The following is a 56,697-nucleotide window of genomic DNA, read 5'->3' as shown; positions in this document are numbered from 1 at the left end:
CGTCCGCCCTGGCCGGAGACCCGGCCGGCCGTGCCGAAGCTCGCGGCGATACTGCTCCACCCGACCAACCAGCGCACCGCCGCCTCCCCAGCCTGTGGGCAATTGACCGGGGCATGAACGGCTTGGTCAGCGCAGAGGGCGCGGCCGACGGGACCCCGGGTGGCTCGGGGTCCATGCTGCCACGAGACAGGCGTGCGGGAGTGGCCGAGGAGGGCGCACGTGCAAACGAACACGCCTCGGTCACGCGGTATTTGGCGTTCCGTTCCCACCGCCCCATAGGTCGGTTTCGGCCATTCTTCGGCCGTACTGAGTGCCGTTGCGCGCGCTGGGGCGCCCGACCGCAGCGGCGCGCGGGCGCGGTCCGGGAGACGGGATTCGCCCCCCGGACCGTTCCGCCACCCGCGGGGATTGAGGTAGCGGCATCCCCCGGCCCGCCGGATCCACGCAGCGGGCCGACCCACGCACGGCACATCGAATCGCCGGGCCCGGTGACCGGCCAGAGCGCACGGGCGGGCGCACGGCCACACGCACGGAGCACGGGAGAGCACGTGCGCCCGCGGCGCGGGCCCCGGCCCGACTGTGCAGGCGGACAACAATCCCGCCATACGGAAGTCGGGGCCTTAACGCTTGGGAGGCGGGGAACTACGCTGGGTTTACGAAATGCCGGGCAACTATGCCTCGGCGGCGTATGCGTTGTGTGCGTTCCGCGTGTGACGAGGGGTGGCGCATGTCCAGGGAGCTCCGCGAGCCCAACGAGAAGCTCGGCGCCGTCCTCGCCCTCGCCGGCATCAGCAACGCCGGGCTGGCCCGGCGGGTCAACGACCTCGGCGCACAGCGCGGCCTGACGCTTCGCTACGACAAGACGTCGGTGGCGCGGTGGGTGTCCAAGGGGATGGTGCCGCAGGGCGCGGCCCCGCATCTGATCGCCGCCGCGATCGGCGCGAAGCTGGGGCGTCCGGTGCCGCTGCACGAGATCGGGCTGGCGGACGCGGACCCCGCGCCCGAAGTCGGACTGGCCTTCCCGCGGGACGTGGGCGAGGCGGTGCGTTCGGCCACCGATCTGTACCGGCTGGACCTCGCCGGGCGCCGGGGCGGTGGCGGGATCTGGCAGTCGCTGGCCGGCTCGTTCGCCGTGTCCGCGTACGCGACGCCCGCCTCGCGCTGGCTGATATCTCCGGCGGACGGTTCGGTGGCGCGCGAGCCCGCCCCGCCCCGCGAGACCGTGGCGTCGCGCGAGCCGGTGGCGAACACGGCGCCCGCGGCCCCGGCGCAGGGGCCGGCTGCCTCGCCGATGTCGTCGTCTTCGTCAACGGGTCTGCCCGCGCAGTCTTCGGGTGAAACGCCGCACGCCCCGCCCGCGCCGGTGCCCGCCGCCGTGGGGCCGTCGGACCCGGCGCCGCAGCGCGTGGGCCACAGCGATGTGACCAAGCTGCGCGAGGCGGCCGAGGACGCGCGCCGCTGGGACTCCAAGTACGGCGGCGGGGACTGGCGTTCGTCGATGGTGCCCGAGTGCCTGCGCGTCGATGCGGCGCCGCTGCTGCTCGGCTCGTACAGCGACGACGTGGGCCGCGCACTGTTCGGCGCGACCGCCGAACTGACCCGGCTGGCCGGGTGGATGGCCTTCGACACCGGCCAGCAGGAGGCGGCCCAGCGCTACTACATCCAGGCGCTGCGCCTGGCCCGCGCGGCCGCGGACGTACCGCTGGGCGGGTACGTGCTGGCCTCGATGTCGCTGCAGGCCACGTACCGGGACTTCCCTGACGAGGGCGTGGACCTCGCGCAGGCGGCCGTGGAACGCAACCGGGGGCTGGCCACCGCCCGCACCATGAGCTTCTTCCGGCTCGTCGAGGCGCGGGCGCATGCGAAGGCGGGCGATTCGGCGGCCTCCGGGGCGGCGCTGCGGGCGGCCGAGGGCTGGCTGGAGCGGGCGCGGGAGGGCGACCCGGATCCGACGTGGCTGGGTTTCTACTCGTACGACCGTTTCGCGGCGGATGCGGCGGAATGCTACCGGGACCTGAAACTGCCGCGGCAGGTGCGGCGCTTCACGGAGCAGGCGCTGTCGCGGCCGACGGAGGAGTACGTGCGCTCGCACGGGCTGCGGCTGGTGGTGAGTGCGGTCGCCGAGCTGGAGTCGGGCAACCTGGACGCGGCGTGCGCGGCCGGCACCCGGGCGGTGGAGGTCGCGGGCCGGATCTCCTCGGCGCGGACGACCGAGTACGTACGGGACCTGCTGCACCGGCTCGAGCCGTACGGGGACGAGCCGCGCGTGGCGGAGCTGCGGGAGCGGGCCCGGCCGCTGCTGGTGGCCCCCGCGTAGGGCCTGTCGGGCGGATCGGGGTCGGACGGCCACTGCGGTGGGGCGCCTCCCGGCAGTGGCCGGGGGACATCGGTGGCCGACGTCGACCCGGCGAGGCGTGGTGCCGGGCGGTCCGGGCCGGGGCATGATCCGCCGGAGACCCCCTTAACACGTTGTCAGTGGCGGGGTGCAGTATGCAGGGGTGGGAGGTGGCAGCTTGGGCGGCGGCGTGGGCAGCGTGGGCAGAGTCGACTGCGATGTGCTGGTGATCGGCGGTGGCATCGTCGGCCTGTCGACGGCGCATGCCCTGGCGCAGCTGGCCCCGGGGACGCGGGTGGTGGTGCTGGAGAAGGAGTCCGGCCCGGCCCGCCACCAGACGGGCCGCAACAGCGGGGTGATCCACAGCGGGATCTACTACCGGCCGGGATCGCTCAAGGCGCGCTTCGCGGTGCGCGGCGCCGCCGAGATGGTGAAGTTCTGCGCCGAGCACGGGATCGCCCACGAGGTCACCGGGAAGCTGATCGTCGCCACCGGGCGGGAGGAACTGCCGCGACTGCACGCGCTGGTGCAGCGGGGCCGGGAGAACGGCATCCCGGTGCGCGAGCTGGGCCCGGCGCAGATCTCGGAGTACGAGCCGGAGGTGCGCGGCCTGGCCGCGATCCATGTCGGCACCACCGGAATCGTGGACTACGGGCAGGTGGCGCAGCAGCTGGCGGAGTCCTCCGGGGCGGAGATCGTGTACGGCGGGGCGGTGGATCTGATCTCGCGGCGGGCGTCGGGGGTGGCGGTCCGCACCACGTCCGGGCTGGTGGTCCGCTCCCGTGTCCTGGTGAACTGCGCAGGCCTGCAGTGCGACCGGGTCGCGCGGCTGGCCGGTGACGATCCGGGGATGCGGATCGTGCCGTTCCGCGGGGAGTACTACGACCTGGCGCGGCCCTCGCTGGTCCGGGGGCTGGTCTACCCGGTCCCGGATCCGGCGTTCCCCTTCCTCGGCGTGCACCTGACGCGGGGGATCGGGGGCGGGGTCCATGTCGGGCCGAACGCGGTGCCGGCGCTGGCCCGCGAGGGGTACGGGTGGGGCGTGGTCCGGCCGCGGGACCTCGCGGACGAACTGGCCTGGCCGGGATCCTGGCGGATGGCCCGGCGGCACTGGCGGTACGGGGTGGGCGAGATCCACCGGTCGCTGTCGAAGCAGGCCTTCACCGAGGCGGTGAGACGGCTCCTGCCGGGGGTTTCGTCGGCGGACCTGGCTCCGGCCGGGGCCGGGGTGCGGGCGCAGGCCGTCCTGCGGGACGGGACGCTGGTGGACGACTTCCTGATCCGGGACGCGCCGAGGACGGTGCACGTCCTGAACGCCCCGTCGCCGGCCGCGACGGCTTCGCTCCCGATCGGCCGCGAGATCGCCCGCCGCGCCCTGACCACGCTCCGGGCGTCCTGACCCCGGTCGGGGTCCGGCGGCGGTCGGGGTCCGGCGGCGGTCGGGGTCCGGGAGCGGCCGGGCTCCGGGAGTGGGGGCGGGGCGGTGGGCGAGGGCCTCGGGCGGTGGGGGCGGGGTCGTAGAATCTGGGGATTGTGTCTGAGTCCCTCACCCCCCAGCCCAGCGCCCCGGAAGCCACGCCGGAGGCGAACTCCTACGTGCCCCCCAAGTGGCGGACCGAGCCCCGTTTCCCCGACGGGCCCGCCCCCGATCCGGCCGGCTCGCACCACGAGCGGCGGATCCGGAGCTTCCAGCCGCGGCGCAGCCGGGTGACCACCGGGCAGGGCGAAGCCCTGAAGCGGCTCTGGGGAGTCTGGGGGCTCGACATCGACGGGCATTCCGTCATCGACCTCGAGAAGATGTTCGACGGGCTTCCCGTTGTGCTGGAGATCGGCTTCGGGATGGGTGAGGCCACCGCGCAGATGGCCGCCGCCGACCCCGCGACCGGGATCCTCGCCGCCGATGTGCACACCCCCGGCCAGGGGAACCTGCTCGCGCTCGCCGAGCGGGGCGGGCTCGGCAACGTCCGCGTCGCCAACGGCGACGCCATCATCCTGCTCCGCGAGATGCTGCCTGCCGACTCCCTCGCCGGGCTCCGCGTGTACTTCCCGGACCCGTGGCCCAAGGCCCGCCACCACAAGCGGCGGCTGATCCAGCCCGAGTTCCTCGACCTGGCCGCGACCCGCCTCGCCCCCGGCGCCGTACTGCACTGCGCGACCGACTGGGAGCCGTACGCCGAGCAGATGCTCGAAGTGCTCACCGCGCATCCGGAGTTCGAGAACACCCAGGCGGACGGCGGCTACGCGCCGCGGCCGGACTTCCGGCCGCTCACCCGTTTCGAGGGACAGGGCCTCGACAAGGGGCACGTCGTGCACGATCTGCTCTTCGCCCGCCGCCACCCGGCGCCCCCGAACGAGTAGAGAACCGTCATCGTCACTCCTCGTGTCAGGGTGGCTCGCTAGAGTCATCGCGTGTCCCGAGCGATCCCTGGTGTCCGTACGTGCGTGCTCGCCGTGCTGGCGCTTTCGGGGCTGGCGATCCTCGAACTCGTGCGGGAGCAGACCGGTACCGCGGGGTTCTTCGTCGGCCTCGGGCTGGCCGTGCTGCCGGTGCCGCTGCTCATGGCGGCCTTCCGGTGGCTCGGCCGGGCCGCGCCCAGCCCGTGGGCGCAGCTGCTGTTCTGCTTCGGCTGGGGCGCCTGCACCGCGGCCCTGATCGCGATACTGGCCAACAACTTCGCGACGGAGTGGATAACGGCGGCGACCGCGGATGCCTCCGCCGCCGACCGGCTCGGCTCGGTGGCGGTCGCCCCGGTGGTCGAGGAGAGCGCCAAGGCGGCGGCCCTGCTGCTGGTGTTCGTGTTCCGGAGACGCCAGTTCACCGGCCCCGCGGACGGGTTCGTGGTGGCCGGGTTCACCGCCACCGGCTTCGCCTGCACCGAGAACGTCCTCTACCTCGGCAACGCCTTCGGCGAGGACCTGGAGAGCGGCGCCGCCCCGCTGGACTCGGTGACGGCCGCGACCTTCTTCGTGCGGATCGTGGTCTCGCCGTTCGCGCACCCGCTCTTCACGGTGCTCACCGGGCTCGGCTTCGGCGCGGCCGCGCTCTGCGCCGGCCGGCTGCGCCGGATCGGGCTGCCGCTGCTCGGGCTGCTGACCGCGATGGGCCTGCACGCGCTGTGGAACAGCTCCTCGCGGTTCGGGGAGTACGGGTTCTACGTGGTCTACGGCTGCGTGATGGTCCCGGTGTTCGGGCTGCTGGTGTGGCTGGCCGTGCGGATAAGGCGGCGCCGGCTGCGGGCCGTCGCCGGGGAGCTGGCGGTGTACGCGGCCGCGGGCTGGCTGCGGCCGGCGGAGGTGCCGGCCCTGGTGTCGATGCCGGCCCGGTCGCTGGCCCGTGCGCTGGCCCGGAGCACCGGGGGCCGGGCGGCGGGCCGGGCGGTCGCCCTGTACGAGGCGGACGCGGCCGCACTGGCCCTGCTGCGGCACCGGGCCCGGCAGGGCGGACCTGCGCGGGAGCCGGATTTCGCCTGCCGGGAGCGGGAGTTGCTGCGCCGGCTGTGGCTGCGCAAGGCGACGGCGGGGCCCGCCCTGGCCCGGGCGGCGGTCCTGGAGGAGCTGCTTCCGCCGCGGCCGGTGCTCGTACCGGTACCGGCCGAGCGGGTGTTTGTACCGCCTGCTAGACGCTCAGACCCTTGGACTCCAGCCACGCCAGCGGGTCCATCGTCGAGCCGCCCTTGCGTACTTCCAGGTGGAGATGGGGTCCGGTGACGTTGCCGGTGGCGCCGACGCGGCCGATGGTCTCGCCGGCGCTGACCGAGCCGGAGGTCACCGACATCGAGGACAGGTGGCAGTACCAGATCTCCGTACCGTCCTCGAGCTCGAGCACGATCCGGTAGCCGTACGCCCCGGACCAGCCGGCCGAGGTGATCTTCCCGCCGGCGACGGCCTTGGCGGGGGTGCCGGTCGGCGCGGCGAAGTCGAGGCCGGTGTGGTAGCCGGAGGACCACATCGAACCGGCGACGCCGTAGTGCGAGGTGAGGGTGTAGGCGGAGGTGGGGAGGGAGTAGCTGCCGGCCAGCTTGGCGATCCGCTCCTGTTCGGCCTTGGCGTCGGCGGCCGCCTGGGCCTCCTTGGCCGCCTGCTCGGCGGCGAGGCGCGCGTCCTCGGTCTCCTTCTGGGCGGCCTCCCGCTGGGCCTTGGCCTCCGTGGCGGCGGCCTCCTGCGCGGCGCGCTCGGCCTGGGCCCGGGTCTGGGCGTCGGCAGCGCTCTCCTGGGACTCGGCCTGCTGGAGGATGCGGCCCACCAGGGTCGCGCCGGCGTCGGCGTGCCCGGCGGCCTGCTGCGCGATGATGCCGGTCGGCTTCGTGGAGGCTCCGGCGCCCGCCGCGGGGCCGTCGGCCTCCGCGTGCTGCCCGTGACCCCCGGCGCCGCCCAGGCCGAAGTCCGGCAAGTCCGGCATGGAGATGGCGACTTGGGGCCGGTCCTGCGCAGTGGCGATGCCGCTCGCGCCGACCGCCGCGATGACGCCGACACCGAGCACGGTGGAGCTGCGGGCAAGTCCCCCGCGCTGCTTGACGACCCGGTGCTTGCCGCGGGGCGGGCGGGCGGAGTCCTCGGTGGGGTTCCATTCACCCCAGGCGCCCGCGGTGGGCGCTTCCTGGAGCTCGATGCCTTCGGGGGCAGGCGAGTTGGAGGCCACCGGGCCACACTCCTCATGGGGACACGCACGCGCACGGCGCCGCCTCTTGCGACGGCTGGGACGACCGCGCTGCGTTATCGAACGGTAATAGACGGAGGGGAGTGATTCCAAGCTGTTGCGATTGATCGTTAACGGCAATCAGCCACCCAGCGCGCCGCTTTGGCCACTACTAATGCCACTTAAGCGGATTAACTCGGGCAAAAATAAACCAAGATCCATATCTCTTCGGCCACACCTGCATCTTGACGCGCCGTCATAAACCTTGCAGAGCGCACTTTTTCACTTACGCACAGTCACGTAGCGACCACGGGTACGGTACGCCGCCGATCCGGCTGACCCGCCTCCGGCCGGCCCACCGCGAGGAGCGCCATGTCGTCCGTCGCACCGCCGCCCGTGTGCCGGCGCACATCGCTGCTGAGCGCGCCGAGCAGTTCGCCGGGCCCGGGGAAGACCCGCCCGTTCAGCCGGGCCGCCGGATCGTAGAAGACCCCCGCCGCGTCCCGGGCCTCGGTCAGCCCGTCCGTGTACAGCAGGAGGGTGGCTCCGGTCGGGAAGGCCCACTCCTCGACCCGGTCCGGCCACGCCTCGGCCAGCTCCCCCATCCCGAGCGGCAGCGCGGGCTCCGCCGGGGCGAGGACCACCAGGCGCCCGTCCGCGTACAGCAGCAGCGGCTCGGGGTGGCCCCGGTTGACCAGGCGCAGCACCTGGGCTCCCGCCGGGATCTCGCCGAGCACGCAGGTCGTGAACCCCTCCACCGCGTCCAGGCTGTCGCGCCGGGTGCCTTCCCGGGCCAGCGCCCGCTCCAGCCGCTGCGCCAGTCCCTCGAGCGTGGGCTCCGTCTCCGCCGCCTCCCGGAAGGCCCCGAGGACCACCGCCACGGCCTCCACGGCGCCCAGCCCCTTGCCCCGTACGTCGCCCACCGCCAGCCGCACTCCGTACGGGGTGTCCTGGACGGCGTACAGGTCCCCGCCGATGAAGGCGTCGGCCTGCGCGGCCTCGTACCGGGCGCAGACGTGCAGGCCTGCGATGCGTTCGGCGGGCTTCGGCAGTACGGCGCGCTGGGCGGCCTCCGCGATCCCGCGCGCCGAGGCGAGCTGCTCACCGCTGCGCCGTACGACCCGGTTGATCAGGACGGCGAGCCCGGAGACGGTCACCACGGTCACCAGCTCGGTCAGTGCCTCGACCTTCCAGGTGGTGCTGTTGAGGATGTGCAGCAGGAGCACCGCGAGCGAGGCCAGCATGCCGGTGAAGACCGTGACCAGGAGGGAGGACAGAGGGGCGGCGATCAGCGGGGCCGCGGAGAAGAAGGGGGACCCCGTGTAGCTGGGCGGGGTCAGGACGTCGAAGGCCAGTCCGACCGCGATCAGCGCGGCCGGGAGCATGCGGACCACGCGGCGGGCCGCACCGTTGCCGGTGCCACCCGCGTACTCGCCGCCCTGCTGCCCCAGGCCCACCACGCTGCTCTCCTGCCCGGTCCCTCATGCGGGTGCGGGCCGCTGCCGCCTCCCCCCTCAAGGCTGGCCGCAGCAGGGGCCGTACGGCGACCCGGCCCGGGCCGATCGGGTGAGGGCGGGCCGGGAACACGACGAAGGCCCGGTTCCCCAAAGGGAACCGGGCCTTCGTACTGAGTAGCGGGGACAGGATTTGAACCTGCGACCTCTGGGTTATGAGCCCAGCGAGCTACCGAGCTGCTCCACCCCGCGTCGGTAAACACAACTCTACGTCATCACGGGGAGGACTCACGCCAATTAACCTCCCGGCCACCCCCAGGACCGATATATCCGCAGGTCAGAGCCGTTCAGAAGGGGTGGAAGACGGCTTCCGTCAGCCGGTGATCAGGCGGAGCAGGGCCAGGGATCCGATACCGAAGGCGATCGTCAGGTAGAAGTTCCGGGTGCGCCAGGCGAGCAGCAGGGTCGGCACCGCCAGCCAGAGGGCGTAGTTGCCGGGGCCGAGGTCGAGCGTGCCGGCCGGGGCGAACAGGGACGGGGCGAGCAGCGCGGCGATCACCGCGGGCGGCACCTGCCGCAGCCAGACCACGACGGGCCGGGGCAGGGCTGCCGCCGCGAGGAAGAGGGTCGGCACCAGGCGGGGGCCGAAGGTGACGGCCGCCATGCCGGCGATGGTCAGGGCGAGCGTGAGGTCGCTCATCGGCCCGGCGCTCCTTCCGTGCTGCGGTCTTCTGTGTCGCGGTCTTCTGTGTCGCGGTCTTCTGTGTCGCGGTCTTCTGTGCTGCGGTCGTCCGTTTCGTCGGCCGCGTCGTCGGTACGGCTCTCGCGGGGTGCGATGGCCAGGCCGAAGGTGGCCGCGACGGCCGCCGCCACCAGGACGGCCCAGTACTGCAGGCCGAGCAGGGTCAGGCCCACCGCCCCGCCGCCCGCGACGATGGCGACGGCGAGCCCGCGCCGGTCGGCGATGATCCCGGCCGCCAGCAGGGCCATGAACATGGCGGGCAGGGCGTAGTCGAGGCCCAGCGCCTCGACGTCGGTGACCAGGTCCCCGGCCAGCACGCCCGCGAGCGTGCCCGCCACCCAGGAGGCGTGGACGGCGGTGTTGAAGGTGAAGACCTCGGCCTTGGGGCGCTGCGTGCGTTCCGCGTACTGGGCGGAGTGCACCGCGAAGGCCTCGTCGGTGAGCTCGTACGCGAAGAGCGCCTGCTCCCGGCGCCGCCATCCGGCGAGCCGGGGGGCGATCGCGGCGGACAGCAGCAGATGGCGCAGGTTGACCACGAAGGTGGTCAGGACGATGGCGTACGGGGCGGCGCCCACGGCCAGCAGTTGGAGGGCCGCGAACTGGGAGGAACCGCCGTACACGAAGGCCGACATGGCGACCATCGCCCACCACGGCAGCCCGGCGGTGTGGCCGAGCACGCCGAAGGCGAAGGCCACCGGCACGTAGCCGAGCATCACGGGCACGGCCTGCCCGAAGCCCGCCGCCCAGGCGGCACGGGCCGGCCGGGTGGCCTGGGCCGGGACGGCCGGTCCGGCCGCGGCGTGGTGCGCCGGGGCCGGGGCGTCGGGCGCTACAGATCGCACTCGAAGGTCCTCTCTCCCAGGGCCGGGCGGAAGCCCACGCCCGTCCAGAGGGCGGTCGCGGCCTCGTTCCCGTCGAGGACGGCGAGGAAGATCCGGTTGACCCCCCGGCGCCGGAAGGCCGCCAGCGTGTCGACCGCCATCACCCGGGCCAGCCCCAGCCTGCGATGGCCGGGGTCGACCACCGCGTGGCTGATGCTTCCCCGTACGCCGAACGAGCCGGCGAGCAGCGCTGCGACGACCCGGCCCGAGGGGGTGCGGATCACCCGGCACAGGTCGGAGGAGTGGGCGAGGTGCCCGGAGAGCAGCCCCTCGTCCTCCCATTCGCAGTACGCGGCCTGCGGCGCGGCCCGCAGCAGCTCGATCACCTGCGGGACGTCGGCCGCCGTCATGGCCTCGGACTCCGCGGGAGCGGCGACGGGCGCCAGGGGCTCGTACGGCCCGACCAGTACGTGCGGCTCCTCGAGCGCCAGAGCTGCGGCGCTCATCAGACCAGCGTCTCGTACGGAGAGCCGGGCAGGGAGAAGGAGATGGCAAGGACGTCGCGGTAGCCGCCCTTGTCCTCGGCCGCGCTCAGGCCCGTGACGTGGTGCTTCATCGCGCGGTCCTCGAAGATCAGGGAGTCGAGCGGGGTGCGGAAGGTGCCCTTGGCGAGCGGCTCCTCGTCCCAGGTGAAGACGGTGCTGTGGCCGCCCTCGACGTCGACGCGGGAGATGAGGTGCAGGCCCGCCCACGGGTAGCCGTCCGAGTGGATGCCCTCCGGGACCAGCTCGTTGTACTGGCCCGGGTTGATCTCGATGCGGATCTGGTGGATCTGGCAGACCCAGGCGCGGTCGCGGTACTCGTCCTCGATCGGCAGGTTGTCGAAGTCGTAGCGGACCAGGGCCTGGAAGAGCGGGTTGCGGTACGTGGCCTCCTCGACGTCGCCGAAGTGGCGCTCGATGCCGCCCACGAAGGCGTTCATCGCCTCGCTCTGGTAGTACGCGACGTGGTCGAGCGGGGCGAGCTCGCCGGTGGCGGGCACGTAGGTGAAGTCGCTGTAGCGGCGGGTGCGGACGGCGCGGTCCCCGCCGCCGAAGTGGGTGTCGGGGGTGAGCCGGCCCCAGGAGGCCTGGAGGGCGTCGAAAGCGCCGGCGAGCTCGGGGGACAGGGTGAGGTCGGCGGCCGACACGAGGGCGTAGCGCTGCTCGCGCAGGGCGTCGCGGAGGTCGGGGCCGACGGAGGTGATGGTGTCGGGGGCGGGCTTGTGGGCAACGGTGGTCACGGCTGTGTTCTCTCTCCGGAGGGTCGGGACATGGCGGCGGTCGGGCAGGGCTCAGCGCAGGCCCAGGGATTCGTACGTGGCGTCGAGCTCGGCGACGTCGAGGCCGGCGGCCTGGCGGACGAGGCGGATGGCCCGGTAGATCTGGTTGATGTGGGCGATGTCGTGGCCGATGACCTTCCGGATCATGACCTCCATCGTTTCGCCGCCCTGCTCGCCGTGGCGGCCGGTTCGCTGCCAGTCCTCGGGCGCGAGGGCGGCGAGGAGGGCGACGTTGGAGGCGCGTAGGCCGGTCCAGGCGTCGAGCATCCGGCGGAACGGGAGCCGGGGCAGCGGGGCCCACAGCTGCTCGTCGTAGCCGGGGTAGACGGGGTTGTCCTCGGTGGCCACGAGGCGCCAGCGGAAGCCGTAGACGATGTCGACGTCGAAGAGGTGGCCGACGATGAAGGCGGCGGGCCACTCGCCCGGCTCGGGGACGGTCTCGGCGAGGTCGGTCGGCAGGTCGGCGAAGAGCTGCGCCGCCCAGACGGGGGTCTTGGCGAGCACGGCGAACGCGTCGCGTTCGCCGGCCACGTCGAGGAGCGCGGTGACGTACGCGGCGGGGTCCTCGGTGGCGGAGGGGATGTCGATCCGGTGGACGTCGGTCGTGGTGCTGATGGTCATGCCGAGGTGCCTTTCGGGTGGGCTGGAATTGCCGCCGGTGCGGCGGGAGGAGGTCAGGCCGCGTGGGCCGGTTCGGATGTCTTCTCGGTGTCGTGCGCGTCCGTCACCTCCCCGCGGTTGCCAGGGTTGGCGCCCAGGATCAGGAGGGCGCCGAGGGCGGCCACGGCGGCGCAGGCCGTCCAGTGGAGCGGCGGCGAGATGCTGTAGAGGAGGCCGCCGACGGCCGGGCCGAGGGCGCCGCCGAGGGTGTGGGCGATGCCCTCGGCCCCCTGGTAGCGGCCACGCAGGTGGGCCGGTGAGAACTCGGCGGGGTAGGCGTTGGCGATCGGCGTGTAGACCGTCTCGGCGACCGTCCACACCACCACCGTCAGCGCGAGCAGCCAGACGGCGTGCATCACGCCCGTGAGGGCCATGCCGATGCCCAGCAGGGCCAGTCCGGCGGCGATCACGCGGCGCGGGTTGCGGCGCTCGGTGTGCTGGGTGAGCGGGAGTTCGATGACCACGCAGAGCAGGGCGTTGAGGCCGAGCAGCAGGCCGTAGACCTTGTTGTCGAAGCCGGCGTCGGTGACGTGCAGCGGGAGGGTCGCGGTGGACTGCCCGTACACGAAGGTCGCGGCGACCATCGAGCCGAGGAAGAGCAGGTACGGGCGGTCGGAGAGCACCTCGCGGTAGCCCCCCTTGCCCCGGCCCGCGCTCTGCGGTGCGGGTGCTTCCACGGGCGGGCGCCCGCCGGGCAGCGTGCACAGCGCGAGCACGCCGAAGGCGCAGGAGAACAGCGCGTCGCCGAGGAACACGTACGTGTACGAGGCCCCGCTGAGCAGGCCGCCGACGAGCGGGCCGACCGCCATGCCCACGTTGATGGCGAGCCGCAGCACGGCGAAGGCCGTCACCCGCTGCTTCTCGGGGACCACGTCGACCAGCAGCGCACCGGCCGCGGGCCGGTACAGCTGTGCGAAGACGCCGACGAGCCCGACCAGCGCGGTGGTCGCGAACAGACCGTCGGCCAGCGGAACGAGGGCGGTGGCGGCGCTGCTGCCGAACATCGACACCGCGATGGCGGTGCGCCGGCCGAAGCGGTCGGCGACCGTGCCGCCCACGGCGTTTCCGATGAACGCGCCGATCCCGACCACGCCGAGGGCCACACCGGCCTGGAATGCGGAGAATCCCTGGGCGACCAGGAACAGCACCAGGAATACGTTCAGGAAATTGCCGAATTTGATGAGGAACATTCCGGAGAAGATCACCCAGGCGCTTCTGGGCAGGTCCTGCAATCGTCGGCGCAAGGGGTCCTCGCCGGCCATGGGGGGCTCCTTCTCGATCGGGGGGACGCATCACGGATGAGGTGGCGTCCACCATGAAACCCGCCGGTCAAGGCCCTGCCCAGAGCTGAGAGCTGGCACAAATGAGGCTGGCACATTCCTGCCCGGGCACCCATTCCAAGATCGCCACCGACCCGCCCCTGCGTCATTCGTGCCGGGCATGCTTGTGCCAGCCGGAATCCATTTCCCGGCCCGGAATTCTGCTGCAGAGTTCTGGCCATGACCGAACACAAGCTTCTCGTCGTCGGCGGACGGATACAGACGCTGCGCAAGGCGGCGGCTCTCGGAATCCGCTTCGTGCTGATCCAGCACAAGGACCAGTTCGTGCCCGAGGCCGCCGCGCTCGCCGAGGCCGTCCTCATCGCGGACTACACCGACTGGGACGTCACCCGTCCGCTGGTCGAGGCAGCGCAGCAGGCGTACGGCTTCACCCGGGTCGCCTCGATCACCGAGCCGGGCCTGGTCCCGGCCGGCCGGATCAGCGACCACCTGGGGCTCGGCAACACCTCCGAGGAGGTCGCCGAACTGCTGCGTGACAAGCACGCGATGCGCCGGCACCTGGCCGCCTCCCCCTCCCCCGAGGTGCGGGCCCTGTCGGTGGCCGCCGCCGAGGTCGACAGCGCCGGGGCGCTGACCGCCTTCGGCGCCGAGCACGGCTACCCGTTCGTGCTCAAGCCCGTCGACGCCACCGCCAGCCTGGGTGTCGTACGGATCGACGGGCCGGAGCAGGCCGCCGAGGCCTGGGCCGGGGTGGAGGCCCTGCGGGCCCGCACCGACCTCCAGTGGGGTGCGTTCTTCACGATCGGCCGCTTCATCGCCGAGCAGTACATCCCCGGCCCCGAATACAGCGTCGAGAGCTTCTCGTTCGCCGGCCGGCACATCGTCCTGGCGGTGACCGAGAAGCTCACGGGCGGCGGGTTCATCGAGCTCGGGCACGCCCTGCCGGCCCGCCTCGACCCGGCGGACGAGCGGCGCATCGAGGAGGCCGTCGCCCGCTTCCTGGACGCGATGGGCCTCACCGACGGAGCCGCCCACACCGAGCTGCGGCTGTCCCCGGCGGGCCCGCAGATCATCGAGAGCCACAACCGCATGGGCGGCGACCGGATCTTCGACCTGCTGAACTCCGCCTACGGCATCGACCTCGAAGAGTGGATCGTGGCCTGGCAGTTCGGGCTGATACCGGCCCTCACCGAGCGCCCCGTCCCCCGCCACGCGGCGGCCACCCGCTTCCTGTCCGCCGAACCGGGCACGGTCGTGGAGATCCAGGGCGCGGACGAGGCCAGGGCCCTGCCCGACGTCATCGACGTGGAGACCGGCGTGCGGCCCGGCGACACCGTCGGGGAGCTGCGCGGCAACTGGGACCGGGTCGGCCAGGTGCTGGTCACCGGGGCGGACACCGAGGCCGCCGTCGCCACCGCGGAGCGGCTCACCGAGAAGGTCACCGTCGTCACCATCCCCACCCCGCACGACTCCAACGGAAAGACCGCGTCATGAAGATCCTGCTGATCATGCGGAACACGTACGCGTGGCACCGCGAGCACATCGAGACCCTGGAGCGGATGGGTCTGGAGATCCACCTGGCGACCCGGGTCGCGCAGGCCGCGGACGACGGCCGGTTCGCGAACGTCGTGCCGATCCCGGAGGAGCTGGAGGGCACGGAGCTCGCCGAGTTCTGCGCCGCCGCGGCCCGCCGGCTCGGCATCGCCTCGGCGATCACCTTCTACGACAGCGACATCGCGGTCACCTCCAAGGTCAACCAGCTGCTCGGGCACACCTGGCCGCGTCCCGAGGCCGACCTGATCTCCCGCGACAAGCAGCTCCAGCGGTCCTTCCTGGAGCGGCACGGGCTGCCGGGTCCGCAGTTCGCGGGCGTCGCCGGCGTCGAGGCGGGTCTCGCCGCCGCGGAGGCCTTCACGTACCCGTTCATCGTCAAGCCGAGCGCGCTGGCCGCCAGCATCGGCGTCAGCCTGGTCCGCGACCACGGCGAGCTGGAGCGGGCGCTCACCGACGTCGCCCGCCTCGCCGAGGAGTGGGGCGGCTACTTCCCCAGCGACGGCCCCGAGATCGCGCTGCTGGAGGAGTTCCTCCCGGGCAAGGAGGTCACCCTCGACGGGGTGGTCCTGGACGGGACGTTCCACCTGGTGGGCGTCACCAACAAGATGCAGATGCCCGGCCCGTACTTCGAGGAGGACTTCTACACCCTCCCGTTCCGCACCCCGGAGGAGGAGCCGGAGCTGGTCGCGGTCGCCGAGGGCATCGTGGCGGGCCTGGGCGTACGGCACTGCCTGTTCAACGCCGAGTTCCGGCAGGACTCCGAGGGCCGCTACCGGGTCGTGGAGTTCGCCACCCGGATGAGCGGCGGCCAGAACTACCGCAACCTGCGTGAGGTCCACGGCATCGACGCGGTCCGCCTCTACGCCAAGGCCGTGCTCGCCGGAGAGGACGGGGACGCGCTCGCCGCGCTCCTGGACGGCGAGGTGCTCCGGGCCGCGGCCCCGCGCGCCGCCACCTGCATCAAGTTCGCGTACCGGACCGGGACTCTGGTCCGCAACAACCCCGGCGACGCGACGCACTCCCCGCATTTCCGCTCGTACATCCCCGCCTCGAAGCCCGGCGACCGGCTGCGGCGCGCGCCCGAGGGCTGGTACGAGATCGCCGGCTCGCTCGCGGTGGCGGCGCCCTACCGGAGCCCCGCCGACATCGACCGGGTGGAGCAGATCGCCGCGGACCTCGACGAGCGGCTCGACGTGGTCGTCGTACCGGCCTGACCCGCCGCGCGCGCGGCGCGCTGTTTCACGTGAAACATCGCCCGTCGCCCCTTCACTCCACACTCCACCGACCGCGGAAAGAGCCCCACGTGCACGCCAACGACCCCGTGTTCCGGATGGGAATCACGGAGCCCACCGCCATCGACCCGTACAAGGCCCAGGAAGGGGAGGGCATCCTCGTCTGCAAGGCCCTGTTCACCGGACTCCTCGCCCTCGACGAGGACGGCGCCCTGATCCCGGCCACCGCCCGGTCCTGGGAGAGCGACCCGACCGCCACGACCTGGACCTTCACGCTGCACGCCGGCACGGTGTTCAGCAACGGCGAGCCGGTCACCGCGCACAGCTTCGTGCGCGGCTGGGCGCGGGCGCTGGACCCCGAGGCCAATACGGAGACCGCGTACCACCTGGCGGGCGTGCGCTCCTTCACCGCGGTCGACGACACCACGCTGGTGGTCGAGCTGTCCGAGCCCGACGTGCAGTTCGACCTGAAGACCCTCCAGCCGATCTTCAGCCCGGTCCCGGAGTGCGCGGGGCCGGCGCTGAACCCGGCGTACAACGACCTCCCGATCGGCAACGGCCCGTTCAAGATGGCCGGCCCCTGGGAGCACGGGGTGGCGATCCGGCTGGAGCGCAACGACCTGTGGGCGGGGCCCGCGCCCGAGGTGCGCGAGGTGCACATCGACATCCTCGACGCGGTGACCGGCCTCGACGACGAGTACGAGCGCTTCCTGGCCGGCGTCTACGACTACGCCCGGATCCCCCCGGCGCGCACCGCCGAGGCCGCCGCCCTGGACGGCTTCCTCGAGCAGGAGGGCGCAGGCCTCTTCTACCTGATCCCGTTCTGCCACCAGGCGCCGATGGACTCGCTGGACGCCCGCCGGGCCCTGTCCGCGGCCATCGACCGCCAGGGGCTGATCGACACGTACTTCCAGGGGCGCCGCAGCGCGGCCCACTCCCTGCTGTCCCCCTGGTTCGGCAAGGCCCACACCCCGCAGGCGGAGCTGAGCGCCGACCCCGACTCCGGCTGGGCGGCGTACAACCCGGAGCGGGCCCGTGCGGCGGCCCTGCGGGCGGGCCTGGGACCCGGCAGCCGCGTCGAGTTCGCGTACAACACCGGCGCCGGGCACGACGACTGGGTCAAGGCCCTGGCCCGCGGCCTGGAGGAGGTCCTGGGCTGGCGGGTCGAGCTGCTGCGCACCGACGCCCGCGGGCTGGTCGACCACCGCACCTCGATCGCGGCGGCAGGGTTCTGCCGGGCCGGCTGGGCCTGCGACTACCCGACCCCCGACAACATGCTCTTCCCGCTGCTGCACTCCTCGTGCACGGCGCCCGACGCCGAGGGCACGGCCCACGGCGACAACGAAGGCCGGTACGTGAACCCGGAGTTCGACGCCCTCGTGGCGCGCGCCCGGGCCTCGACGGACCCGGCCGAGCGCGCCGACGCCTGGCGCCGCGCGGACCGTACCGCGATGGCGGACCTGGCGCTGATCCCGCTCTGGTACCGGACCGACCAGCGGGTCCACGCCGCCGGCCGGATCACCGGCCTGCGCATCGACTTCGACGGAAACCCCACCCTCACCACTGTCAAGGCAAGGAAGACCACCCGATGAGTGCGAGCACGACTCCCGTCTACGACATCCTCGGCATCGGCTTCGGCCCGGCGAACCTGGCCCTTGCCATCGCTCTGGAGGAGCGCGAGTCGCCCCTGACGGCCCGGTTCCTGGAGGCTCGCCCGAGCCCCGAGTGGCAGCCCGGGATGCTGCTGGACGGCTCCGACATCCAGAACCACCCGAGCCGCGACCTGGTGACCCTGCGCAACCCGCGCAGCCGCTACACCTTCCTGAACTACCTGCACGAGCAGGGCCGGCTGCTGCGGCACCTCAACCTCCCATCGGAGTTCCCGCTCCGCAAGGAGTACGCGGGCTACATCCGCTGGGCCGCCGGCTTCTTCTCGCACCTGGTCGACTGCAACCAGCGGGCCGCCCGCGTCGAGGTCGTCGAGGAGTTCGGCGAGCGCGTCTACGAGGTCACCACCATGTCGGGCAGCCGCTACCTCGGCCGCACGCTGGTGATGGGCCCGGGCCGCACCCCGTACGTCCCGGCCCCCTACGACGCGCTGCGCACCCCGCGGATCTTCCACCTGACCCAGTACCTGCCGAAGCTGGCGGAGCTGACCGGCGAGGGCCGCGCCCCGGAGTCGGTGGCCGTCATCGGCGGCAGCCAGAGCGCCGTCGAGCTCGCCCTCGACCTGCACCGCCGCTTCCCGCGCACCAAGGTCACCACGTACACGCGCTCGCACTCGCTGCGGCTGAAGGACACCAGCCCGTTCAGCGAGGAGGGCTACTTCCCCGAGTTCACCGACTACTACTTCCGGGCGTCCCGGGAGGGCAAGAAGGCCCTCGACGCCTACATGCACGGCACGAACTACTCCTCCGCCGACGGCGACGTGCTGCGCGAGCTCTACATGACCATCTACGAGCAGGAGCTCGACGGCGACCAGAAGGTGTTCGTCCGCGGCAACCACGAGGCCGTGGGCGTGGCCCCGGAGACCGGGGACCGGATCGCCCTGGACTTCGTCGAGCGCACCACCGGCGAGCGGATCAGCGAGACCGTGGACTTCGCGGTCCTCGCGACCGGCTTCCGCAACATGGGCCCCGGCCCGCACGAGGAGCTGTGCCCGCCGCTGATGGCCCCGCTCGCGAAGCTGTTCGCCACCGAGCCGGACGGGCGCCTGCAGGTGTCCGCCGACTATGCGCTCGAACCGGTCGCCGAAGGGACCCCGCCGCTCTTCCTGAACGGCCTGTGCGAGTCCAGCCACGGCATCGGCGACGCGGGCTCCTTCAGCCTCCTGTCGCTGCGCGCCGCGACCCTCACCGACGCCCTGACCGCCCGCCTGACCGCCGCCGCCACCGACCGCAGCGCCGTACTCGCCGCCGCCTGACCGGAAAGGGTCCACGTTTCCCATGACCGCCACGATCGACACCCCGGTCTCGGCCCCGCGCGTCTACAGCGCCCCCGTGATCACCGGCCCGCTGCCCGGCCCGCGCAGCGCCGAGCTGCTGGACCGCCAGGCCGGCCGCGAGTCCAACTCCCGCTCCTACCCGCGCAAACTGCCGATGGCGATCCGCCGCGGCAAGGGCTCCTACGTGGAGGACCTCGACGGCAACGTCTTCCTCGACTTCCTCAGCGGCGCCGGGGTGCTGTCCCTGGGCCACAACCACCCCGAGCCGCTCGCCGCCGCGCACCGCCAGCTCGACGAGTTCGTGCACGGCCTGGACTTCCCCACCCCGGTCAAGGACGAGTTCACCGACCTGACCCTCGGGATGCTGCCCGAGCCGATGCGGGAACGCACCCGGATCCACTTCTGCGGGCCGACCGGCGCCAACGCCGTCGACGCCGCCCTCAAGCTGTGCAAGACCGCCACCGGCCGCGAGGAGATCATCACCTTCCAGGGCGGGTTCCACGGGGCGACCCTGGCCGCGCTGAGCGTCACCGGCCTCGTCGAGCAGAAGGAGCCGGTCCGCGGCCGGATGCCGGGCGTGCACTTCTTCCCGTACTCCAACTGCCACAACTGCCCGCTCGGCCTCAAGCGGGACAACTGCCAGGTCAACTGCGCCGCGTTCCTGGAGAAGGCGCTGACCGACGTCAACGGCGGGATCACCCTGCCCGCCGCCGTGATCATGGAGCTGGTGCAGGGCGAGGGCGGGGTCATCCCGGCCGAGGTCGAGTTCGTCCAGCGGATCCGTGAGGTCACCCGGCGCCTGGGCATCCCGCTCATCGTCGACGAGGTGCAGAGCGGCTGCGGCCGCACCGGCACCTGGTTCGCCTTCGAGCAGTACGGCATCGAGCCCGATGTCGTCTGCGCCTCCAAGGCCCTGTCCGGCATGGGCCTGCCGGCCTCCGTGATCCTCTACGACGAGAAGCTGGACGTCTGGAAGCCCGGCGCCCACTCCGGCACCTTCCGCGGCAACCAGCCCGCGTTCGCCGCCGGCGTCGCCACCATGAAGGTCGTGCAGCGCGACCGCGTCCTGGAGAACGTCCGGGCCCGCGCCGACCAGCTGATGGTCCACCTCCAGGGCCTGCGCGAGCTCACCCCGTACGTGGCCGACGTACGCGGCCTCGGCCTGATGACCGGCGTCGAGCTGACCGACCCGCAGACCGGGCTGCCCGCCGACCTGCTCGCCAAGCGCGTCCAGTGGGAGGCCGTCAGCCGCGGCCTGATCATCGAGCTCGGCGGCCGCGACGACTGCGTCGTGCGCATGCTGCCGCCACTGAACTGCTCGGCCCGGGAGATCGACCAGGCCGGCCGGATCATCCGCGAGTCCCTGACCGCCGCCCTGGCCGCGCTCGGCCTGCCGACGGGCGGTGCCCGATGACGACGCACGGCACCTCCGTCCAGGACCTGGTGGTGGCAGGTTTCGGCCCCTCCGGGATCGCCCTCGCCGCCGCCGTCGAGGACCACGACGACGCCACCGGCGCGGCCCCGCTGGCCGCGCGCTACCTGGAGAAGGCCGCCGACTCCTCGTGGCAGCCCAACCTGGTGCTGCCCGGCACCGACATCCAGCACCACTTCCTGCGCGACTTCGCGACCCCGCGTGACGCCCGCTCCCGCTTCACCTTCTCCCACTACCTCCAGCAGAGCGGCCGCTTCTACCCGTTCACGCTGATGGGCGGCTACGTCAGCCGCCTGGAGTGGTCGGACTACGTGCAGTGGGCCGCCGGCCAGGTCCGCGGCGACGTCGACTACCACCGCGAGGTGCTGAGCATCGAGCCCGTCACCGGCGCCGACGGCCGCGTCCGCACCGCCCGCGTCCTGTCCCGCGACACCCGCGACGGCTCCCTGCACACCGTGGAGGGCCGCAACATCGCGCTGGCCACCGGCCACGAGGCGTACGTACCCGAGCTGTTCCGGCCGCACCTGGGCGAGCGCGTCTTCCACGCCTCGAAGCTGCTGCCGGCCCTGGCCGCCCTCGGCGACCGGCCGCTGCGCAGCATCGCCGTCATCGGAGCCGGGCAGACCGCGGGCGAGATCGTCCTGCACCTGGCCGCACAGCACCCGGCCGCCGAGATCCACTCGGTGGTCCGCCACGCGGGCTTCCGGATGTACGAGCTCGGCCACTTCAGCAACGAGGTGTACTTCCCCGACGAGACCGACTACTTCTACGGGCTCGAAGGCGAACAGCGCGAACGCGCCCTGGACCAGGCCCGGGCCACCAACTACGCGGCGGTGGACCCCGACGTCTCCACCGCCCTCTACCAGGCGGTCTACCAGGACCGGTTCACCAGCCGGCAGCGCCTGCACATGCACAGGCGCACCGAGGTCAGCGCCGTGGACGAGGCCCCGGACGGGCGGGTGCACCTGCGCACCGCGGAGGTGTTCACCGGCGAGAGCGGCCTGATCGAGGCCGACGCGGTGATCGTCTGCACCGGCTACCGCGAGGCCGCCCTTCCCCGCCAGCTCGCCGCGTTCGTCCCCCACCTGCGCCTCGATGCGCAGGGCCGGCCCGAGGTCACCCGCGCCTACCGCGCCCGTACCACCGACGACTGCGAGGTCGGGATCTACCTCGACGGGCTCACCGAGTGGCGGCACGGCATCGGCAGCGCCACCTCCTTCAGCCAGATGGCCGCCAAGGCCGACACCATCCACCGCGACCTGCGCGCCCGCCTGCGCCAGCCCGTCGCCGCCTGATTGGACCGTACGCGATGCACATCTTCACCGCCCACGAGGACGACATGGTCTTCGAGGAGCCGTACAACGTCAGCGGCCGGCGGATCTTCCCCTGGCCCGAGGCCGTCGAGGAGCCCAACTGGGGCGGCGCCTGGGTGGACGTGGCGCCCGGAGCCACCTCCACCCCGCACGACCACGACGAGAACGAGATGTTCTTCATCGTCGAGGGCAGCGGGGTGATGCGGATCGGCGCGGAGACCCGGCGGGTCCGCGCCGGCGAGACCGTGTTCATCACCCCGTTCCAGGACCACGACCTGACCAACGACGGCGACGTCCGGCTGCGCTTCGTCACCATCTGGTGGGGCGGCTCGGACGCCGTGGCCCGGGACCGCGCCAAGTGGGCCGCGGAGTTCGGCATCACGGACCCGGGCGCTGCGGACCAGAGCGCTGCGGCAAAGGACCGGAGCGTGGACGCATGAGTCCCATCGTCCACGCGCACGCCGACGCCATCGTCGTCGGCGGCGGGGTGATCGGTGCGGCCATCGCGCACCAGCTCGCCCTCGCCGGCATCGGCCGGATCGTCCTGTGCGACCAGGGCCGGGTCAACGCCCAGGGCGCCACGTCCCGCTCCGGCGGACTGCTGCGGCTGCACCACACGGCCGTCGCCGACACCCGGCTCGCCGCCCGCAGCCTGCCCGTCTTCGAGCAGTGGTCGGACGTCATCGGCGGCGACTGCGGCTACCGCCGCACCGGATTCGTCATGATCGTCGGCGAGAACCACGCCGACGACCTGCGCTACAACGCCGCCGCCGCGGGCGAGGCCGCCGGATACCGCCGCGTCGAGGTCATCGACGCCGCCGAGCTGAAGGAGATCTACCCCGGCCTGCGGACCGACGACGTCGCCCTCGCCGCGTACGAGCCCGAGGGCGGCTACGCCGACCCGATGGCCGCCTCCGCGGCGCTGCTCACCGCCGCCTACCGGCTCGGGGTCTCCCCCTCCGAGGGCATCCGGGCCAGGAAGGTGCTGGAGACCGCGGGCACCGTCACCGGCGTCCTCACCTCCATCGGCCGCATCGACGCCCCGCTCGTCGTCCTCGCCGGCGGCGCCTGGGGCTCCGCCCCCGCCGAGCACCTCGGCATCCACATCCCCGTCACCGCGCGCCGGATCGGGCTGGCCCAGGCCGAGCTGCCGGGTGCCGGCCGGCGCGGGTCGGCGTCCTCCGTACCGACCTGCATCGACGACACCACCGGCAGCTACTTCCGGCCCGACGGCCTCGACCGTTTCTACTTCGGCGTCCCCAGCAAGCCCGACACCGAACTGGGCCGCGACGTCGAGCCGCTGACCGAGGCCGAGCTGGAGGCCGCGATCGCCGCCATCGCGAACCGGGTCCCGGCCGCCGCCACCGCCCCGCTCGCGGGCACCCGCTCCGGGCTCGACGGCTACACCCCCGACAAGCGCCCGGTCGTGGGCGCGGCCGGCCCGGACGGGCTCTACCTGGCCCTCGGCTTCAGCGGCGGCGGCTTCAAGCTGGCGCCCGCGGTGGCCGAGCTCGCCGCCAAGGAGATCGTCGAGGGCGGGGCCGTCCCCGGCAAGGCCGTGCAGGAGCTGCTGGAGCCGTACCGGCCGCAGCGCTTCCTCGCGGGCCGCCCGATCCGTCCGGAGGCCCCGTATGACCACATGTGAGAACGGCCTGGAGGAGGAGCTGCGGCGCCCGATACGGGAAGTGCTGCGCGAGGACGTGCAGACCGTCCTCGCCAAGGACCCCGCCGCCACGTCCCGCGCCGAGGTGCTGCTCTACCCGCACATCCACGCCTTGTGGACCTACCGGGTCGCGCACTGGCTCTGGGGCCGCGGTCACCGCGTGTCCGCCCGCGCCCTGTCCCTGCTGGCCCGCGCCGTCTCCGGCATCGAGATCCACCCCGGGGCACGGATCGGCCGCCGCTTCTTCGTCGACCACGGCACGGCCGTCGTCATCGGCGAGACCGTCCGGATCGGCGACGACGTGATGCTCTACCACCAGGTCACGCTCGGCTCGGTGGGCTGGTGGAAGGACCTGCGCCGCCCCTCCGGATCCCGCCGCCACCCCGTCGTCGGCGACCGCGTCGTCATCGGCACCGGGGCCAGTGTCCTCGGCCCGGTGACCATCGGCGCCGATTCCCGCATCGGCGCGCACTCGGTCGTCCTCGACGACCTGCCGCCGCGCAGCCGGGTCGTCGCGGCCGCCTCCGCCGCGCTGCCGCCGCTCGACACCGCGGCCCCCCTCGACTCCTCCGCCCTGATCGTCCCCGAAGGAACCCACGCCTCATGACCTCCTACGTCGTCACCAGCGCCCCGCCGAACCCGAACGGCGACCTCCACCTCGGCCACCTCTCCGGCCCCTTCCTCGGCGCCGACGTGCTGACCCGCCACCTGCGCCAGCGCGGCCACGACGTGCGCTACGTGGGCTACTCCGACGAGCACTCCTGCTACGTACCGCGCCGGGCCGCCGAGATCGGCTCCACCGCGTACCCGACCGCGAAGCTGTTCGGCGACCGCATGGAGGAGACGCTCTCGCTGGGCGCCATGCACCACGACTGGTTCACCCGCCCGCTCACCGACGCCACCCACACCGAGTTCGTCCAGCGCTTCTTCCTCGAACTGTGGGAGTCCGGCGCCCTCGAGGTGCAGGAGCTGCCCGTCTTCCACTGCGCCCCCTGCGACCGGTACCTGTACGAGGCGGAGGTGCGCGGCGAGTGCCAGTTCTGCGCCGAGCCCTCCGACGGCGTGTACTGCGAGGCTTGCGGGCTGCCGCAGGACCCGGCCGGGCTCGCCGCCCCCCGCTGCACCGCCTGCTGGAACGCCCCCGAGACGAAGACCATGCGCCGCATCGTCTTCCCGCTGGAGCGCTACCGCGAGCGCCTCGAGGCGTACTACGCCGACGCGCAGGCCAAGGCCGAGTGGCGGCCCCGGCTGATCTCGTACCTGGACGGCCTGTTCGAGCGGGCCCTGCCCGACACCGCGATCAGCCGCGAGGCGGACTACGGCATCCCCGTCCCGCTGCCCGGCTGGGAGGGGCACATCCTCGACACCTGGTTCAGCGGCATCTGGGGCTACGTCGCGGGCACCGCGCGGGTCGCCGAGGCGAACGGCGACCGCTCGGAGTGGGAGCGGCTGTGGACCGGCCCCGAGACCCGGATCGTCAACTTCATCGGCTTCGACTGCTCGTTCTCGCACGCCGTGCTGTGGCCGGCGCTGCTGCTCGCCCAGGGTGAACTGACCCTGCCCGCACAGGTGGTCATCAACGAGTTCTACCGGCTGGAGGGCGACAAGTTCTCCACCAGCCGCGGCCACGCCATCTGGGGCGGCGAGTTCCTGCGCCGGGTCAACGCGGACGCCCTGCGCTTCCACCTGTGCCTGACCGGCCCCGAGCGGGCGCAGAACAACTTCTCCATGAAGGAGTTCGCCGACACCCTCAGCACCGTCCTGGCCGGCGGCCTGGAGCGGTGGACGGACACCGTACTGGACCTGCTCGGCCAGGACTTCGACTCCGTCGTGCCGGCTGCCGGGCCCGCGGACGGCCCGCTGGCCGCCGAACGCGCCGCGCTGCCGCAGCGGATCGCCGACGCCCTCGGCGCCGGGGCCTTCTCCCCGCAGCGCGCCGCCGACACCCTGGCCACCGTGATCGAGCGGGCCGACGCCGACCTGCGGGAGCTCGCCCTGCTGCGGGTCGCCGGACCCCGCGAGGAGTACGCCGGCCGGCTCGCCGCGCACGTGGAGCTGCTGGCGGCGGTCACGGTCACCGCGGCGCCGCTCATGCCGGGCTGGTCCGCCTTCCTCGCCGGGCACCTGGGCCTGCCGGTGGACCTCGGCACGCGGATGCCCGTCTGGGCCGGCGTGGAGGGACGGCTCCTGGCGGAGGGCACGACGCTGCCGACCGCCACCCCGCTGTTCTTCCACGAGTTGTCGTGACTCCGGGTCGGGTGCCGGTGGCGGCTGCGGCTCCGGGGGCCGGCGACGGCTGGTCCGCCGGTGCGGCGCAGGCGCTGGGCGCGGTCCTCGGGGCCGGAGCCCTGCTGCTCCCGGCGGCCCTCGCCCCGCAGCCCGGCCCCTGGACCGGGGTCGCGGTGGCGGGGGTGCTGGCCGGCTGGTGCCTGCTGGTCGCCGCCGCCGGCGGTACGGCGGACTCCGGGCCCGTGGCCTTCATACGGGACCGGCTCGGCCCGGGACCGGCCCGGGCGGCCACCGCGCTCTACTTCGGCGGTTTCGCCACCGGGCAGGCGGGAGTGGCCCTGGGGGCCGCCGGGTTCGCGCTCGGCGACTCCGGCTGGCGGGCGTACGCGGCCGCCGTCGGGGTGTTGTGCAGCGCGGCCGCGTACGCGTGGTTCGCCCCGCGCGGGCTGTCCCCGGCGGGGCGGCGGCTACGGCTCGCCGCGGTGCTGGCGCTGGCCGTCGCCTGGCGGGTGCTCGGCGGCCCGCTGCCGGGAGCGGGGACCGGGGACCGGTCGGGCTGGGCCGCGCTCCTGGTGGCCGTGCCCCTGCTGTTCGGCTGGGTCGGCCTCGAAGGGGCGGTCCCCGCCGCGGCGCGGCGGCGGGCGCTCGGCGGAACCCTGCTCGGCATCGCGCTGGCGGCCGCGCTGTACTCCGTACTCCTGGGTCCGCCGCCGGGCGCTTCGGCGCCGCCCCCGGCCGCGGTGGCCGTCGAGGCCGCACTCGGGCTCGGCTCCGCCGCGCTCTGCTGGACGTACTGCCGTACCAATCTCCAGGCCACCGCCGCCCGTTGGACCGAGCTCACCGGGCGGACCCGGCGCGGCGGAGTGGTGGCCGCGGCTCTGATCGCCCTCGGTGTCCTCGTCCTCGGCGGGGCCGCCCGCTGGGACCTGCCCGTCCTGCTCATCGGCCCCGGTGCAGCCACCGCGGCCCTCTACACCCTCATCGCCGTGGCGGCCGTACGCCGCCCTCGCCCTCGTCCTCGTCCTCGTCCTCGCCCTCAGGAGCCCACCGATCATGACCACGACCACGCAGACCGAGACCGCGTCCTCGAAGGTGCTGCGCGTCCCGCCCGCTGATCCGGCGACCGCCGCGGCCCACTTCCACCGCCGGTTCACCTTCGAGGCCGACGTCGCCGACGTGCACGCGGACGTGGAATCCGCCGCCGGGGGCTTCGTCCTCGTCGACAGCCGCAGCGCCGAGGCCTGGGCGCAGGGCCACATCCCCGGCGCCGTGCACCTGCCCACGGACGAGATCCCGGCCCGGGCCGCCGAACTGGTGCCGCCGGGCAGTGCCGTGGTCACGTACTGCTGGGGCCCCGGCTGCAACGGCGCGACCCGGGCTGCGTACGCCTTCGCCGTCGCCGGGTACCGGGTCAAGGAGATGCTGGGCGGCTTCGAGTACTGGTCGCGGGAGGGCTTCCCGGTCGAGGACTCCGCCGGCATCCGCCAGTCGCCGCCGGACCCGCTGACCGCCCCCGTCGCGGCGGGCGCGGCCTGCGGCTGCTGAGCAGGGGTCTCGCCTACAGCAGACCCTCTTCGACGGCCCGCTGCCCGAGCTGGAAGCGGCTCTGCGCGTCCAGCTTCTCCATCAGCTCCGAGATGAGCCGCCGCTCGCTGCGCAGGGAGATGCCCAGCCGGCGCGCGGCGGCCTCGTCGGTGTAGCCCTGGGCCAGCAGGCGCAGCAGTTCGCGCGGCTGCGAGCCGGGGTCGTCGAGGCTGCGCCGGGGCGGCTCGCCGAACGGGGTGGCCGTCTCCCACACCGAGTCGAACAGCGCGCAGAAGGCGGCTACCGCGCCCGGTTCCCGCAGCAGCACCGCGCCCTGCGCGCTGTCCGCCGGGTCGATCGGCATCAGCGCGAACTCCCGGTCGGTGATGACCATCCGCATCGGGAGCGAGGGCACGGTCCGCACCCCGCCGCCCCGCTCGGTCAGCCAGCGCGCGTGTTCGAGGCTGCCGGCGTCGTTGCGGATGGCGTCCTGGTAGATGGTCCGGATCTTCACGCCGCGGGCGATGAGGTCCTCGGTCAGCGGCTCGCTGGCCTTGAACTGCTCGGCGGGCACCGGCCCGCCCGGATGGAAGCTGATCGACTCGCGGCGGGTCCGGGCCGACATCTCGCTCAGCTTGGCCCGGACCGCTTCGACGCCGAGGAACCGCTCGGCCTCGTGCGCGGGCTGGGCCGGGTGCAGTTCGGCGTACTGCGACAGCAGCGCGCTGGCCGCGGCCTGGCTCTCGGCGAGGGCGCGGTGGCGCTGGGCGATCTCCGCCTGCTGGTGCGCGAGCAGCGAATCGAGCGCGGCCTTCGGGTTCACCGCCCGCAGCCGCCCGTCGGTCCGCCAGGACGGCGCGAGGAGGGAGAGGCGGGTCAGCTCCTCCAGGTCCGCGCGTACGTCGTCCTCGGACCGCGAGAGTTCCGCGGAGACATCGGCGACGGCGAGATCCGGCCGTCGGAGGATGAGGCGGTAGAGCGCATCTGAACGCTCTGTCAGCCCAAGAGAAACCAACAAAGGGAGCCCCCCAGCTCGCGGTTCGGAGCGGCATCACAGCTGTGGACCGACAACGCTGGCGGTACGCGGCCCTCCGAGGGCCGATCTTGCACCCCGGATTGTCCCCACCAGCGGACGGCCGCACAAACACCGTCCATCACGCGGACACGGCGGACGGGTGTCCGGACGTCGCCCGGACCGGAAAACCGGCCGGCTGGCACGGATATGTCAGAGCGCTTTGTGCCAGCGGAAACGCGCGACACGGCACTGCCCGGCTCGGCACGATGGCGGCACGCCGGAACGAGAGATCCGGCCAACCGCCCCTCACCCCACCGGCTCGATAAGAGGCTTCCCCACCATGCGTCGCAAGCTCGTCACCCTCATCACCGTCACCGCCGCCGCCCTGATCGCCGTGATCGGCACGAGCACCGCCGGCCAGGCCCGCGAACTCGCCCCCGCAACCGCGGCAAGCACCCCGGCCCCGCCCCTCCCCCAGGCCGCCCCCCTCGAGCCGGGCTGGTCGTAGAACCCGAACCGCCCCACCCGGCACACGGCTTGCGCCAGGCCTTCCGGTTGTGCTCCGAGTCGCCTGATGTTCTATGTTGCACAGGCAAAACTCGGGGGAGGCGACGGGCGGCGAATGGCACGGGACTACGACAGTCAGCTGCTGGAGTCTGTGGCGGTACGACGCCACAGACTGCGTGACGCCCTGCTGTTCGGTGCGCAGAGGGTGCGGCGGACGGCGGACGAGCGGCTCGGGAAGGTGTTCGCGGGCATCGCCATCGCGGCCGTACTGTGCGCGGGTTGCGTCGGGTGGTCCTTCATCCAGGCCACGCTGGCGAAGCAGAAGGCTGAGCAGCAGAAGCAACAACAGCAGCAACAGGGACTCTTCCAACCGGCCACGGGGCCGTCCAAGTCGGCGGGCACGGGCAAGGCACCCGGCCCGGCCAAGTCACCCGCTCCCTCCACAACGCCCGGCCCGTCCACGTCGGCCGACCCCTCGAAGGCCCCGAAGTCGAAGGCCCCGCAGGCCTCGAAGTCGCCCAAGCCGACCAAGTCGACGACGCCGAGCACGCCGACCGCACCGTAGCGAGCCGGACTTGAACCGAGGAGTCCGGAACCCGCGATGATAGGTTCCTGCAAGTGGTGAGCACAGCAAAGACTTCCCGGGCGCAACTGAGCCGGGTGACCCTGGTCGGGGAGCGGCGCCGGGCCGACATGGTCCTGCCCTCCGACACGCCGATCGGGCAGCTGCTCCCGGACATCCTGCAGCTTCTCGACGATCGCGCCGCCGCGCGGCCCCTGACCCGTCAGCTGATGACCTCGGACGGCTCCGCGCTTCCCCAGGACAGCACGCTGGCCGCGGCCGGGATAGCCGACGGCGCCGTACTGCGGCTCGTCAGGACCCACTCCGCGCCGCCCGCCCCCGTCGTCCACGACGTCACCGACCTGGTGGCCGACGACCTCGACCTGCAGGCCTGGCGCTGGCGTCCGGCCGCCCGCAGGGGCAGTGCGGGCGTCGCGACCGTCGCCTTGGCGGTGACCGCCGCGCTGCTCGCCCGGCACGAGTTCGCACTCGGCACCCTGGCCGGCGCCCTGCTGGTGGTCACGCTCGTACTGCTGGCGGCCGGTGCGCTCGTGGCCCGGGTCGGGCAGGGCAACCACGGACTGGCCACCGCGCTGCTGCTCGCCTCCGGCGGCCTCGGCATCCTCACCGCGTGGACCGCCGCCGACGCTCACCACTGGTCGGGGATCGTGCGGCTCGCGGCCGTTGCCGGCGCGCTGGTCGTGACACTCGTCCTGCTCGGCTACTTCTCCCCGCTCGGCCGTGGCGGTCTCATCGGGGCCGGGGCCGTCGCCGTGATCACCGCCGGCTGGGAAGCCGCCGCCGCGCTCCAGGACCAGCCGGCCCGGCTCGGCGCCCTCATGGCCCTCGTCTCGGTGGTGCTTCTCGGCCTGCTGCCGCGGCTCGCCCTGATGGCATCCGGGCTCACCGCGCTCGACGACCGCCGCTCCGGCGGAGCCTCGGTCAGCCGGCATGACGTGGGCAACGCGCTTGCCGCCACGCACCGCGGGCTCGCGCTGGCGACGATGGCCACCGCGCTCTCCGCGGCGGCCGCGGGCTGGCTGCTGACGACGGCCGCGAACCCGACCGTGTGGACCGTGGCCCTGCCATCGCTCGTCGCCGTCGTCCTCCTGTCGAGGGCCCGGGCCTTCCCGCTGGTCGCCGAGGTCGTCGCGCTGCTCGCCGCCTCGGCCGTGCTCCTCGTACGCCTCGTCGTGCTGTGGATCGGGCACGACGGCGGCGCCGGGGCGCTGGCCGTGCTGTGCGTGGCCGCGCTGCTGCCGTTGGCCGCGCTCGCGGTGCAGCCCCCCGAGCATGTTCAGGTACGGCTGCGGCGCATGGCCGACCTCGTCGAATCCGTCGGCATGGTGGGGCTGTTCCCGCTGGCCATCGGGGTGTTCGGCGTCTACGGGCAGTTGCTCGACAAGTTCTGAGTCAACGCGCAGGCGCTCCGGGCGGGGCAGCAGGTCGTAAGTAGAGGGGCAGGGGCAGAGGGACATGCCGAACGGAGACAACTGGCAGGGCGATGTCCTGCGCGACCTCAGGGGCGGCGCCGAGCCGCCCGTGCGGGACGCAGCCGTACCCGCCGGCCAGGCTCCGGCCCAGGGCTTCCCGCCGCCCGGCGGCGAGGTCCCGGTGCCCGCCTTGGGCCCCGGCGGACAGCCGCAGGGCGCAGCCGTACCCACCGGTCAGGCGGCAGGATCCGCCCTCGGTCATCCGTACCAGGGCCAGGTACCGCCGCAGCACTCCGGCGGCGGGCAGCCCGCGCGGCATCCGCAGGCCGCCGTCCGGTCGACCCCCGACTCCCGGCCGGCGGTCGACCGGAGCCTGGCCGCTGTGGGCCGTAAGCCCCGCAGTGGTGAGCCGTTCGCCGCCCGGGCCGCCCGCGCCCTGTGGCGAATCGTTTCCTCATCCGCGTCCCGCGAGGTCGCCGAGGCCACCCGGACCGCGGAGATGCTCCAGCAGCCCGTGACGACCGGCCGCCAGATCGCCGTCACCTCCATCCGGGGCGGCGCCGGCAAGTCGACCGTCGCGGCCCTGCTCGGCACCACGTACGCGCACTACCGCCAGGACCCCGTCCTCTTCGTCGAGGCCGACCCGGCCCTCGGCTCGCTGCCGGTCCGGCTCGGCGCCGAGGACCTGCGCTGGACCACAGGTGACGTCGCGGACATCGTCGCGCCACAGATGTCGCTGCTCGACGTCACCGGCTACCTCGTCCAGCTCCACGACAACGCCTGGCTGCTGCCCGGCAGCCAGGGCCAGATCGGTGCCATGCTCGACACCCGCGCGTACGAGCGGGCCATGGTCGCGCTGCGCCGCTACTTCGGTGTGACGGTCGTCGACTGCGAGACGCTGCCCGCCGAGGTCGCCCGGGTCGCGCTCTCCGCCGCCCAGGCCCGCGTGCTGACCACTCCCGCCACCCTCGACGGTGTGGCCAGCACGTACGCGGTCCTCCAGTGGATGCAGAGCCTGCCCGCGCACGTGATCGGCGGTACGGTCGTCGTCCTCACCGAGCAGGCTCCGCACTCGGGAATCGACCTCGACGAGGCGGTGCGCACGCTCCGGTCCACCGGGACGAACGTCCACGTCCTGCCGTACGACCGCCATCTGGCGGACGGCGGCACCATCCTGACCGGCCTGCTCGCCCACGCGACGAGGACGGCCGCCACCCGGATCGCCGCGGACGTCTTCCAGCTCTCCCAGAAGCGCCACTGATGAGTACCCGACTGATCCACCGACCGGCCAGAACGATCAGGCCCCCCGCCGCCCCCGAGGCGCGCCTCATCGAGGCCCCGCCCAACCTCCCCGAGGGCAAGACGGGCAACATCGCGATGTCCCTGCTGCCGGTGGCCGGCGTGATGTCGTCCGTCGTGATGATGACCGTCGTCCGCAACAGCCAGTTCGCCGCACTGGGCGCGCTGATCCTCGTCGTCACCGTCATCGGTTCCCTCGGGCTCGTCCTCTCGCAGCGCGGCAAGGCCCAGCGCACCCGTCGTGTCCAGCGGGAGGCCTACCTCGCCTATCTGGAGGACTTGCGCGAGGAGCTCGCCGCCGAGGAGCGCGAGCGGGCCCAGCACGCGGACGTGCTCAACCCGCCTCCGTACGCGCTCTACGACATCGTCCGCGACCCGGCCCGGCTGTGGGAGCGGCGCCGCATCGACGCCGACTTCCTGCGGGTGCGCGTCGGCACCGGCGAAATGCCCGTACGGGATCTCAAGATCGGCCAGCAGGGCTCCTCCGTGCTGACCCCGCCGGACCGCTTCATGCTCAACGAGGCGTCGGCTCTGACCACCCGCTTCCGTACCGGCACCGAACTCCCGCTCACCGTGCCGCTCGACCGCGTCGGCAACATCAGCGTCGTCGGACCCCGCGAGGACTGCCTGCGGGTCGCCCGCGCCCTGCTCGTGCAGACCGCGGCCATGCACGCGCCCGACGACGTGGCCATCGCGCTCGCCGTGCCGGGCGAGCGGCTCGCCGACTGGGAGTGGGCGAAGTGGATGCCGCACCTGCTCGACACCGAGCAGCTCGACGGGCCCGTCGCCGCCCGGCGCATCGCCCCGTCCCCGGAGCAGCTCGCCCGCAGGCTCGGCCCCGAGCTGCGCCGCCGCGCCTCCTACGCGGCCGAGGTCCGCCGCGGCCTGTCCGGCAAGGACGCCCTGACCATGACGTCACGCCTGCTCGTCGTCGCCGACGGGCACGGCGAGGACGCCGTCGAACTGCCGCGCCCCGACGATGCGGTCGGCCTGCGCGAGATGGGCGTCACCGTCCTGCACCTCCTCGAGCAGCGGATCCAGGAGCCCGGCCACGTCGGCGTACGGATCACCGTCGACGGCGCACAAGTCCTCATCGAGGACCTGCGCGAGGCCGAGCCGATCGGCGCCCACGGCACTGTCGACGAGGCCGGCATCCCGTTCGCCGAGGGCCTGGCCCGGATGCTCGCCCCGCTGCGGCTGTCCGCCGAGTCCCTCATCGACGCCCCGCTGTCCGGGCCGGTCGACTTCGCGGACCTGCTCGGCATCGACGACGTGGCCCGGCTCGACCTGCAGAGCCTGTGGGCGCCGCGCGGCGAACGTGCGTACCTGCGCGTCCCGATCGGCATCAGCGACTCCCGCGAGCCGGTCCTGCTCGACCTGAAGGAGTCCTCCGAGCTCGGAATGGGCCCGCACGGCCTGTGCGTCGGCGCCACCGGCTCCGGCAAGTCGGAGCTCCTGCGCACCCTCGTACTCGCCCTGGTGGCGACGCATCCGCCGGAGGACCTGGCCCTCGTCCTCGTCGACTACAAGGGCGGTGCGACCTTCGCGCCGTTCGCGGACCTGCCGCACGTCGCCGGTGTCATCACCAACCTGGAGAATCAGGCCGGTCTCGTCGAACGCGTCCACGCCTCCCTCGCGGGTGAGGTCAAGCGGCGCCAGCAGGTCCTCAAGGACGCGGGCAACGTCGCCGACATCGGTGACTACGCGGCGCTGCGCGCCGACCGGCGGCCCGATCTGGAGCCGCTGCCGCATCTGTTCGTCGTCATCGACGAGTTCGGCGAGCTCCTCACCGCCAAGCCCGACTTCATCGACCTGTTCCTGTCGATCGGGCGGATCGGCCGCTCCATCGGCGTGCACCTGCTGCTGTCCAGCCAGCGCATCGAGGGCGGCAAGCTCAAGGGCCTGGACACGTACCTCTCCTACCGGCTGGGTCTGCGTACCTTCTCCGCCGACGAGTCCCGTACCGTCCTGGACACCTCGGACGCCTTCCACCTGCCGCCGCTGCCCGGCTTCGGCTTCCTCAAGGTCGACACCAGCCACTACGAGCGCTTCAAGGCGAGCTACGTCTCCGGCGCCTACCGCGGCCCGGTCCAGCGCACCGAGGACGAGGACAGCGGACCGCTCGCCCTGGAGTACGAGGCCTTCAACACCCTGTCCACGCCGGACGGCCAGACCCCTCAGGAGACGGCCGCACGGCGCCGCGAGACCGGGCCGACCGAGCTGGGCGTCATCGTCGGGCAGCTGGAGCACGCCGCGCCGCCGGTCCGCCGGATCTGGCTGCCGCCGCTGCCGGATGCGATCCCGCTCGACGCCGTCGCCGGCCCGCTCGACATCGGACCGCGCGGAATGCAGCTGGCCAAGCGGCGCGGCCGGCTGATGGTGCCGCTGGGCCTGCTCGACGACCCGACGAAGCAGTGGCAGGGCGAGTGGTACCTCGACCTCACCGTGGCAGGCGGCCACGCCGCCGTCATCGGCGGACCCCAGTCGGGCAAGACGACCCTGCTCCGCGCCCTGGTCCTCTCGCTCGCCCTGACGCACACCCCGCAGGAAGTCGGCGTCTACGGTCTCGACCTGGTCGGCGGCGGTCTGCAGGCCCTGGCCGGGCTGCCGCACGTCGGCGGCATCGCCGGCCGTGCGGACCGCGAGCGCGCGGCCCGCACCGTGGAAGAAGTACGGAACATGCTCGCCGCCCGCGAGGAGCTGTTCCGCGACCACGGCATCGACTCCGTCGAGCAGCTGCGCACCCTGCACGCGGCGGGCAGGCTGCCCCAGCTGGCGTCTGCCGAGATCGTCCTCGTGATCGACGGCTTCGGCGCGCTGCGCGACGACTTCGAGGAACTCGACGACGCCGTCGTCGACATCCTCAAGCGCGGCAGCGGATACGGCATCCACGTCGTCGCGGCCATGCTCCGCTGGAACGACGTCCGCATCGCCACCCAGTCGAACTTCGGCACCCGGGTCGAACTGCGCCTCAACGACCCCGGCGAATCCAGCATCGAACGCAAGCTCGCCGAGACCCTCTCGGCCGACGAGCCGGGCCGTGTCCTGACCGACGGCAAGCTCTTCGCGCAGGTCGCCCTGCCCCGTACGGACGGGCTGGCCGACGCCTCCGAGCTCGGCGCCGTCCTGGAGCGCACCGCCCGGACGGTGCGCGCCACCTGGAGCGGGGAGAGCGCCCAGCCGGTCCGGGTACTGCCGCACGTCCTGGAGCCGCACCTGCTGCCCGGGCCGGTCGCCGAGCCCCAGCGGGTGCCGATCGGCCTGGACCAGACGGCTCTGGCGCCCGTCATGCTCGACCTGTTCGCCCATGACCAGCACCTCCTGGTCATGGGTGACAGCGAGTGCGGCAAGACGAACCTGCTGAAGACGATCGCCGGCGGCCTCATCGAGAGGTATCGCGAGGACGAGCTGGTCTTCGCGATCATGGATCCCAGGCGCAGCCTGCGCGGTGTGGTGCCCGAGGAGTTCAACGGCGGCTACGCCTACAACACCAAGATGTGCGCCGGACTGGCCGCGGGCATCGCCACCGAGCTGGAACGGCGGCTGCCCGACGACAGCACCTCGCTGGAGGACCTGGAGCCCGGAAGCTGGGGAGGCGGGCCGCGGATCGTGGTCCTCGTCGACGACTACGACGTGCTCACCACGGCCGGGCAGTCGCCGCTCGCCGCGTTCGTTCCGTACATCCCGTCGGCGGTCGACATCGGCCTGCACTTCGTCCTGACCCGCCGCGTCGCCGGTGCCTCGCGCGGCATGTACGAGCCCCTGGTGCAGGGCCTGCGCGAGTCGGGGGCCTCGGCGGTGGTGATGGCGGGGGACCGCGGCGAGGGCCAGCTGTTCCCCGGTGTGTACGCCTCCCAGCAGCCGGCCGGGCGTGGCGTGCTGATCCGCCGGGGGCAGTCGAACCGCCTGATCCAGACCGTGCACACTCCCGAATGACGACACCGTGAAGGACCGTACGACCACATGACCAAGGACGTCATAGCCCTCACCCAGCGGATGCCCGAGGCCTGGGCCGTGATCGTGGGCCTGCTCTCCGGGGGGTCCGACAAGCTGGTGGACACGACGGGCGAGGGGGCGGTCGTACAGCTCTGCGACGAGCAGGGCCGCCCGCTGGTCTCGGTCGAGGCGCCGCTGCTGGTCCAGGTCGCCGGCGAGGCCGAGCGGCTGCTCGGGGCCACCGCGCCACCGGTCCCCTTCTGGTGGACCGAGGCCCGTGCCACCACCGGTGTCCCCGAGGCCGAACGGCTCGCGGGGACCTTCGCGGCCCGTCTCGCATTGCTGTCCGGCGGGACCGCCTGGCCGCCGGAGGCCACGCGCTCGCTGGGTGTGGTGGAGACGGACGGGGTCAGCATCGCGCCCACACCCGCCGCAGCGCAGCCCGCCGTCGACGTGCTGACCGACAAGGTCGCCGTCGTCATCATGGACCGCCCGGTCGTCGCCATGACGGCCTGGCTCTCCGATGCCTTCCGGGCCGCCGCCGCGGCCGAGCGCGGGCTGCAGATCGTCACCCCGCCCGGTACGAAGCTCTCCCCGGCGGTGCTCGGCGCGATGCCGGGCTGGCCCTCGCGGTGGATCGTCCAGGACGAGCGGGACGGCTACTACGACGGCCTGTCCGGCGCGGTGCTGCGGTGGCAGGAGGGCATGTTCGCCACGGTGGTGCCCGCGGACGCCACCGAGGAAGACCCGCGCACCCCGGTGGCGGCCTCGTACCGGCAGGTCGTGAACACGGGCGAGCGGCAGCTGGCCGTCACCTTCCGTACGGTCCACCCGGCGGACGACCGGCTGGTCCTCGGGGGCGCCCTGGAGACGGTGTGGCGCGAACTGACCGGCGAGCCGCCGGCCGGATGGGGAACCGCAGAACCGGCCAACCTGCCCTGGTCGCCGGGCCGCCTGACCGATGTGGCCTTCGCGCGGGCCCCCGAGCCGACGTGGTTCGTGGTGGTCGGCAGTCCGGAGCGCCCCGGTCTGGCCACCGTGCGGATCAGCCGTACGAAGGCGGGGGTCGAGGAGACCGTGACGCTGGCCTTCGGCTACGGCGCGGACGAGGACCCGCCGCTGGACCGCATCCAGAGGACGGCCGAGGCGCTCGTCACCCGCCACCGCCTTCAGTCCATGCTCGTACAACTCCGCAAGGCGGAACGCGGCCTGACGGTTCCTCCGCGTTTCGAGGGGCCGGGAGTGCCGCTGGCGTTCGTGCTCGGCGCGGAGGAGGTACGGGCGATGCCGGACGACCGCGCGCGCAGGACGCCGCTGTCCGAGCCGCCCGTCGCACTGGGGCCGAAGGCCCGTCCCGCGTACTACTACCCGCTGCCCGGGGACCCGTCGGACCTGTCGGGATGGGCCGACTTCGAGCGGCTGATGCGGCACTTGAAGGGCGCGTGAGGGGACCGGCGGATGTCATGTGTTCGTCACAGCCTGCCGGTTGCGCGTTGCACGAGCGACGCAACTTGATAGAAACAGGCATACTTTTGGTCGTTCGAGTGTGCGGGGGAGCGGGATGAAGTTCGACATGGGGGCGCAGGTTCTGACGAGCCTGATGTCCAAGTCACGTAATTCGAGTACGGACCTGGGGACGCTGATCCAGCAGCTGATCAACGCAGCGCAGCCGCTCGAAGGCAAGTTCAACGGCCAGGGCAAGGTCGCCTTCGACTCGTTCAAGGAGCGGGCGGACGGCATCACCAAGGAGCTGAACGCCTCGCTGTCCGCCATCCTCGGCGGTCAGTCGGGGATGGAGCAGGCCTTCTCCTCGGGCGACCAGGAGCACGGCGAGAACGCGAAGACACAGATGGCATCCGCAAACTTCGATGCCGCGCGCTTCCGGGGCCGCTGACGCGTACTGCAGGGCCAGTTCAGGATTTTCGATCTCACGGGGAGCGTGATGGTGATGGCCGGTGGCGAGGACCGCCGTTCGTACGACATGGGTGCGTCGACCGAGGCGCAGGGCAACATCAAGGTCGTGATCGACCAGCTGGAGCAGGTCATCCTCGCGCGTGACGCGCAGGTGGCTGCGGCCATGACGAACTTCGAGGCGGACGGTGTCTCGGACGAGTACCACGGCAAGGAACTGCGCTGGAAGAACGCCTCTGAAGAGGTGAAGAACATCATCCGTCTGCTGCAGTCGACGATGGACAAGAACGACGGCACGGCGCGGCAGACACTGTCGCGTGCCAAGACCGCCGTCAACAACATCGGCTGAACAGACGGCGGAACGGGCGGCTGAGCTGAACAGCCGCCGACGTAGGACATCGGGGCACACGGGGGACGCTGATGACCGGGTGGGACATCAAGCCGCAGGGCGTACAAGGACAGTTGAAGACGGTCGGCGGTAACGCCGGCGAGCTGGAAACGGCGTTGAACGCCCTGATCGGCGCCATGTCGCAGGCGGCCCAGGCCGCGGGGACAGCCGTGCCCGGCTCGGCATCGGGAATGACTCCGCGGGGTCCCCTGGCCCCCGGCGCGGCCCCGGCCCCCGGCCAGGCCTTCATGGCGTCGACCAAGGCCACGGGCCCCGTGGCAGCCGCTCTGGGTCTGTACCTGCAGGAGCGCCAGACGGAACTGACGTCGATGGCGAACCGGATCGAGGCCTGCGTCCTGGGTGCGGCCTCGGCGACGAACGAGTACCTCGAAGGAGACCTGGAGCATGCCAAGGCGGCCCAGGACGCCGCCAGGGCCGTCAACCTGCAGGCTCTGCGCGAACAGCCGGGAGGCGCGAAGTGAGCGGGAAGTCGCCGGTCGACCCGGCGGAGGTGCCCGTCTTCACGGGCGACCTGGGGGAGCTGGACAAGCAGGTGAAAGCGATCTCGTCGGGCGGGGCCACGGTCTCGACCAAGGCGAGCGACGTCCACACCAGCTTCGGCGGACTCCAGGCCTTCTACCAGGCACCTGAGGCGGACCAGCTCTTCGCGACGACCAAGCCCGTCCAGGACCTGGGGCTGAAGCTCAGCTCGGACATGTGCACGATCGCGGGCGCGCTGGGTACCTACGCGCGTGACGCCGAGCCGTTGGTGAACCGGCTGAAGACGCTGAAGAGAGAAGCAGAATCGTTTCGCTCGAGGGTGTCGGACGACGAGAAGTGGTTCGAGGACGGCGATCTGATCGACCAGAACCTCGAACGCCGCAACGCGATCGCCGAGGTATGGGCCCACTTCCAGGACGTCGAGAGTGCCTGTTACGCCAAGATCGCCGCTCTCGTCGGCAAGCCGGGCCTGAAGAAGGACGACGGCTCCCACGGCGAGGGCATGTACGGCTACGACGCCGAAGCCCTCAAGCAGTCCAAGTCCCTTCCGTGGGGCGACGCGGTGGAGGAGTCTGTTCCCGCCTGGCAGATCTGGGAACACGCCTGGGACTTCGGCACGGGCTTCATCGTCGACGGCATAGGCGGCACCCTCATGGGGCTCGGCGGCCTGGTCGGCCTTGACGGCTGGGACACGTTCAAGGCCTCGTGGACGGGACTGGCCAAACTCAGCACCGCTACGGCGATCACCTCGATCCCGGGTGTGGGTCCCCTCTTCTTCGCCGTCCCGGACGACAAGATGCCCTCGTGGCTGCGTGAATCCCGCACGGCGATGAAGGAGACCGGCAAGGCGCTGCTGGCCTGGGACCAGTGGGGCTCGAACCCTTCCCGCGCGGCGGGTGCGGTCACCTTCAACGTGGTCACAACGGTCTGCACGGGCGGCACCGGCGGTGCGGTGTCCGGCGCGGGCAAGGCGGGCGCGGTCGCCAAGGCCCTGTCGTTCGCGAGCAAGGCGGGCAGGGCCGTCGACCCGATGACCTACGTCTTCAAGGGCGCGGGCGCCGGCGTGTCGAAGATCGGCGACGTGATGGCCGGCCTGAAGGGCGCCGGAAAGTTCGAAACCCCGAAGATCAACGTGGACGGCGCGACAGCCCTGCCGGAAGGCACGGTCCACCTCCCGGACGGCGCGATCCACCTCCCGGCCGGCTCCGCCGTCCCCGACGGCGCGATCAAGCTCCCGGACGGCAACATCAAGCTCCCCGAGGGCACCACCACCCTCCCTCCGGGCACGGTCAAGCTCCCGGTCGACGGCCCGCCCCAGTACATGGACCCGAAGTACAACATCTACAACCACAAGGGCGAGATCATCCAGCACGCGGCAGACGTCCCGAAGGGCAAGCCGGCCGCGGGCGCGGACGTCCCGCGCGTCGACGCCCCGAAGGTGGACTCCCCGGCGACGGCCAAGATCCCGGAACGCCAGCTGGCCGGCGCCGTCGCCGGCGGCGACGGCATCCGCCTCAGCTCCGACATCTCCGACCCGGTCCACGCCGCCGACCACACCCCGGGCCCCCACCCGGACACCACCCCGGACGGCCACGCGCCGGACGACATGCCGCGCAACAGCGCGGACCCCCACAGGCCGGGCTCGGGTGGCTCCAGCCCGGAGACCCCGTCCACGGGCGGCCACGCGGAGACCCCGGGTGGTACAGGCCACACGGACGGCGCCTCTGGTACAGGCGGTGGCCACCACGAACCCCCGTCCACGGGTGGCGGCCACGGTGACACCACTTCCGGCGGCCACGGTGACGGCAGCGGACCCGGTCACGGAGACAGCCCGGGTGGGCACCCGGACAACCCGATCCTCCCCGGAGGATCCGAGCCCAGGCCGGACGGCGCCCGCTACATCGAGGAGCCCAAGGCCGGGCACGTTGCAGCGGCACGGTTCTACGACCAGGTGCGGGCCAACCCGGAATCTCTGGACATCCAGAGCATCTCGGAGAACACCGGCATCAGTACGCAGGTCCTCGATCGGGTCCGGACTCATTTCTTCCTCACCGAACAGATGGTGCTCGAGGCGCCGGGTATCACGCGGCGCGGCTATTTCACTCCTCGAAGTGACATCGCCAAACTCTGGGAGGATGCTGGTCAGCGCAATCTGACCTCCGCCGAGGCTACGAAATTTGAGCGTTATATCGGCCACGAATTCACGGAGAGTCATTTCCTCGAGGCTGGCCTGCCGTATCTGCGCGACGCGGAACACCTCTGGGAGTATTACCGCAACGAGGACGAGTCTGGGTACTATCACAGCTGGCCCGAAAGCTATCTCGAAGCCGGTGCGCACGAACTCGCTCTGAACGAGAACCGAGGCGGGTTCTCCCAGTGGCGCGGGCTGGGGCTCGACCTTCCTGAGGTCGAGCTGGCGCCCGGCCTGTCCAACATCGACGAGGTGACGGCAGCCCTCCTGCAGGAGTTGCGATCGAAGGGAATTGCGAAGTGACCGACCGGGCATCATCCGCCATGCTGGAGCGCCTGCGCGCGGTGGAATGGACGGGTGACTGGGACGACGCCGTCGCCCACGTCATGTCTCGTCGTGTGTTGATGCGTGAGTATCTCCGGCGGGCGGGCATGTGGGCGCAGGCGTACTCGGCCGAGAGCGCGTGGCCCTTCTTTGACGTCACCGACTACGTGGACCCGAAATTCACGCTTCCCCCGGAAATCGCAGCGGAACTCCAGGAATTCCTGGATCAGGCGACCGGAGGCGACTCCATCAAGCTCACCTGTGCGGGCGCGGTCCGCATGGCTGGGCTCAGTGCGCAGGATCCGTTGGTCGGCGGGGACCTGCCCGACCTCTACGAGCCCCTCGTCCTGTTCTACGAGCGGGGCGGCGAATTCCTCTCCGACAACGCCGGTTTCCTCGACCTGACCGGTGTGCTGCTACGCCCCGGAACTCTCCAGGGCCACCTGGGCACCCCGCACCTGAGCTCCCTCGAGGGCGCGATGCTCGACGCGGTGGACGCGGCGGGGCGCATCACGTATTACATGGCTGCCGACCGGCGGGGCCCGCTACTGCGGCAGCGCGTCGTACGCGGTGACCAGAGCAACGAGGCGTTCAGCCGGGACAGCCTGCACTGGGCGCCGACGGGCGCTCTTCCCACGGCCGCGGAGAAGGCCTCGGACTTCGGCCTGGTCTGGCTGGATGAGATGGAGGCTGCGGACTTCATCGCGACGGCCCTGGCCACACCTGGCCTGTAGTGCGCCCGCCCATGCGGCTCGAGAAGCGGTTTACGGGATATCCGTCGGTTTCAGGTGTGACCGAGGCAAGCGAGCCGGATCTCCAGGGATGGATCGAGGAGGGGCGCCGGAACATCGTTGAGGTGGCGGACATGCTCGGGGTGGCGCCTGAGATCTACAGCCGTGACCCACTGAGTCTCATCCCTGCCCTCCAGGGCTATGTCTCACGGGCCCCGCTGGGTGACTTCGAGCAGTCGGACTGGATCACGCTGCACAGTGATCTGCTCTCCTACGTCGCCGATTACCTGATTCAGAAGCACGGAGCGCAGTGGAATGTTGCGCACGACGCCGACGCGCCCCGCGGATACCGCTACGTGATCGAGGCGACGGGGCGGGACGGCGTCACTCGCCGGATCGACCCCGCCGACGTCGTGAGGAAGGAATTCTCAAGCCCCCCTATCGAGATCACCCGGATGCTGGCCAGTGCGGAACTCACTCTGCGTTTGGCCTCGCAGGTCGACGACGGAGAATGACGCGTCCTGCCGACCTTGAGGCGAGAACACCATGGAGAGACGTCCGAGGGTGTACTCGGCGGTCTTCGCGGCGGCGTGCAGCAACCAGGAGAGGGTGACCTGCAGGATCCGTCAGGAGGAGCAGCAGCTCGCCACCACCGGTCCGCAGCTCCACCTCAATGCGGGGACCTGGATCGACGCCTTCTGCCTGGCGCTGATGTGCCGGGAGACGGCCCGCCTCGACAGGCTGGCGCGAGTACCCGTGTCGCTGCTGCGTGACTGAGGTGGCGTGCCCTGAAAGACGCCCTGCGCCGGTACAAGGAGTACTGGACGGCCAACGAGGCCCGCTCGCTGAGCGGTGAAGGCCTCGTCGCCCTGGCCCCCCTCGCCATCGCGTGCATGGCGTACGACGCGGACATGGTGCTCGGCGTCGAATCCGACTACCTGCCCAAGCACCTGATCAAGCGGTCCTGGGTGGGCGAGTTCACAACGTGACGGTCGCCCAGGTCGGCTCCGCCGTGTTCCGCCGTGTTCGCAGCGGCGACCGGGGGCCGGAAGCCGGTGGCAGCGGCCGGCGGCCCCGAGGCTGCAGGCAAGCTGCTGTACGGCTGTGGTCGCGTGCCGGGCGAAGCGACTGAGCGCCCCGCCTGGCCGAAGCCTGGTGGGGCGCTCAGTGGCAGGTCAGAGGGGATTCCCCCCTGGCCTCGGAGCGGTAGGCCATGTCGGACTCGAACCGACAACCGTCGATGCGTGATCCGCGGACCGGGGAGATGGTGATGAAGCGGGCCAAGTCGACCTTCTTCCCCCCGGGTTGGACGGAAAAGCAGGTCAGGCGCGCCATGCAGAAGTCCTTCGAGAACGGCCTGGTAGTCGACCCCGCCACCAACAAGTGGCGTGGAACCTGGAAGGCATCACGTTCGAAGGCTATTTCTGCCCGATCACCGGTGATGCGAAGACCATTTACCCGCTCTTGCCGAAGAAGAAGTAGGAAAGAAGGAGAGCAGCGCAGTGATCCGCACCAAGTACTACGTCGAGGACGCCTTCGGGGTGCCGTCCTTCTCCGGGCCTGACGAGCTGATGTTCCTGGGAGAGTGGGTTACGGCCGACATCCAGCTCTCGCCGCTGTCCGTCCTGGAGGCGATCGACCTGGTGGCCGAGGCCGAGGCCAACCCGGGCTTCGCGCCGGAGGATCTGGACGGGAACGCGCACACCGTCACCATCAGCCCGCAGGGCGTCAGGGTGGAGAACTATTTCGTCGAGCACGTTCAGGGTGAATACACCCTCGACGACGCGTTCCGCGTGCTGGTCGACTTCTGGGACTACTGCTGCCTGGCGAATCCCGAAAAGGCCGACTCGCGCCGCCATGAGTACGCCGACGAGCACGGTCGCGACCCGCTGGCCGGAATCCGCGACTTCCTCGGGGCGTGACCACCCCCGCTGTGCCGCCCGCGCCGGTCGCGACCGCGGGTGGCACAGCGGTGACGCAGGAGCTCCCGGGTGGGCGAGTTCACCACGTCTCACGTGCCCCGCTGGGTGACTTCGAGCAGTCGGACCAGCCGTGGTCGACACGGTCCGGCTGGGTCGGCCGTGTGCGCCACCGTGTGCGCGGACGGGGGAGCCATGGCGTGCCCATCGGCGGGTACGGCAGCCGACTACCCGCCCACCGTCTTCGTCACCCGCAACCGGTGCGGCGAGTTCCCCACGTAGGGCGCACATGACCACCTGGCCGTACAGGTGGGCCCCGTGGCGTGCCGGGGCGGGCCGGACCCGGCAGGCGGGCTGTGGGCGTCCGTGAGTGCGGCCCTCGGACGGGCGGAGCCTGGCCGGGGTGTGACGGGGCGGCGTGCGGTCATGGGCGGGAGGTCAAACGACTGAGCGCCCCGCCCGGCCGAAGCCGGGTGGGGCGCTCAGTGGCAGGTCAGAGGGGGTTCCCCCTGGCCTCGGAGCGGTAGGCCATGTCGGACTCGAACCGACAACCAACGGATTAAAAGTCCGCTGCTCTGCCAATTGAGCTAATGGCCCTCACGTGCTCACCCCAGAGCATAGCCGCAGACCAACGGTCCGCCGATCGAGTATCGGCTGACCGGGCCCGGCGCGGCTCACAAAACGCAGAACAGGGCCCCCACGACGGTGTCGTGGGGGCCCTGTCAGGCCGTCAGCTCAGAGCCGGGGGCCGGTGTCAGCCGTTGCGCTTCCAGCGGGGCTTGTCGTCGCGGCGGCCGCCGAAGGAGCCGGTCGAGCCGGAGCCGGAGGGGCGGTGGTCGTCGCGGCGGAAGCCGCCGGACGGGCGGTCGCTGCCGCCGGAGCGGAAGCCACCGGAGGGACGGTCGTCGCGGCGGAAGCCGCCACGGTCGCCACCGCGGTCGTCACGGTTGAAGCCACCCGACGGACGGTCGTCGCGACGGAAGCCGCCGGACGGGCGGTCGCTGCCGCCGGAGCGGAAGCCACCGGAGGGACGGTCGTCGCGGCGGAAGCCGCCACGGTCGCCACCGCGGTCGTCACGGTTGAAGCCACCCGACGGACGGTCGTCGCGGCGGAAGCCGCCACCACGGTTGTCGTCACGACGGTCGCCACCGGAGCGGAAGCCACCGGACGGGCGGTCGCTGCCGCCGGAGCGGAAGCCGCCACGGTCGCCACCGCGGTCGTCACGGTTGAAGCCACCCGACGGACGGTCGTCGCGGCGGAAGCCGCCACCACGGTTGTCGTCACGACGGTCGCCACCGGAGCGGAAGCCGCCACGGTCGCCGCCGCGGAAGCCGCCACGGTCGCCACCACGGTCGCCACCACGGTCGTCGCGGCGGTTGTCGCGACGCTCGTAGTTGCCGCGGTCGTCACGGGCCTGGAAGGCAGGGCGCTCTTCGGCGGCCGGCGTGGCCGCGACGGCGGCCGCGACCTCGGCCTCGGCGGCCTCGGCCACCTCGGCGACAGCGGCCTCCGGGTCCTCGCCGCGCTCACGCGCGGAGCGGGCGACCAGGCGGTCGGCCTCCTCGCGCAGCTCGCCGGCACGGCGGGTCAGGCGCTCGAGCTGCTTGGTGAGGTCGGCGACCTCGCGCTCGGCCTGCTTGGCGGCGTTGTTCGCGGAGTCGGCCTGGACCTCGGTCAGCGAACGCGCACCGGTGATCTCGGCGACCTCCGGGTCGAACGCGCCGGCGCCCTGGACGATGTGGCGCGAGGCGTCGACGCCCGCGTCCTCCATCAGGCGGAAGATCTGGCGGCGCTGGTGCGGCAGGGCGAGGGAGACCACGACGCCCGACTTGCCGGCACGGGCCGTACGGCCCGAGCGGTGCAGGTAGTCCTTGTGGTCGCCGGCCGGGTCCACGTTCAGGACCAGGTCGATGCCGTCGACGTGGATACCGCGGGCGGCGACGTCGGTCGCGACGAGCGCGTTGACGTAGCCGTCCTTGAAGTCCGCGAGGACGCGGGTACGGGCACCCTGCGTCATGCCGCCGTGCAGCGCGTCGGCCTTCACGCCGGCCTCGACGAGCTGCTCGGCGATGCGGTCGGCGCCCAGCTGGGTGCGGACGAAGATGATGGTGCGGCCCTTGCGGGCGGCGATGGCGGCCGTGACCGGCGCCTTGTCCTTCGGCTTCACGACGAGGACGTGGTGCGTCATGGTCGTGACGTTGCCCTGGGCGCTGTCGACCTCGTGCGTGACGGGGTTGGTCAGGTAGCGCTTGACCAGGGTGCCGATCTCGTTCTCCATGGTGGCGGAGAAGAGCATGCGCTGGCCGCCGCCGGGGATCTGGTCGAGCAGCTCGGTGACCTCGGGCAGGAAGCCCAGGTCGGCCATCTGGTCGGCCTCGTCGAGGACGGCCACCTCGACGTTCTCCAGGGAGCAGGCGCCGCGGTTGATGATGTCGCGCAGACGGCCCGGGGTGGCGACGAGGACGTCGACACCGCGCTCGAGGGCGTAGATCTGGTTGCCCATCGACGTACCGCCGCAGACGACCTTCATCTTCAGGCCGAGCACGTCGCCGTACGGCTGGAGGGCGTCCGCGACCTGCATCGCGAGCTCACGCGTCGGCGTGAGGATGATCGCGCGGGGCTTCTTCTTCTCGGTGTGGCCACCGGCCAGGCGGGCCAGGGTGGGCAGACCGAAGGAGAGGGTCTTGCCGGAGCCGGTGCGGCCGCGGCCGAGGATGTCCTTGCCGGCCAGGGCGTCCGGGATGGTCGCGGCCTGGATCGGGAAGGGGGAGGTGACACCGTTCTGCGCGAGCTTGCGCACGACGCCCTCGGGCAGACCGAGGTCGCCGAAGGTGATGGTGGGCTCGGCGTCGGCGTCGTCCGCCTCGGCGTCGATGGACTGGTCGGTCGTCACGTCGGCCTCAAGAGCCTCGATGATCTCGTCCGCCTCAGCGGCCTCGATCGCCTCGGTGACCACAAGGGCCTCGACGGCGTCGACGATCTCGTTCGAGTCGTTCTCGGGCATGACGGCACGGTCAGAACTGGAAATGGACATGCGAAATGCGAAACCTTCCGGAGTCTCGGCACGCGCCCAAACTCCGTGAATCGCAAATCGACCGCCTCAATGCGGTCAGCCACGGCTAGGGAGAGTACGCGCCACACGGCGCTCTTCGGATTCGGCGCCGGGCAATGGGATCAAACGATCTATAACCATACGCACCCTCCCCCGGGTCTGGCAAGTCGCTCCGGCCCGACCCCCTCTGACCTGCGACGATCCCGCCGATCCAGGAACCCGGCACCCGCCCGCGACCGCTCCCGGGGCCGCCCCGCGGCTACGCGGAGGGGGAGGCGCTGGGCTCCGGCGCGGGCGGCGTCGGGGCGGGCGGAGTGGGCGAAGTCACGGGCGGCTCCGGGCTCGGCGGCTGGACGGGAGGTGTGACGTGCGTCCCACCGGAGCCACCGCTTCCGGATCCGCCCGAGGTCGGCTGCTGCGGACCCTGACCGCCTGCGCCGCCGCCCGGACCGGCCGACGGCGAGGGGGCTCCGGGCCGGCCGGCGGGCGCGCCCGGGCTGGGGGAGGCCCCGGTGGCGCCGGACGCCTTGCCGTCCTCGGCCGGCTTGCCCTGCCCGCCCGCCGCGCCGGACTTCGAGCCGCGGCCGTTGCCGTGGACCCCCGACCCCTTGCCGGAAACGGAACCTCCGGCCGCCTCGGCGGCCGCCTTGCGGTCCGCCGGCGAAGAGGGCCCGGGCTTCGCGCCGTCCTCGCCGACACTCATGCAGCCCGCCGTGGCCGCGACCGCGAGCGCGGAGACGGCCAGTCGGAGGGAAGCGGACAACTGGCGCACGGGGCACCTCCTGGGGGTCCCCCCGGCCGTGGCCGAGGGAGGGCGGTCAGGGTTCGCTGTGAGCGGGTCAATGTGCCCAACTCCCTTTGCCCCGTAAGAGACACGCCCTTGGGGACACCGCCTGTCCGCAATCCGCCGCCCCGCCGGGCGCGCACCGGCGGATCCGGCCACGTCCGGCGCGTCCGGCACATCCGGCACATCCGGCACATCCGGCACATCCGGCACGGTCAGGACAGGCAGCTCAGGCGAACAACTGCCGTGCCACCTGCGACCCCAGCGTCACCGCGCCCAGCCCCGCCAGCACCGAGGCCGCCACGTTCGCAGCGGCCAGGAACCGCCAGCCGCGCTCGTACAGCCGCAGCGTCTCGTACGAGAACGTCGAGTACGTGCTCAGCGCCCCGCACAGCCCGGTCCCCAGCAGCAGGTTGAGCCGCGCCGAGGCCGCACCGGCCAGCACGGCCCCCGTCAGCAGCCCGAGCACCAGGCAGGCGCCCGCGTTCACCACGAACGTCCCCCACGGGAACACCGAGTCGTGCCGCGCCTGCACCGCACGGTCCGTCAGATAGCGCAGCGGCGCCCCGACGACCGCACCCGCCACCACCAGCAGCCAGTTCACGCCCGCCCCCGCAGCGCGAGGCGGGCCGCGAAACGGGTCGCCGAGGCCGCCGCCCACACCGCGCCCAGCGCCGCGACCACCGTGAGCCCGGCGTACGCCAGCGCAGTCCCGGGCTCCCCCTCCTCCAGCAGCCGCGAGAAGTCCACCGCGTACGTGGAGAAGGTGGTGAACCCGCCGAGCACCCCGACCCCGACGAACGGCCGGACCAGCGGATGCGGCGCCGACCGGCCGCCCTCGCTGATCAGCACCATCAGCACCCCGATCAGCGCGCAGCCGAGCACGTTGGTCCAGAACGTCGCCCACGGGAAGCCCCCCGGCCCGGCCGGCCACAGCAGCGCCGCCCCGTACCGCGCCGAGGACCCGAGAGCGCCGCCCGCGGCGATCGCGGCGAGCACCGGGCCCGGCCGTTCGGCACGCTGCCCCGGCACATGGAGGTCGACGTCCGGATCGATCGCCTCGGCGGGGCCGGCCCCGCCCGGCTGCGGGCCGGTCACCCGTAGCCCAGCGCGTGCAGCCGCTCGTCGTCGATCCCGAAGTGATGGGCGATCGCGTGCAGGCAGGAACACCCGTTAGACACCTTGTCCGACCTCGGATCTAGGCTGGTCAGCGGGGTTGGGGGAGGTTTGCATGTCACCACGAGAGCCATTCTCGCGCGCAGTGGCCATCTTGCGCGCGATCTTGTACCTACGGATCTCGGATCACTCGACATCACGTTCCTGCGGGACACGGAGCTCTTCAAGGAGGCGTGGGCGAACTGGCCGCTGGCCGAACGGCGAGAGATCGTCGGTCTCGTGCTGGAACGCGCCTGGGTCATCAAGGCCCGCAAGACCGGCGTCCGCCCGTCCTTCGACCGCTTCCGCTTCTGGTGGGTCGGGGAGGAACGCCCCGAGGGCCTGACCTTCCCCACAACGCTCGCTGAGGCCGACGCCAAGCCGACGCCCGCGTAACCCCTCAGACGCCCCCAGTCGGGCGCACAGCCCCGGATGGCCCCCGTGATCGTCCGGGGCTTTCTTGTGCCCGCAGGCAGGCGTATGGGCGTTCCGTGGCCGTCCGCCTGCGAGCCCTCGGGGTCGGGCTGCCTGTCAGCGGGGTGATCGGGGTTGGAGTGACGGTTGCAACCGATTCTTTAGAACACATAGAAAAAATAAGAAAGAAGAGAGACCGGCGTCCCGAACAGCACTGCGCTACTAGCAGCCCTCGGGCGCCCCATGCTCTCACCAAAAAGCAGGGAGACGGAGTGGAACCCTGGACACCAATGCGGCCTGGCAGGGTGCCGGAAACCTCGGGCGTCCACTATGGCAAGCCCAAAATCCTGTCCGCCGCCAGCGCGCAGGCCGGGCAAGGTCTGCTCTCCACTAAGACCGGGAGAAAGAGGGGCGCCTCAAGTCGGCGGAGTCGCGCCACAGCGCGGCGAGGCGAAGGGTGTTGAGAAAGCGGTTCAGGTCCGGAACGGGCAGCAGCCGAAGCGAAACCTGATCTGTATGACTGGCCTCTGGGAGGGGAGCAACTTCCATGTGATTCATCTGATGGGGCGCTTGTGCGCAGTGTCGCCTGCACCAGCCCCGCGACGCACCGCGGGCACTGCCAGTCACACCACCAGGACTATGAACGTAGTCCGGCGGTTCGGGCACGGCGGTCCCGGAGCCGGCGACGAGCGGCCCGGTACGACGCTGCTGCGCGCCTCCGTCGACTCGTGCAGGAACGGGGCCCGGTCTGGTGTGACTGGTGCCTGGAAACGTACGGCTCCGATGACGTGGACGTGGACCACGTACGTCCGCTGTCCCTCGGTGGCGAGGACATGGACGACAACGTGCAGCCGCTCTGTCGGGGCTGCCACAAGCTCAAGACGGCGACGGAGTTCGGTTAGAGGAGGGCGAGCTGGTGGCTGGCGGGGGCAATGACTTCTACTTCGCCGATCAGCTCACCTCACGAGCTTTTTGGCAATCACTCTCTTCAGATCTCGAATAACGACTACGCCGAGCGCGCCAAAAACTCCAGATTGTGTGACCCACCAAGGCAAGCGCAGCCACAACCGAAATGACCCGAATCACTGTCCAGAGATTGACGATAATCGAATCCAGCCCCCGCGCCTCGTCAGCCAAGCGCATAGACATCTCATAATAGGCCACGAGTGGAATGAGCAGCCGAAAGAAGAGGCCACCAACACCTGGCACTCGTGCCACGTTACCCAAGAACCCAAGAGGTGCCCCAAATGCAAACGCGAAGAACGCCCACGCTTCGATCTTAGAGGACGTTCCTCCACTTGAGACGCCGGCCGCCATTCCGTCCGGGGTGACAGAACCCCAATCTTTCGAAATATAGTAAGCGACTACACCGATAGCCAACCCGATAGAAGCCAGTATGGTTGATTCGATTTTCGATTGCCGAAAATAGCCCACCAGAAATGCAAAACAGGCCCATGACCATCCACTGGAGAAAATAACACCCACAACCACACCAACGGGGCTATCCCATTTTTCAGCAAAAGGACCTACCAGCCCAAGTAGCAGGCCGGCTCCTAGCGGCAAAGCCAGGGATGCAGCGCGAGCGAGCGAAAGATCTTTAATATCCCTCTCCTATCCATTCGAAAAATAAGCAGGGACGGTACAACTCTGGGCCCACACGATTCCTCGTGCAGGCCCCGAGTCGCACACTAGCTACCCCAGTTGGGGCGGCTTGAACCCGCGCCGCAGGAACTAGGCGTTGGAGTAATAGCTGTAGCACGTGTACTGCAGGCCCGAGTATGCATACGCATAGGAGGTTTCACCTGCACCCACCCAGCCGCTGGAGTAATCCACGTTCTTTACCCGCACCGTAGATTTATGTTCCACACTTGCGATGTAGTTTGAGTAGCACTTCTTTCCAGGATCGATCTTGTCCCATCCGTAGCACCAGATGCCGTGAGTGACGTTTTGGCAGCTATTTGCCAGCGGCCGAAAAGAACTCGCCGACGCATTGACTTCGATCTTTACCACACCCCATTCAGAGGGGTTTCCCAGCTCTGCGGGCGGCTTCACCCCGTCACCGCGCTTGTGGATGACGGGCTGCCCGACCTTGAGACCGGCGGTGGCGTCAAGGCCGGTGTCGCCGGTAGCGGTGCCAACCTGAGGGCCGTCTGCGGCTGCTGGGGTGGAAACGCCAAAAACTGCGATTACCACGCTCACAAAGCCGAAAGCTATCGATCTTCCGAAATTCCTCATGCCGTATCCCCCTAGGCTCCCCCTGTGGGAGCTCCGGGAGTATCCTCAATGAAGCAATAACGGCAGTCAATCACATTAAGCGTCACTGAAAACACTTTGGCTGGTTCGTCGACTTGACCTAGTGCAAGCTGTCTCATTTCCCCCGATTTGCAGCGAACTGATTCCCCACTCCCTCCGGTAGGCACTGCGGCAGATGGCTTGATCTGTCGCCCCTACTTAAATGAGCCGCTGATAGGTCGACCTCGTGATCTTCGGACCCGAGCCGGCGGACGCTGCACCGAGCATGAGCGCGAGGCCAACGCGGACCGTGCGTCACGTGGCGGCGCTGTCTACGACACACGCTGGCAGCGCATCCGCAGGGCCTACCTCTACAGGAAGCCGTGGTGCGTGCTGTGCGGCCGTCCGGCCAACGTGGCAGACCATCAGCCGTTGTCCCGACGCGAGTTGATCGCACGGGGCGAGGCGAACCCGGACGGGCCGAACCATCTGCGTCCGCTGTGCATCGGGTGCCACAACCGAGAGACAGCGAGGCATCAGCCGGGCGGATTCGCCGCGGAGGCGCGGTCACGGCGTGAATCGCTGGAGCGTCCGCCGTTCTGACCAGGGGGGGTGACCCCTGCCCCTCCCGAGACCGCACGGCAGGGAGGCAAAAAAACTCGCATGGCTCATTAGAGCTTTCTTGTGGAGCGATACCGAGTTCACGGTTTCGCTCCTTTTTGTATCCGCTATCTCTATTGGAGAATTCAATGACGCTCACTCTGGCCGAATCCGCCAAGCTCCTCGCAGGACCAGTTACAGCGCGGTGTCATCGAGGCGTTCGTTCAGGAATCGCCGATCCTGGATCGTCTTCCGCTGATGAAGATCGCTGGCAACGCCTATCGATACAACGAGGAGTCCACCCTCCCGGGTGTCTCCTTCCGTGCGGTCAACGAGGCGTACCCGGAGAGCACCGGGACGCTCAACCAGAAGATCGAGACGCTCGCCATCCTGGGTGGTGACGCGGACGTGGACAAGTTCATCGTGCAGACCCGCGGCAACCTGAACGATCAGCGGGCAGTTCAGATCATGATGAAGGTCAAGGCGGCAGCCGTTCATTTCTCGGATCAGTTCTTCAACGGTGACGTGATGGTGGACCCGAGGGGTTCGACGGTCTGCGTAAGCGGCTCTTCGGCACTCAGAGCCTGCCGGGCGCGAGCAGCAACCCTGACAGCCCGCTCTCGCTGGACCTGACCGTGGACCGCGACGTGGTCACCGGATCGTGGGTGGAGCAGACCGCCTCGGATGGCTAGTACAACGGCGCGCGGTACCACGGAGCCCTGCAAATGTTGGTCGGGCCGACGGGCCGACGTATGGCCGGGAAGTGGGTCGGGTTCGGCAAGGATTTCGACGTGAACACCGGGCCGTGGGAGCTTCGACTGGTCGACCGGTCCACCAGTAAGGCGACCCTGGAACAGTACGCCCGGACGCCGGAGTGATCGCGTACTCGCAGTGACAACAGAACCCCCGCTCGCGCGCCTGTCCGGTGCGCTGGTGGGGGCTTTCGTCATGTGGCTTGCGGTGAGTGCAAGGGATCTCGGGGCACCCGCTCCGAGATCGTTTACTTCCCGCCCGACAGCAACCGGCCCCTCCCCGTTCCGCAGTGAACATGTGTGGTGTGAGCCACCCTGGCACTCCCCTCCGGCGAGGGCGAGCGAGACAGCCGAGTGGGGCTCTCCGCGTCCGACCCCCTCGGGAGTGATGGTCGTCACGGAGAATGGCCGTGTGCTGGAGATGACGCGAGACGCCTTCGAAGAGCTGGTGGCCGAAGCCCTGGACTCGATCCCGCCTGAGCTGACGCGGGTCATGGACAACGTGGCCGTGTTCGTGGAGGACGAGCCGGCTGCCGACGACCCGGAGCTTCTGGGGCTCTACGAGGGGACCCCGCTGACGGAGCGGGGTGAGTGGTACGCGGGGGTTCTCCCGGACCGGATCTCGATCTACATGGGGCCGACGCTCCGGATGTGCGAGAGCCCGGAAGACGTGGTTCACGAGGTTGCCGTGACCGTGGTCCATGAGATCGCCCACCACTTCGGCATCGACGACGAGCGGCTTCACGAACTGGGCTGGGGCTGATCCTGGGCGGCCCGATCAAGCCGCCAGAGTCACCTGAACAGGGGATTCCTCACCCGAAGAGGTGTACGACGGGATCTCGTGCACCACGGTGACCTCCGTCTCCGCGATCACGCTCTCCCGGTCCTCGCACATCCGCAACGTGGGGTTCCGGTAGATCGTGATCCGGTCCGGCAGCACCCCGGCGTACCACTCGCCGCGGTCCGTCAGCGGGGTCCCCTCGTACAGCCCGAGCAGCTCGGGATCATCCGCCGGCGGTTCGTCCTCGACGAACACCGCCACGTTGTCCATCAGCCGCGTCAGCTCCGGCGGGATGCGGTTCAGGGCCTCTGCGACGAGCTCTTCGAACTCCTCGCGCGTCATCTCCAGCACCGGGCCATTGCCCCTCCGGTGGGAGCGCCTCCGGCTTGCGGGGGAGAAACCGTTTTGGCGATAGCTCCCCGGATCCCATATGCTTCTCACGTCCCCGACGCGCTGCAAAGCGCCCAGGCGGGCCTTTAGCCCTCATCGTCTAGTGGCCCAGGACGCCGCCCTTTCAAGGCGGTAGCACGGGTTCGAATCCCGTTGGGGGTACGCATTACCGTGTGCAAGACTTGGTCTCGCACACTGCAAGGTCCTGTGGAGCAGTTGGTTAGCTCGCCACCCTGTCAAGGTGGAGGTCGCGGGTTCAAGTCCCGTCAGGATCGCTGAGGCCGGAAACGGTCTCGTGGCTGGGTAGCTCAGTTGGTACGAGCGATCGCCTGAAAAGCGATAGGTCGCCGGTTCGACCCCGGCCCCAGCCACCACAAGAAGGCCCCGTCCATCGGACGGGGCCTTCTGCGTTACTCCGCCCCGCTCTCGGGACCGGTACGACGACGCCACTGCGTCACGCCGACCGCCGCCGCGCCCGCCGCCACCAGCCCGAGCAGCGCCCAGTCCGGGACCGCGTCCGCAAGCGACCGGACCCGCTGCTCCACCGCGTACGAGTCGTCCACGTCGAGCAGCCCCGGCAGCGCGCTCGCCCCGTCGTACGCGAGGAACAGCGCGCCGAGGGCGATGAAGAACAACCCGGACAGCAGCGAGGTGGTGTGCAGCTCGAAGCGGCCCACCCGGACGGCCCGCCCGCGCAGCCAGCGCCGCCGGCCCAGGTCGAACCGCTCCCAGAGCAGCGCCAGCACGAACAGCGGTACGGCCATCCCCAGCGCGTACACCGCGAGCAGCAGGCCGCCGTAGACCGGGCTGCCGCTGACCGCGGCCACCGTCAGGACGCTGCCCAGGATCGGGCCGGCGCAGAACCCGGCCAGCCCGTAGACCGCGCCCAGCGCGTACACCGACAGGGCGGTGGTCGGCCGGATCCGCCCGGACAGCTCCGAGATCCGCTTCGATGCGAAGCCCAGGCCCAGGATCTGCGCGAGCCCGAGCCCGATGATCAGCCAGCCGCCGGCCAGGACCAGCCCGTCGCGGTTGCTGTGGAAGAACCGCCCGGCGTACGAGCCGGCCGCGCCCAGCGGTACGAGCGTGCTCGCGAGGCCCGCGTAGAAGATCCCGGTACGCGCCAGCAGCCGCGAGGCGGAGTCGATCGAGTACGCGAAGAACGCGGGCAACAGCAGCGCGCTGCACGGGCTGAGCAGCGCGAGCAGCCCGCCCAGCAGCGCGGCCAGGTACCCGATGTCGCCGACGCCGGTCACTGCGCGGCCCGGCCGTCGGCCCCACCGGTGCCCTCGGCCTTGGCCTGCGCCTTGGCCTTGGCGATCGCCGCGGCGAAGGCGTCGAGCGGCTGGGCGCCCGCGATCGGCTGCCCGTTGACCAGGAAGGACGGGGTGGAGCTGACCCCGATCCGGTAGCCCTCCTCCTGGTCCTTCTGCAGGGCGGCCGCGGCGGCCTCGCCGGCCATGTCCCGCTGGAAGCGCTCCAGGTCCGGGACCCCGGCCTCGCGGGCCAGCTCCAGCAGCCGCGCCTGGCCGAAGCCCTTCTCCTTGGCGCCGTCGGCGTACGCGACCGCGTGGAACTGCGCGAACCGGTCCTGCTGCCCGGCGGCCCAGGCGGCCTTGGCAGCGGCCTCGGAGTCGGCGCCGAAGATCGGGAAGTTGCGCCACTCGATGCGCAGGGTGCCGTCCTCGACGTACTTCTTCACCAGTTCGGGTTCGGTGTCGCGGGCGAACTTGCCGCAGTAGCCGCACTTGAAGTCGGAGTACTCGATCAGCACGACGGGGGCGTCGGCCCGCCCGGCGGCGAGCTTGTCGCCCGACTCGCGCCGGGCGAGCTTCGCCAGCTCGGCGTGGACGTCGGAACCCTGGGGCGCGGACGCCGAGGAGGAGGACCGGGCCGGGGCGTCCTCGGGCGCGGTCGCCTGCCAGGACACGAGCCCGAGGGTGACGGCGGCGAGCGCGACCCCGGCGGAGATCAGCAGCGGCTTGCGCGCGGAAGCGGAGGAGGAAGAGGAAGGAGAAGGGGACATACGGGTGCTCCAGAGCAGCGGATGGTGGATCGGACCGGCGGGCGGGGCCGGTCCTCTACACCCGCATCACGGACAGCTCCACCGGACCCGGCGCCGGCCGGTCGGGCCCGCGTACGAGCGGCCGTACGGGCAGCGTCCGGGCCCCCCAGACCTGCTCCACCGCGGGCCGCCCCACCGGTGCATGCGCATGCTCCCCGGCTCCGCGCGGCACCGCGCCCGGAGCCCGGCCCCGGTCCCGGTTCCCGGGATCGCAGGAGGGCCCCCGGCCGGTGTCCGCCACGGCACGGGCCACGCCAGGGTCCGCCGAAGCAGCCGAAACGGAAACCGGCCCCCGGACCGCACTGGAAACCGGACCCGAAAGCGGAGCCGAAACCGGACCCGACAGCGGAGTCGCCGCCGCGGGCACCGCACACCCCACCAGGACCGCGAGAACGGCGCCGAGCAGCCACCACACTCCACGGACGCGGGACATGGCGGGCCTCTCACTCGGTCGGCGGGTCGGTTCAGGCGATCTCGTCCCGAAATGGTACGGGGAGGGGGCACAAATGCGTTCGCCACCCGGCACCTGCGGGTGAGATCCTCGATCAGGTATGTCTACTTCCTTCGCCGCCCTGCAGACGCTTCTCGGTGAGATCTCCCTCCGTGACGCGCACC

Annotated in this window: 54 protein-coding genes, 5 tRNA genes and 3 pseudogenes (2 of these 62 only partly in view); 40 read left to right on the top strand and 22 right to left on the bottom strand. The window is 71.5% G+C overall.

The window, feature by feature from the left end; all coding sequences use genetic code 11:
* On the bottom strand, positions 1-77 hold the 5' portion of the coding sequence (locus OHT74_RS21130; RefSeq protein WP_266665928.1) for an asparagine synthase-related protein. Its footprint begins 2,122 nt before the window's first position; 77 of the gene's 2,199 nt are visible here — the first part of the coding sequence; the start codon lies at positions 75-77; its stop codon lies off the left edge, out of view.
* A gap of 650 nt (positions 78-727) precedes the next feature.
* Between OHT74_RS21130 and OHT74_RS21125 the strand changes: the two genes are divergently transcribed.
* The 4 genes from OHT74_RS21125 (at position 728) to OHT74_RS21110 (ending at position 6,043) form a co-directional block, all read left to right on the top strand.
* Positions 728-2,317, top strand: a complete 1,590-nt coding sequence (locus OHT74_RS21125; RefSeq protein WP_328621060.1) for a sporulation protein — start codon at positions 728-730, stop codon at positions 2,315-2,317.
* Positions 2,318-2,525: 208 nt separating this feature from the next.
* The gene (gene lhgO / locus OHT74_RS21120; RefSeq protein WP_443047718.1) at positions 2,526-3,734 is read left to right on the top strand and encodes an L-2-hydroxyglutarate oxidase; all 1,209 of its coding nucleotides are present in this window, start codon (positions 2,526-2,528) and stop codon (positions 3,732-3,734) included.
* 197 nt (positions 3,735-3,931) lie between these two features.
* Positions 3,932-4,693, top strand: a complete 762-nt coding sequence (trmB, locus tag OHT74_RS21115) for a tRNA (guanosine(46)-N7)-methyltransferase TrmB (RefSeq protein ID WP_328623356.1) — start codon at positions 3,932-3,934, stop codon at positions 4,691-4,693.
* Between the two features lie 51 nt (positions 4,694-4,744).
* Entirely contained in the window at positions 4,745-6,043 is a 1,299-nt protein-coding gene (locus OHT74_RS21110; RefSeq protein WP_328621059.1) for a PrsW family intramembrane metalloprotease, read from the top strand.
* On the opposite strand, the gene OHT74_RS21105 is transcribed toward OHT74_RS21110, so the two are convergent.
* From OHT74_RS21105 to OHT74_RS21065, 9 genes are all read right to left on the bottom strand, one after another.
* Entirely contained in the window at positions 5,952-6,974 is a 1,023-nt protein-coding gene (locus OHT74_RS21105; protein ID WP_266665924.1) for a M23 family metallopeptidase, read from the bottom strand. The genes OHT74_RS21110 and OHT74_RS21105 overlap by 92 nt on opposite strands.
* Positions 6,975-7,267: 293 nt before the next feature.
* Positions 7,268-8,422: a PP2C family protein-serine/threonine phosphatase gene (locus OHT74_RS21100; RefSeq protein ID WP_443047717.1), complete on the bottom strand. Its 1,155-nt coding sequence runs from the start codon at positions 8,420-8,422 to the stop codon at positions 7,268-7,270.
* A gap of 181 nt (positions 8,423-8,603) precedes the next feature.
* Positions 8,604-8,677 (bottom strand) — tRNA-Met (locus OHT74_RS21095).
* A gap of 121 nt (positions 8,678-8,798) precedes the next feature.
* Positions 8,799-9,125: an AzlD domain-containing protein gene (locus OHT74_RS21090; protein WP_266627917.1), complete on the bottom strand. Its 327-nt coding sequence runs from the start codon at positions 9,123-9,125 to the stop codon at positions 8,799-8,801.
* Positions 9,122-10,009, bottom strand: coding sequence for an AzlC family ABC transporter permease (locus OHT74_RS21085; RefSeq protein ID WP_328621058.1), 888 nt, complete (start codon positions 10,007-10,009; stop codon positions 9,122-9,124). The genes OHT74_RS21090 and OHT74_RS21085 overlap by 4 nt, the downstream gene beginning before the upstream one ends.
* Positions 9,997-10,494, bottom strand: coding sequence for a GNAT family N-acetyltransferase (locus OHT74_RS21080; RefSeq protein WP_266665922.1), 498 nt, complete (start codon positions 10,492-10,494; stop codon positions 9,997-9,999). Before OHT74_RS21080 ends, OHT74_RS21085 begins: the two co-directional genes overlap by 13 nt.
* Positions 10,494-11,270 (bottom strand): 2OG-Fe dioxygenase family protein, encoded by a 777-nt coding sequence (locus tag OHT74_RS21075; protein ID WP_266665921.1) that lies wholly within the window; start codon positions 11,268-11,270, stop codon positions 10,494-10,496. The genes OHT74_RS21080 and OHT74_RS21075 overlap by 1 nt, the downstream gene beginning before the upstream one ends.
* A 51-nt stretch (positions 11,271-11,321) precedes the next feature.
* Positions 11,322-11,930: a DinB family protein gene (locus tag OHT74_RS21070; RefSeq protein WP_266995536.1), complete on the bottom strand. Its 609-nt coding sequence runs from the start codon at positions 11,928-11,930 to the stop codon at positions 11,322-11,324.
* Between the two features lie 53 nt (positions 11,931-11,983).
* Positions 11,984-13,231 (bottom strand): MDR family MFS transporter, encoded by a 1,248-nt coding sequence (locus OHT74_RS21065; RefSeq protein WP_328621057.1) that lies wholly within the window; start codon positions 13,229-13,231, stop codon positions 11,984-11,986.
* A gap of 237 nt (positions 13,232-13,468) precedes the next feature.
* On the opposite strand from OHT74_RS21065, the gene OHT74_RS21060 reads away from it, so the two are divergent.
* The 12 genes from OHT74_RS21060 (at position 13,469) to OHT74_RS21005 (ending at position 27,161) form a co-directional block, all read left to right on the top strand.
* Complete coding sequence (locus OHT74_RS21060) at positions 13,469-14,743, top strand: ATP-grasp domain-containing protein (RefSeq protein WP_328621056.1); 1,275 nt, start codon at positions 13,469-13,471, stop codon at positions 14,741-14,743.
* Positions 14,740-16,017: an ATP-grasp domain-containing protein gene (locus OHT74_RS21055; protein WP_328621055.1), complete on the top strand. Its 1,278-nt coding sequence runs from the start codon at positions 14,740-14,742 to the stop codon at positions 16,015-16,017. The genes OHT74_RS21060 and OHT74_RS21055 overlap by 4 nt, the downstream gene beginning before the upstream one ends.
* An 89-nt stretch (positions 16,018-16,106) precedes the next feature.
* Positions 16,107-17,627: an ABC transporter substrate-binding protein gene (locus OHT74_RS21050; protein WP_328621054.1), complete on the top strand. Its 1,521-nt coding sequence runs from the start codon at positions 16,107-16,109 to the stop codon at positions 17,625-17,627.
* The gene (locus tag OHT74_RS21045; protein WP_328621053.1) at positions 17,624-18,958 is read left to right on the top strand and encodes a lysine N(6)-hydroxylase/L-ornithine N(5)-oxygenase family protein; all 1,335 of its coding nucleotides are present in this window, start codon (positions 17,624-17,626) and stop codon (positions 18,956-18,958) included. Before OHT74_RS21050 ends, OHT74_RS21045 begins: the two co-directional genes overlap by 4 nt.
* 22 nt (positions 18,959-18,980) lie before the next feature.
* The gene (locus tag OHT74_RS21040) at positions 18,981-20,393 is read left to right on the top strand and encodes a diaminobutyrate--2-oxoglutarate transaminase family protein (RefSeq protein WP_328621052.1); all 1,413 of its coding nucleotides are present in this window, start codon (positions 18,981-18,983) and stop codon (positions 20,391-20,393) included.
* Entirely contained in the window at positions 20,390-21,706 is a 1,317-nt protein-coding gene (locus tag OHT74_RS21035; protein ID WP_328621051.1) for a SidA/IucD/PvdA family monooxygenase, read from the top strand. The genes OHT74_RS21040 and OHT74_RS21035 overlap by 4 nt, the downstream gene beginning before the upstream one ends.
* A gap of 14 nt (positions 21,707-21,720) precedes the next feature.
* The gene (locus tag OHT74_RS21030) at positions 21,721-22,164 is read left to right on the top strand and encodes a cupin domain-containing protein (RefSeq protein ID WP_266665912.1); all 444 of its coding nucleotides are present in this window, start codon (positions 21,721-21,723) and stop codon (positions 22,162-22,164) included.
* Positions 22,161-23,369: an NAD(P)/FAD-dependent oxidoreductase gene (locus tag OHT74_RS21025; RefSeq protein ID WP_266627894.1), complete on the top strand. Its 1,209-nt coding sequence runs from the start codon at positions 22,161-22,163 to the stop codon at positions 23,367-23,369. Before OHT74_RS21030 ends, OHT74_RS21025 begins: the two co-directional genes overlap by 4 nt.
* Positions 23,356-23,994 (top strand): serine O-acetyltransferase EpsC, encoded by a 639-nt coding sequence (gene epsC, locus OHT74_RS21020; RefSeq protein WP_328621050.1) that lies wholly within the window; start codon positions 23,356-23,358, stop codon positions 23,992-23,994. The genes OHT74_RS21025 and epsC overlap by 14 nt, the downstream gene beginning before the upstream one ends.
* A complete protein-coding gene (locus OHT74_RS21015; RefSeq protein ID WP_328621049.1) occupies positions 23,991-25,634 on the top strand; it encodes a methionine--tRNA ligase in 1,644 nt (547 codons plus the stop codon). The genes epsC and OHT74_RS21015 overlap by 4 nt, the downstream gene beginning before the upstream one ends.
* Positions 25,631-26,731 carry a hypothetical protein gene (locus tag OHT74_RS21010; RefSeq protein ID WP_328621048.1) on the top strand — a complete coding sequence of 367 codons (1,101 nt, stop codon included), beginning with the start codon at positions 25,631-25,633 and terminating at the stop codon, positions 26,729-26,731. Before OHT74_RS21015 ends, OHT74_RS21010 begins: the two co-directional genes overlap by 4 nt.
* On the top strand, positions 26,670-27,161 hold the full coding sequence (locus OHT74_RS21005; protein ID WP_328621047.1) for a rhodanese-like domain-containing protein: 492 nt from the start codon (positions 26,670-26,672) through the stop codon (positions 27,159-27,161). The genes OHT74_RS21010 and OHT74_RS21005 overlap by 62 nt, the downstream gene beginning before the upstream one ends.
* 13 nt (positions 27,162-27,174) lie before the next feature.
* On the opposite strand, the gene OHT74_RS21000 is transcribed toward OHT74_RS21005, so the two are convergent.
* Positions 27,175-28,158 carry a helix-turn-helix transcriptional regulator gene (locus OHT74_RS21000; protein ID WP_266665907.1) on the bottom strand — a complete coding sequence of 328 codons (984 nt, stop codon included), beginning with the start codon at positions 28,156-28,158 and terminating at the stop codon, positions 27,175-27,177.
* A 337-nt stretch (positions 28,159-28,495) separates the two neighbouring features.
* Here OHT74_RS21000 and OHT74_RS20995 point away from each other — a divergent pair, with 337 nt between their 5' ends.
* The 15 genes and pseudogenes from OHT74_RS20995 to OHT74_RS20925 all read left to right on the top strand — a co-directional run bounded on the left by OHT74_RS20995 (position 28,496) and on the right by OHT74_RS20925 (position 43,860).
* Positions 28,496-28,663 carry a hypothetical protein gene (locus tag OHT74_RS20995; protein WP_266995564.1) on the top strand — a complete coding sequence of 56 codons (168 nt, stop codon included), beginning with the start codon at positions 28,496-28,498 and terminating at the stop codon, positions 28,661-28,663.
* Between the two features lie 114 nt (positions 28,664-28,777).
* A pseudogene (locus OHT74_RS20990) lies at positions 28,778-29,080 on the top strand (hypothetical protein); the annotation flags it as partial.
* A gap of 200 nt (positions 29,081-29,280) precedes the next feature.
* Positions 29,281-30,636 (top strand): type VII secretion integral membrane protein EccD, encoded by a 1,356-nt coding sequence (eccD, locus tag OHT74_RS20985; RefSeq protein ID WP_328621046.1) that lies wholly within the window; start codon positions 29,281-29,283, stop codon positions 30,634-30,636.
* Between the two features lie 64 nt (positions 30,637-30,700).
* Positions 30,701-31,918 carry a MinD/ParA family ATP-binding protein gene (locus OHT74_RS20980; protein WP_328621045.1) on the top strand — a complete coding sequence of 406 codons (1,218 nt, stop codon included), beginning with the start codon at positions 30,701-30,703 and terminating at the stop codon, positions 31,916-31,918.
* On the top strand, positions 31,918-35,892 hold the full coding sequence (gene eccCa / locus OHT74_RS20975; protein WP_328621044.1) for a type VII secretion protein EccCa: 3,975 nt from the start codon (positions 31,918-31,920) through the stop codon (positions 35,890-35,892). The genes OHT74_RS20980 and eccCa overlap by 1 nt, the downstream gene beginning before the upstream one ends.
* A gap of 27 nt (positions 35,893-35,919) precedes the next feature.
* On the top strand, positions 35,920-37,338 hold the full coding sequence (locus OHT74_RS20970) for a DUF6177 family protein (protein WP_266665902.1): 1,419 nt from the start codon (positions 35,920-35,922) through the stop codon (positions 37,336-37,338).
* 115 nt (positions 37,339-37,453) lie between these two features.
* A complete protein-coding gene (locus OHT74_RS20965; protein ID WP_328621043.1) occupies positions 37,454-37,786 on the top strand; it encodes a hypothetical protein in 333 nt (110 codons plus the stop codon).
* A 54-nt stretch (positions 37,787-37,840) separates the two neighbouring features.
* Positions 37,841-38,152 carry a pore-forming ESAT-6 family protein gene (locus OHT74_RS20960; RefSeq protein WP_328623354.1) on the top strand — a complete coding sequence of 104 codons (312 nt, stop codon included), beginning with the start codon at positions 37,841-37,843 and terminating at the stop codon, positions 38,150-38,152.
* 71 nt (positions 38,153-38,223) lie between these two features.
* Positions 38,224-38,673, top strand: a complete 450-nt coding sequence (locus OHT74_RS20955) for a DUF6507 family protein (protein WP_328621042.1) — start codon at positions 38,224-38,226, stop codon at positions 38,671-38,673.
* Positions 38,670-41,186: a hypothetical protein gene (locus tag OHT74_RS20950; protein WP_328621041.1), complete on the top strand. Its 2,517-nt coding sequence runs from the start codon at positions 38,670-38,672 to the stop codon at positions 41,184-41,186. The genes OHT74_RS20955 and OHT74_RS20950 overlap by 4 nt, the downstream gene beginning before the upstream one ends.
* Positions 41,183-41,941 (top strand): hypothetical protein, encoded by a 759-nt coding sequence (locus OHT74_RS20945; RefSeq protein WP_328621040.1) that lies wholly within the window; start codon positions 41,183-41,185, stop codon positions 41,939-41,941. The genes OHT74_RS20950 and OHT74_RS20945 overlap by 4 nt, the downstream gene beginning before the upstream one ends.
* A gap of 11 nt (positions 41,942-41,952) precedes the next feature.
* Positions 41,953-42,453, top strand: coding sequence for a hypothetical protein (locus OHT74_RS20940; protein ID WP_328621039.1), 501 nt, complete (start codon positions 41,953-41,955; stop codon positions 42,451-42,453).
* Between the two features lie 31 nt (positions 42,454-42,484).
* On the top strand, positions 42,485-42,715 hold the full coding sequence (locus OHT74_RS20935; RefSeq protein WP_328621038.1) for an Imm49 family immunity protein: 231 nt from the start codon (positions 42,485-42,487) through the stop codon (positions 42,713-42,715).
* A pseudogene (locus tag OHT74_RS20930) lies at positions 42,712-42,831 on the top strand (immunity 49 family protein); the annotation flags it as partial. The gene OHT74_RS20935 and the pseudogene OHT74_RS20930, both read left to right, overlap by 4 nt.
* 609 nt (positions 42,832-43,440) lie before the next feature.
* Positions 43,441-43,860 (top strand): hypothetical protein, encoded by a 420-nt coding sequence (locus tag OHT74_RS20925; RefSeq protein ID WP_328621037.1) that lies wholly within the window; start codon positions 43,441-43,443, stop codon positions 43,858-43,860.
* Positions 43,861-44,381: 521 nt separating this feature from the next.
* On the opposite strand, the gene OHT74_RS20920 is transcribed toward OHT74_RS20925, so the two are convergent.
* From OHT74_RS20920 to OHT74_RS20900, 5 genes are all read right to left on the bottom strand, one after another.
* Positions 44,382-44,454, bottom strand: a tRNA-Lys gene (locus tag OHT74_RS20920).
* A 157-nt stretch (positions 44,455-44,611) separates the two neighbouring features.
* Entirely contained in the window at positions 44,612-46,861 is a 2,250-nt protein-coding gene (locus OHT74_RS20915) for a DEAD/DEAH box helicase (RefSeq protein WP_328621036.1), read from the bottom strand.
* A gap of 307 nt (positions 46,862-47,168) precedes the next feature.
* Positions 47,169-47,681, bottom strand: a complete 513-nt coding sequence (locus OHT74_RS20910; RefSeq protein WP_266665893.1) for a hypothetical protein — start codon at positions 47,679-47,681, stop codon at positions 47,169-47,171.
* A gap of 241 nt (positions 47,682-47,922) precedes the next feature.
* Entirely contained in the window at positions 47,923-48,297 is a 375-nt protein-coding gene (locus tag OHT74_RS20905; RefSeq protein ID WP_266665892.1) for a fluoride efflux transporter FluC, read from the bottom strand.
* The gene (locus tag OHT74_RS20900) at positions 48,294-48,791 is read right to left on the bottom strand and encodes a FluC/FEX family fluoride channel (protein ID WP_266665891.1); all 498 of its coding nucleotides are present in this window, start codon (positions 48,789-48,791) and stop codon (positions 48,294-48,296) included. Before OHT74_RS20900 ends, OHT74_RS20905 begins: the two co-directional genes overlap by 4 nt.
* A 129-nt stretch (positions 48,792-48,920) precedes the next feature.
* Here OHT74_RS20900 and OHT74_RS20895 point away from each other — a divergent pair, with 129 nt between their 5' ends.
* Positions 48,921-49,244: a hypothetical protein gene (locus OHT74_RS20895; RefSeq protein ID WP_328621035.1), complete on the top strand. Its 324-nt coding sequence runs from the start codon at positions 48,921-48,923 to the stop codon at positions 49,242-49,244.
* Between the two features lie 590 nt (positions 49,245-49,834).
* The gene (locus OHT74_RS20890) at positions 49,835-50,164 is read left to right on the top strand and encodes an HNH endonuclease (RefSeq protein WP_323139575.1); all 330 of its coding nucleotides are present in this window, start codon (positions 49,835-49,837) and stop codon (positions 50,162-50,164) included.
* A 49-nt stretch (positions 50,165-50,213) separates the two neighbouring features.
* On the opposite strand, the gene OHT74_RS20885 is transcribed toward OHT74_RS20890, so the two are convergent.
* Positions 50,214-50,753 carry a hypothetical protein gene (locus OHT74_RS20885; RefSeq protein ID WP_328621034.1) on the bottom strand — a complete coding sequence of 180 codons (540 nt, stop codon included), beginning with the start codon at positions 50,751-50,753 and terminating at the stop codon, positions 50,214-50,216.
* 240 nt (positions 50,754-50,993) lie between these two features.
* Entirely contained in the window at positions 50,994-51,461 is a 468-nt protein-coding gene (locus tag OHT74_RS20880; protein WP_328621033.1) for a hypothetical protein, read from the bottom strand.
* Between the two features lie 843 nt (positions 51,462-52,304).
* Between OHT74_RS20880 and OHT74_RS20875 the strand changes: the two genes are divergently transcribed.
* From OHT74_RS20875 to OHT74_RS20865, 3 genes and pseudogenes are all read left to right on the top strand, one after another.
* Positions 52,305-52,727, top strand: a complete 423-nt coding sequence (locus OHT74_RS20875; protein WP_443047715.1) for a major capsid protein — start codon at positions 52,305-52,307, stop codon at positions 52,725-52,727.
* Positions 52,673-52,972 (top strand): annotated as a pseudogene (locus OHT74_RS20870) (XRE family transcriptional regulator); the annotation flags it as partial. The gene OHT74_RS20875 and the pseudogene OHT74_RS20870, both read left to right, overlap by 55 nt.
* Positions 52,973-53,258: 286 nt before the next feature.
* Positions 53,259-53,609, top strand: coding sequence for a metallopeptidase family protein (locus OHT74_RS20865; protein WP_266383504.1), 351 nt, complete (start codon positions 53,259-53,261; stop codon positions 53,607-53,609).
* A gap of 15 nt (positions 53,610-53,624) precedes the next feature.
* Here the strand turns inward: OHT74_RS20865 and OHT74_RS20860 are convergent, their stop codons facing one another.
* On the bottom strand, positions 53,625-53,978 hold the full coding sequence (locus OHT74_RS20860; RefSeq protein WP_328621031.1) for a metallopeptidase family protein: 354 nt from the start codon (positions 53,976-53,978) through the stop codon (positions 53,625-53,627).
* Between the two features lie 128 nt (positions 53,979-54,106).
* On the opposite strand from OHT74_RS20860, the gene OHT74_RS20855 reads away from it, so the two are divergent.
* The 3 genes from OHT74_RS20855 (at position 54,107) to OHT74_RS20845 (ending at position 54,391) form a co-directional block, all read left to right on the top strand.
* Positions 54,107-54,179 (top strand) — tRNA-Glu (locus OHT74_RS20855).
* Positions 54,180-54,218: 39 nt separating this feature from the next.
* Positions 54,219-54,292 (top strand) — tRNA-Asp (locus tag OHT74_RS20850).
* Positions 54,293-54,314: 22 nt separating this feature from the next.
* Positions 54,315-54,391: transfer RNA gene (locus OHT74_RS20845), tRNA-Phe, on the top strand.
* A gap of 36 nt (positions 54,392-54,427) precedes the next feature.
* Here OHT74_RS20845 and OHT74_RS20840 read toward each other — a convergent pair.
* From OHT74_RS20840 to OHT74_RS20830, 3 genes are read right to left on the bottom strand one after another with little or no spacing between them, the layout of a single operon-like run.
* The gene (locus OHT74_RS20840) at positions 54,428-55,273 is read right to left on the bottom strand and encodes a cytochrome c biogenesis CcdA family protein (protein WP_328621030.1); all 846 of its coding nucleotides are present in this window, start codon (positions 55,271-55,273) and stop codon (positions 54,428-54,430) included.
* On the bottom strand, positions 55,270-56,043 hold the full coding sequence (locus OHT74_RS20835) for a DsbA family protein (protein ID WP_328621029.1): 774 nt from the start codon (positions 56,041-56,043) through the stop codon (positions 55,270-55,272). The genes OHT74_RS20840 and OHT74_RS20835 overlap by 4 nt, the downstream gene beginning before the upstream one ends.
* A 55-nt stretch (positions 56,044-56,098) precedes the next feature.
* Positions 56,099-56,335: a hypothetical protein gene (locus tag OHT74_RS20830; protein WP_328621028.1), complete on the bottom strand. Its 237-nt coding sequence runs from the start codon at positions 56,333-56,335 to the stop codon at positions 56,099-56,101.
* Between the two features lie 298 nt (positions 56,336-56,633).
* Here OHT74_RS20830 and hrpA point away from each other — a divergent pair, with 298 nt between their 5' ends.
* Positions 56,634-56,697 carry the 5' portion of an ATP-dependent RNA helicase HrpA gene (hrpA, locus tag OHT74_RS20825; protein WP_328621027.1) on the top strand. It continues 3,881 nt past the right edge of the window, so only the first 64 of its 3,945 coding nucleotides appear in the window; the start codon lies at positions 56,634-56,636; its stop codon lies beyond the right edge, outside the window.

It is taken from the genome of Streptomyces sp. NBC_00354 (assembly GCF_036106915.1).
GTDB lineage: Bacteria > Actinomycetota > Actinomycetes > Streptomycetales > Streptomycetaceae > Streptomyces.
This window is presented reverse-complemented; position numbering and strand designations above follow the sequence as displayed.

Bases quoted from the DNA above. Each gene is read 5' to 3' on its own strand.
- OHT74_RS21125 (WP_328621060.1), top strand. From the start codon at position 728: ATGTCCAGGGAGCTCCGCGAGCCCAACGAGAAGCTCGGCGCCGTCCTC.
- OHT74_RS21090 (WP_266627917.1), bottom strand. From the start codon at position 9,125: ATGAGCGACCTCACGCTCGCCCTGACCATCGCCGGCATGGCGGCCGTC.
- OHT74_RS21080 (WP_266665922.1), bottom strand. From the start codon at position 10,494: ATGAGCGCCGCAGCTCTGGCGCTCGAGGAGCCGCACGTACTGGTCGGG.
- OHT74_RS21070 (WP_266995536.1), bottom strand. From the start codon at position 11,930: ATGACCATCAGCACCACGACCGACGTCCACCGGATCGACATCCCCTCC.
- OHT74_RS21065 (WP_328621057.1), bottom strand. From the start codon at position 13,231: ATGGCCGGCGAGGACCCCTTGCGCCGACGATTGCAGGACCTGCCCAGA.
- OHT74_RS21060 (WP_328621056.1), top strand. From the start codon at position 13,469: ATGACCGAACACAAGCTTCTCGTCGTCGGCGGACGGATACAGACGCTG.
- OHT74_RS21055 (WP_328621055.1), top strand. From the start codon at position 14,740: ATGAAGATCCTGCTGATCATGCGGAACACGTACGCGTGGCACCGCGAG.
- OHT74_RS21045 (WP_328621053.1), top strand. From the start codon at position 17,624: ATGAGTGCGAGCACGACTCCCGTCTACGACATCCTCGGCATCGGCTTC.
- OHT74_RS21040 (WP_328621052.1), top strand. From the start codon at position 18,981: ATGACCGCCACGATCGACACCCCGGTCTCGGCCCCGCGCGTCTACAGC.
- OHT74_RS21035 (WP_328621051.1), top strand. From the start codon at position 20,390: ATGACGACGCACGGCACCTCCGTCCAGGACCTGGTGGTGGCAGGTTTC.
- OHT74_RS21030 (WP_266665912.1), top strand. From the start codon at position 21,721: ATGCACATCTTCACCGCCCACGAGGACGACATGGTCTTCGAGGAGCCG.
- OHT74_RS21025 (WP_266627894.1), top strand. From the start codon at position 22,161: ATGAGTCCCATCGTCCACGCGCACGCCGACGCCATCGTCGTCGGCGGC.
- epsC (WP_328621050.1), top strand. From the start codon at position 23,356: ATGACCACATGTGAGAACGGCCTGGAGGAGGAGCTGCGGCGCCCGATA.
- OHT74_RS21015 (WP_328621049.1), top strand. From the start codon at position 23,991: ATGACCTCCTACGTCGTCACCAGCGCCCCGCCGAACCCGAACGGCGAC.
- OHT74_RS21005 (WP_328621047.1), top strand. From the start codon at position 26,670: ATGACCACGACCACGCAGACCGAGACCGCGTCCTCGAAGGTGCTGCGC.
- OHT74_RS20995 (WP_266995564.1), top strand. From the start codon at position 28,496: ATGCGTCGCAAGCTCGTCACCCTCATCACCGTCACCGCCGCCGCCCTG.
- OHT74_RS20980 (WP_328621045.1), top strand. From the start codon at position 30,701: ATGCCGAACGGAGACAACTGGCAGGGCGATGTCCTGCGCGACCTCAGG.
- eccCa (WP_328621044.1), top strand. From the start codon at position 31,918: ATGAGTACCCGACTGATCCACCGACCGGCCAGAACGATCAGGCCCCCC.
- OHT74_RS20970 (WP_266665902.1), top strand. From the start codon at position 35,920: ATGACCAAGGACGTCATAGCCCTCACCCAGCGGATGCCCGAGGCCTGG.
- OHT74_RS20965 (WP_328621043.1), top strand. From the start codon at position 37,454: ATGAAGTTCGACATGGGGGCGCAGGTTCTGACGAGCCTGATGTCCAAG.
- OHT74_RS20960 (WP_328623354.1), top strand. From the start codon at position 37,841: ATGGCCGGTGGCGAGGACCGCCGTTCGTACGACATGGGTGCGTCGACC.
- OHT74_RS20955 (WP_328621042.1), top strand. From the start codon at position 38,224: ATGACCGGGTGGGACATCAAGCCGCAGGGCGTACAAGGACAGTTGAAG.
- OHT74_RS20940 (WP_328621039.1), top strand. From the start codon at position 41,953: ATGCGGCTCGAGAAGCGGTTTACGGGATATCCGTCGGTTTCAGGTGTG.
- OHT74_RS20935 (WP_328621038.1), top strand. From the start codon at position 42,485: ATGGAGAGACGTCCGAGGGTGTACTCGGCGGTCTTCGCGGCGGCGTGC.
- OHT74_RS20915 (WP_328621036.1), bottom strand. From the start codon at position 46,861: ATGCCCGAGAACGACTCGAACGAGATCGTCGACGCCGTCGAGGCCCTT.
- OHT74_RS20835 (WP_328621029.1), bottom strand. From the start codon at position 56,043: ATGTCCCCTTCTCCTTCCTCTTCCTCCTCCGCTTCCGCGCGCAAGCCG.